General features: G+C 58.6%; 44 protein-coding genes and 1 pseudogene (1 of these 45 running past the window's edge). 16 read left to right on the forward strand and 29 right to left on the reverse strand.

Annotated features, from left to right (window positions below; all coding sequences use genetic code 11):
* From pqiA to rlmKL, 3 genes are all read right to left on the reverse strand, one after another.
* Window positions 1-1,182, reverse strand: a 1,182-nt coding sequence (pqiA, locus tag ABTW55_RS03070) for a membrane integrity-associated transporter subunit PqiA (protein ID WP_110653948.1), incomplete at its 3' end; no start/stop codon positions are given.
* A gap of 73 nt (window positions 1,183-1,255) precedes the next feature.
* Window positions 1,256-3,160: an ABC transporter ATP-binding protein gene (locus tag ABTW55_RS03075; protein WP_033637886.1), complete on the reverse strand. Its 1,905-nt coding sequence runs from the start codon at window positions 3,158-3,160 to the stop codon at window positions 1,256-1,258.
* A gap of 5 nt (window positions 3,161-3,165) precedes the next feature.
* Window positions 3,166-5,292: a bifunctional 23S rRNA (guanine(2069)-N(7))-methyltransferase RlmK/23S rRNA (guanine(2445)-N(2))-methyltransferase RlmL gene (gene rlmKL, locus ABTW55_RS03080; RefSeq protein ID WP_086581038.1), complete on the reverse strand. Its 2,127-nt coding sequence runs from the start codon at window positions 5,290-5,292 to the stop codon at window positions 3,166-3,168.
* 103 nt (window positions 5,293-5,395) lie between these two features.
* On the opposite strand from rlmKL, the gene ABTW55_RS03085 reads away from it, so the two are divergent.
* On the forward strand, window positions 5,396-6,499 hold the full coding sequence (locus tag ABTW55_RS03085) for a YcbX family protein (RefSeq protein WP_049235523.1): 1,104 nt from the start codon (window positions 5,396-5,398) through the stop codon (window positions 6,497-6,499).
* A 6-nt stretch (window positions 6,500-6,505) separates the two neighbouring features.
* Here the strand turns inward: ABTW55_RS03085 and ABTW55_RS03090 are convergent, their stop codons facing one another.
* Both ABTW55_RS03090 and pyrD read right to left on the reverse strand, forming a co-directional pair.
* Entirely contained in the window at window positions 6,506-7,054 is a 549-nt protein-coding gene (locus ABTW55_RS03090; RefSeq protein WP_033637882.1) for a cell division protein ZapC, read from the reverse strand.
* 176 nt (window positions 7,055-7,230) lie between these two features.
* Window positions 7,231-8,241 carry a quinone-dependent dihydroorotate dehydrogenase gene (gene pyrD, locus ABTW55_RS03095; protein WP_019454516.1) on the reverse strand — a complete coding sequence of 337 codons (1,011 nt, stop codon included), beginning with the start codon at window positions 8,239-8,241 and terminating at the stop codon, window positions 7,231-7,233.
* A gap of 258 nt (window positions 8,242-8,499) precedes the next feature.
* Here pyrD and ssuE point away from each other — a divergent pair, with 258 nt between their 5' ends.
* Genes ssuE through ssuB form a run of 5 tightly spaced genes read left to right on the forward strand, consistent with a single transcriptional unit; the run spans window position 8,500 to window position 12,813 of the window.
* Window positions 8,500-9,078, forward strand: a complete 579-nt coding sequence (gene ssuE / locus ABTW55_RS03100; RefSeq protein WP_033654227.1) for an NADPH-dependent FMN reductase — start codon at window positions 8,500-8,502, stop codon at window positions 9,076-9,078.
* Between the two features lie 24 nt (window positions 9,079-9,102).
* On the forward strand, window positions 9,103-10,068 hold the full coding sequence (locus ABTW55_RS03105) for a sulfonate ABC transporter substrate-binding protein (RefSeq protein ID WP_060419703.1): 966 nt from the start codon (window positions 9,103-9,105) through the stop codon (window positions 10,066-10,068).
* Between the two features lie 20 nt (window positions 10,069-10,088).
* Window positions 10,089-11,237, forward strand: a complete 1,149-nt coding sequence (ssuD, locus tag ABTW55_RS03110) for an FMNH2-dependent alkanesulfonate monooxygenase (protein ID WP_033646584.1) — start codon at window positions 10,089-10,091, stop codon at window positions 11,235-11,237.
* 11 nt (window positions 11,238-11,248) lie between these two features.
* Complete coding sequence (ssuC, locus tag ABTW55_RS03115; protein ID WP_033646585.1) at window positions 11,249-12,043, forward strand: aliphatic sulfonate ABC transporter permease SsuC; 795 nt, start codon at window positions 11,249-11,251, stop codon at window positions 12,041-12,043.
* A complete protein-coding gene (ssuB, locus tag ABTW55_RS03120; RefSeq protein WP_033637874.1) occupies window positions 12,040-12,813 on the forward strand; it encodes an aliphatic sulfonates ABC transporter ATP-binding protein in 774 nt (257 codons plus the stop codon). Before ssuC ends, ssuB begins: the two co-directional genes overlap by 4 nt.
* 56 nt (window positions 12,814-12,869) lie before the next feature.
* Here ssuB and pepN read toward each other — a convergent pair whose 3' ends face one another.
* Window positions 12,870-15,488 carry an aminopeptidase N gene (pepN, locus tag ABTW55_RS03125; RefSeq protein WP_033646587.1) on the reverse strand — a complete coding sequence of 873 codons (2,619 nt, stop codon included), beginning with the start codon at window positions 15,486-15,488 and terminating at the stop codon, window positions 12,870-12,872.
* A 337-nt stretch (window positions 15,489-15,825) separates the two neighbouring features.
* Here pepN and ABTW55_RS03130 point away from each other — a divergent pair, with 337 nt between their 5' ends.
* From ABTW55_RS03130 to ABTW55_RS03150, 5 genes are all read left to right on the forward strand, one after another.
* Window positions 15,826-17,526 (forward strand): GGDEF domain-containing protein, encoded by a 1,701-nt coding sequence (locus ABTW55_RS03130; protein ID WP_060419705.1) that lies wholly within the window; start codon window positions 15,826-15,828, stop codon window positions 17,524-17,526.
* Window positions 17,527-17,781: 255 nt separating this feature from the next.
* Entirely contained in the window at window positions 17,782-18,987 is a 1,206-nt protein-coding gene (gene pncB, locus ABTW55_RS03135) for a nicotinate phosphoribosyltransferase (protein ID WP_033637871.1), read from the forward strand.
* 212 nt (window positions 18,988-19,199) lie between these two features.
* Entirely contained in the window at window positions 19,200-20,600 is a 1,401-nt protein-coding gene (gene asnS / locus ABTW55_RS03140) for an asparagine--tRNA ligase (protein ID WP_033637870.1), read from the forward strand.
* Between the two features lie 301 nt (window positions 20,601-20,901).
* Complete coding sequence (ompC, locus tag ABTW55_RS03145; protein WP_060419709.1) at window positions 20,902-22,011, forward strand: porin OmpC; 1,110 nt, start codon at window positions 20,902-20,904, stop codon at window positions 22,009-22,011.
* 244 nt (window positions 22,012-22,255) lie between these two features.
* The gene (locus tag ABTW55_RS03150) at window positions 22,256-23,446 is read left to right on the forward strand and encodes an amino acid aminotransferase (protein WP_033637868.1); all 1,191 of its coding nucleotides are present in this window, start codon (window positions 22,256-22,258) and stop codon (window positions 23,444-23,446) included.
* A gap of 76 nt (window positions 23,447-23,522) precedes the next feature.
* Here the strand turns inward: ABTW55_RS03150 and ABTW55_RS03155 are convergent, their stop codons facing one another.
* From ABTW55_RS03155 to cmoM, 7 genes are all read right to left on the reverse strand, one after another.
* A complete protein-coding gene (locus tag ABTW55_RS03155) occupies window positions 23,523-24,170 on the reverse strand; it encodes an MBL fold metallo-hydrolase (protein ID WP_038880818.1) in 648 nt (215 codons plus the stop codon).
* A gap of 64 nt (window positions 24,171-24,234) precedes the next feature.
* Entirely contained in the window at window positions 24,235-24,783 is a 549-nt protein-coding gene (locus ABTW55_RS03160; RefSeq protein ID WP_033637866.1) for a YcbK family protein, read from the reverse strand.
* A 180-nt stretch (window positions 24,784-24,963) separates the two neighbouring features.
* Window positions 24,964-26,772: a L,D-transpeptidase gene (gene ldtD / locus ABTW55_RS03165; RefSeq protein WP_049233767.1), complete on the reverse strand. Its 1,809-nt coding sequence runs from the start codon at window positions 26,770-26,772 to the stop codon at window positions 24,964-24,966.
* A gap of 220 nt (window positions 26,773-26,992) precedes the next feature.
* Window positions 26,993-31,441, reverse strand: a complete 4,449-nt coding sequence (mukB, locus tag ABTW55_RS03170) for a chromosome partition protein MukB (RefSeq protein WP_350429237.1) — start codon at window positions 31,439-31,441, stop codon at window positions 26,993-26,995.
* Window positions 31,438-32,166, reverse strand: coding sequence for a chromosome partition protein MukE (mukE, locus tag ABTW55_RS03175; protein WP_033637863.1), 729 nt, complete (start codon window positions 32,164-32,166; stop codon window positions 31,438-31,440). The genes mukB and mukE overlap by 4 nt, the downstream gene beginning before the upstream one ends.
* Entirely contained in the window at window positions 32,147-33,469 is a 1,323-nt protein-coding gene (gene mukF / locus ABTW55_RS03180; RefSeq protein ID WP_004928228.1) for a chromosome partition protein MukF, read from the reverse strand. Before mukF ends, mukE begins: the two co-directional genes overlap by 20 nt.
* Window positions 33,466-34,251 (reverse strand): tRNA uridine 5-oxyacetic acid(34) methyltransferase CmoM, encoded by a 786-nt coding sequence (cmoM, locus tag ABTW55_RS03185; protein WP_033646604.1) that lies wholly within the window; start codon window positions 34,249-34,251, stop codon window positions 33,466-33,468. The genes mukF and cmoM overlap by 4 nt, the downstream gene beginning before the upstream one ends.
* A gap of 152 nt (window positions 34,252-34,403) precedes the next feature.
* Between cmoM and elyC the strand changes: the two genes are divergently transcribed.
* Window positions 34,404-35,177: an envelope biogenesis factor ElyC gene (elyC, locus tag ABTW55_RS03190; protein WP_033646606.1), complete on the forward strand. Its 774-nt coding sequence runs from the start codon at window positions 34,404-34,406 to the stop codon at window positions 35,175-35,177.
* Between the two features lie 7 nt (window positions 35,178-35,184).
* Here the strand turns inward: elyC and ABTW55_RS03195 are convergent, their stop codons facing one another.
* The 6 genes from ABTW55_RS03195 to ABTW55_RS03220 all read right to left on the reverse strand — a co-directional run bounded on the left by ABTW55_RS03195 (window position 35,185) and on the right by ABTW55_RS03220 (window position 39,450).
* Window positions 35,185-36,081, reverse strand: a complete 897-nt coding sequence (locus tag ABTW55_RS03195; protein WP_033654240.1) for a YcbJ family phosphotransferase — start codon at window positions 36,079-36,081, stop codon at window positions 35,185-35,187.
* 150 nt (window positions 36,082-36,231) lie between these two features.
* Window positions 36,232-36,981: a 3-deoxy-manno-octulosonate cytidylyltransferase gene (gene kdsB, locus ABTW55_RS03200; protein WP_004928235.1), complete on the reverse strand. Its 750-nt coding sequence runs from the start codon at window positions 36,979-36,981 to the stop codon at window positions 36,232-36,234.
* Window positions 36,978-37,160 (reverse strand): Trm112 family protein, encoded by a 183-nt coding sequence (locus ABTW55_RS03205; RefSeq protein ID WP_004928237.1) that lies wholly within the window; start codon window positions 37,158-37,160, stop codon window positions 36,978-36,980. Before ABTW55_RS03205 ends, kdsB begins: the two co-directional genes overlap by 4 nt.
* Window positions 37,161-37,456: 296 nt before the next feature.
* Window positions 37,457-38,683 (reverse strand): winged helix-turn-helix domain-containing protein, encoded by a 1,227-nt coding sequence (locus ABTW55_RS03210; protein ID WP_033646612.1) that lies wholly within the window; start codon window positions 38,681-38,683, stop codon window positions 37,457-37,459.
* A gap of 113 nt (window positions 38,684-38,796) precedes the next feature.
* Window positions 38,797-39,018 (reverse strand): cold-shock protein, encoded by a 222-nt coding sequence (locus ABTW55_RS03215; RefSeq protein ID WP_004928241.1) that lies wholly within the window; start codon window positions 39,016-39,018, stop codon window positions 38,797-38,799.
* A 222-nt stretch (window positions 39,019-39,240) separates the two neighbouring features.
* A complete protein-coding gene (locus ABTW55_RS03220) occupies window positions 39,241-39,450 on the reverse strand; it encodes a cold shock domain-containing protein (RefSeq protein WP_019454537.1) in 210 nt (69 codons plus the stop codon).
* A gap of 525 nt (window positions 39,451-39,975) precedes the next feature.
* Here ABTW55_RS03220 and ABTW55_RS03225 point away from each other — a divergent pair.
* Window positions 39,976-41,382 carry a VOC family protein gene (locus ABTW55_RS03225; protein ID WP_033637856.1) on the forward strand — a complete coding sequence of 469 codons (1,407 nt, stop codon included), beginning with the start codon at window positions 39,976-39,978 and terminating at the stop codon, window positions 41,380-41,382.
* Window positions 41,383-41,384: 2 nt separating this feature from the next.
* Here the strand turns inward: ABTW55_RS03225 and lpxK are convergent, their stop codons facing one another.
* From lpxK to ansB, 9 genes are all read right to left on the reverse strand, one after another.
* Complete coding sequence (gene lpxK / locus ABTW55_RS03230; RefSeq protein WP_060419720.1) at window positions 41,385-42,365, reverse strand: tetraacyldisaccharide 4'-kinase; 981 nt, start codon at window positions 42,363-42,365, stop codon at window positions 41,385-41,387.
* Entirely contained in the window at window positions 42,365-44,113 is a 1,749-nt protein-coding gene (gene msbA, locus ABTW55_RS03235; RefSeq protein WP_021504329.1) for a lipid A ABC transporter ATP-binding protein/permease MsbA, read from the reverse strand. The genes lpxK and msbA overlap by 1 nt, the downstream gene beginning before the upstream one ends.
* 35 nt (window positions 44,114-44,148) lie before the next feature.
* Window positions 44,149-46,419 (reverse strand): ComEC family protein, encoded by a 2,271-nt coding sequence (locus ABTW55_RS03240; protein ID WP_080431148.1) that lies wholly within the window; start codon window positions 46,417-46,419, stop codon window positions 44,149-44,151.
* A 280-nt stretch (window positions 46,420-46,699) separates the two neighbouring features.
* The gene (gene ihfB / locus ABTW55_RS03245) at window positions 46,700-46,984 is read right to left on the reverse strand and encodes an integration host factor subunit beta (RefSeq protein ID WP_004928264.1); all 285 of its coding nucleotides are present in this window, start codon (window positions 46,982-46,984) and stop codon (window positions 46,700-46,702) included.
* A 62-nt stretch (window positions 46,985-47,046) separates the two neighbouring features.
* On the reverse strand, window positions 47,047-48,720 hold the full coding sequence (rpsA, locus tag ABTW55_RS03250; RefSeq protein ID WP_004928267.1) for a 30S ribosomal protein S1: 1,674 nt from the start codon (window positions 48,718-48,720) through the stop codon (window positions 47,047-47,049).
* 184 nt (window positions 48,721-48,904) lie between these two features.
* A complete protein-coding gene (gene cmk / locus ABTW55_RS03255) occupies window positions 48,905-49,594 on the reverse strand; it encodes a (d)CMP kinase (protein ID WP_004928270.1) in 690 nt (229 codons plus the stop codon).
* Window positions 49,595-49,853: 259 nt separating this feature from the next.
* Window positions 49,854-51,140, reverse strand: a complete 1,287-nt coding sequence (gene aroA, locus ABTW55_RS03260; protein ID WP_033637854.1) for a 3-phosphoshikimate 1-carboxyvinyltransferase — start codon at window positions 51,138-51,140, stop codon at window positions 49,854-49,856.
* A gap of 114 nt (window positions 51,141-51,254) precedes the next feature.
* Window positions 51,255-52,340 (reverse strand): 3-phosphoserine/phosphohydroxythreonine transaminase, encoded by a 1,086-nt coding sequence (serC, locus tag ABTW55_RS03265; RefSeq protein WP_033637853.1) that lies wholly within the window; start codon window positions 52,338-52,340, stop codon window positions 51,255-51,257.
* A 302-nt stretch (window positions 52,341-52,642) separates the two neighbouring features.
* Window positions 52,643-53,689, reverse strand: coding sequence for an L-asparaginase 2 (ansB, locus tag ABTW55_RS03270; RefSeq protein WP_060419729.1), 1,047 nt, complete (start codon window positions 53,687-53,689; stop codon window positions 52,643-52,645).
* Between the two features lie 99 nt (window positions 53,690-53,788).
* On the opposite strand from ansB, the pseudogene ABTW55_RS03275 reads away from it, so the two are divergent.
* Window positions 53,789-53,934, forward strand: a pseudogene (locus tag ABTW55_RS03275) (site-specific integrase); the annotation flags it as partial.
* 109 nt (window positions 53,935-54,043) lie between these two features.
* Here the strand turns inward: ABTW55_RS03275 and ABTW55_RS03280 are convergent.
* Window positions 54,044-54,373 carry a hypothetical protein gene (locus tag ABTW55_RS03280; RefSeq protein WP_072264986.1) on the reverse strand — a complete coding sequence of 110 codons (330 nt, stop codon included), beginning with the start codon at window positions 54,371-54,373 and terminating at the stop codon, window positions 54,044-54,046.
* An 803-nt stretch (window positions 54,374-55,176) separates the two neighbouring features.
* Here ABTW55_RS03280 and ycaO point away from each other — a divergent pair.
* Both ycaO and focA read left to right on the forward strand, forming a co-directional pair.
* Window positions 55,177-56,940: a 30S ribosomal protein S12 methylthiotransferase accessory factor YcaO gene (gene ycaO, locus ABTW55_RS03285; RefSeq protein ID WP_060419731.1), complete on the forward strand. Its 1,764-nt coding sequence runs from the start codon at window positions 55,177-55,179 to the stop codon at window positions 56,938-56,940.
* 460 nt (window positions 56,941-57,400) lie between these two features.
* Window positions 57,401-57,671: the 5' end (the start) of a formate transporter FocA gene (gene focA, locus ABTW55_RS03290; RefSeq protein WP_019454548.1), read on the forward strand. 590 nt of this gene lie beyond the right edge of the window; 271 of the gene's 861 nt are visible here — the first part of the coding sequence; its start codon is at window positions 57,401-57,403; the stop codon falls past the right edge of the window.

Here is a 57,671-nt window from a genome sequence, read left to right on the forward strand (position 1 = left end):
GTAAATGCTCATCAACTGCCCCATTCGCACCAGCGCCGACAATACGGCGATCACAAACACGTCGATCATTGACCAGCGGCCAACGAATTCGACCACTTCATAAATCAGATGCATGCGCTCGCTGTCGGCGCGCGGTTTCTTCCTGCCGTTGGCATCCCAGCACAGCCAGCCGATCGCCAGCATTTTCAGCGACGGCACCATGATACTGGCGATGAAAATCACCAGCGCCACCGGATAAGAGCCGTCGCCCCACAGCAGGATCACCCCCGCCATGATGGTGGAGTTCATCTTGTTGCCCAGCGCCTCGGTCACCATGATCGGCATCAGGTTGGCCGGAATGTACAGCATGACGGAGGTCACCAGCAGCGCCAGCGTCCACTGCAGGCTGTGGCGGCGACGTACGTAGCCGTTGGTGTGGCAGCGCGGGCAGCGCACCTGATTGGCCGGCAGGATCGCCGTGCAGCAGGCGCAAGAGCGCACGCCCTGCCGCATGCCGGTGCGCCCCACCGTCAGCGGGCGATCGAGACGCGGCGCCGGTTCGATGTCCTGCCACAGCCAACGCCTGTCCACGCACTGGAAGGCGCGCACCTGCAGCAGGCAGAACAGGCAATAAGGCACGAAGCTGCTGCCGATGCCGATATCGCCGTAGGCCATCAGCTTGACGAAGCTGACCAGCACCCCGGCGAGGAAAATTTCCACCATGCACCAGGTCTTGAACTGGAACAGCACCCGGGCCATCCACTCTTTCAGCCCCAGCGGCAAACGCACTTTGGCACACAGCAGAATGATCGCCACCATGCAAAACGCCGGGATCAGCTGCACGAACACCATAAACAGCGTGGCCATGCTGGCGTAGTCTTCCGCCACCATGACTTCCGGAATTTGAATCAGCCGGATTTCATTGCCGATGCCGGCGACGCGCATGTTGATAAACGGGAAAATGTTGGCCAGCACCAGCATGAACAGGGCGCTGAGGGCGTAACCGATTGGCCGCTTGCGCGGCTCGTCCCAGCGGGCGCTGAGCGTGGTTTTGCAGCGCGGGCAGACCGCTTTGCTGCCATAGGCCAGCGGCGGCAGCGCCACCAGCATGTCGCACTGCGGGCACAGCATCAGGTTATCCTGGTGCTCCGCCGAAGGTGCGGAATGACTATGCTGCTGATGATTGTTGTGGGAACACACCATATTCCTCCTAAATAACGTTGCTCACCGGCACGTCGATACCGCCCGCAGCAGCGCGCGGGCGGTATCGCAACGGTCAGCCGTTTTTCATCGCTTCCAGCTCTTCCCAGCGGGCGAAGGCCTGCTCGAGCGCCTGCTCGGCGTTAGCCAGCGCCGTCAGCACTTGTTGCGTTTCGCTGTGCGGCCGCGTGAAGAAGTCGGCGTCGCTCATCTGCGCCTGCAGCGCTTCGATCTCCGCCTCCAGCTGTTCGAGCCGCTGCGGCAACTGTTCCAGTTCGCGCAGCAGGTTGTAACTCAGCTTGGCCGCCGCTTTCTTCGGCTGTTCGGCCTTTTTCTCCGCCGCCGGTTTGCTCGCGCTCGGCGCCGCCTGACGAATCGGTTTCGCCGTGGCGCGCTGATGATGCGCATCGTAGTAACCGCCGACGAAGGCGTTGATCACGCCGTTGCCTTCGAAGATCCAACACTCGGTCACCGAGTTGTCGACGAACTGACGATCGTGGCTGACCAGCAGCACGGTGCCCTGATAGCCGTCGATCAGCTCTTCCAGCAGCTCCAGCGTTTCGACGTCGAGATCGTTGGTTGGTTCATCGAGGATCAGCAGATTGCTCGGTTTCAGAAACAGCTTAGCCAACAGCAGGCGGTTACGCTCACCGCCCGACAGCGCCTTCACCGGCGTCATCGCGCGTTTCGGGTGGAACAGGAAGTCCTGCAGGTAGCCCAATACGTGGCGAGGGCGACCGTTGACCATCACTTCCTGTTTGCCTTCCGCCAGGTTGTCCATCACCGTGCGCTCCGGATCGAGATCCGCGCGGTGCTGATCGAAATAGGCCACTTCCAGCTTGGTGCCGCAGTGCACGCGGCCGCTGTCGGCTTTCAGCTGACCGAGCATCAGTTTCAGCAGCGTGGTTTTGCCGCAGCCGTTCGGCCCCACCAACGCAATCTTGTCGCCGCGCTGTACCTGGGCGGAAAAATCGCGCACCAGCACTTTTTCACCCACCTGATAATTGACGTTTTCCAGCTCGAACACGATTTTGCCGGAGCGGGTCGCCTCTTCCACCTGCATCTTGGCGGTGCCCATCACTTCGCGGCGCTGCGAACGCTCGACGCGCAGCGCCTTCAGCGCGCGTACGCGGCCTTCGTTACGGGTACGGCGCGCCTTGATGCCCTGACGGATCCAGACCTCTTCCTGCGCCAGCTTGCGATCGAACTCGGCGTTTTGCAGCTCTTCCACCCGCAGCGCTTCTTCTTTGCTCTGCAGATACAGATCGTAGTTGCCCGGCCAGGAAACCAGCTTGCCGCGGTCCAGATCGACGATGCGCGTCGCCATGTTGCGGATAAACGAACGGTCGTGCGAGATGAAGACGATGCTGCCGTCGAACTCTTTCAGGAAGCCTTCCAGCCAGTCGATGGTTTCGATATCCAGGTGGTTGGTCGGTTCGTCGAGCAACAGCACGCGCGGCGAGCTCACCAGCGCGCGGCCCAGCGCCGCTTTACGCAGCCAGCCGCCCGACAGCGAGGAAAGCTCGGCGTCGCCGTTCAGCCCCAGCTGCAACAGCACTTCGCTGATGCGGCTGTCGAGCTGCCACAGCCCCTGGTGATCGAGGATCTCCATGATTTGCGCCATGCGCGCCAGATTTTTCTCGCTCGGGTCGCTCTCCACCAGATGGGAAATCGCATGGTACGCCTTCAGGTGTTCCGCCTGCTCCGCGACGCCTTCGGCCACGAAGTCGAACACGCTGCCGCCGATATTGCGCGGCGGATCCTGTTGCAGGCGCGCCACGATCAGATCCTGCTCGTAGATCACCCGGCCGTCGTCCAGCGGGATCTCTTTGCCGAGGATCTTCAGCAGCGTGGATTTGCCGGCGCCGTTGCGCCCGACCAGACACACGCGCTCGTTGTCTTCGATATGAATTTCGGTGTTGTCTAAAAGCGGCGCATCGCTGAAAGAGAGCCAGGCGCCGGACATGCTGATTAACGACATAGTAATTATTTTCCTTCGCCGGCGTGAGTCACCAGCCAGCAGTTGTGGATCTGACGGTTACGGGCAAAGTCCTGCGACAGCGTCTTGGCGGTGATCTCTTTCGCCTCCAGGCCCAGCGCGCTCAGCCCTGCCATATCCATTTGGAAACCGCGCTTGTTGTTCGAGAACATGATGGTTCCGTTGCGGCGCAGCAACCGTTTCAAATCTTTCATCAGCGCCAGATGATCGCGCTGCACGTCAAAAGTGTTCTCCATCCGCTTGGAGTTGGAGAACGTCGGCGGATCGATGAAGATCACGTCGAACTGTTCGTTGGCGTTGCTCAGCCACGACAGGCAGTCGGCCTGGATCAGCCGATGCTGACGGCCGGTCAGGCCGTTGGCGCGCAGGTTCTTCTCCGCCCATTCCAGGTAGGTGCGCGACATGTCCACCGTGGTGGTGCTGCGCGCGCCGCCCAGCCCGGCGTGCACGCTGGCGGTGCCGGTATAGGCAAACAGGTTGAGGAAGTCCTTGCCGCCGCTCATCTCGCCCAGCATGCGGCGCGCAATACGGTGATCGAGGAACAGGCCGGTATCGAGATAGTCGGTCAGGTTAACCCACAGCTTGGCGTTATACTCTTCCACCAGCAGGAACTCGCCCTTCTGCGCCAGTTTCTCGTACTGGTTCTTGCCCTTCTGCCGCTCGCGAGTTTTCAGGATCAGCTGATTCGACGGCAATTCCAGCACCGCCAGCGTCGCGTTGATCACATCGAACAGGCGCTGACGCGCTTTCTGCGCATCGACGGTTTTCGGCGGCGCATACTCCTGCACCACCACCTTGCTGCCGTAACGATCCACCGCGACGTTGTATTCTGGCAGATCGGCATCGTACAGGCGGTAGCATTCAATGCCCTGCTGTTTCGCCCACTTGTCGAGCTTCTTCAAGTTTTTGCGCAGGCGGTTGGCGAAATCCTCCGCCACCTGCACGCCGCCGGCAGTGGCGCCGGCCGGGTTCGCCGCCAGCTGATAGTTTTTCTGCACGCACTCCAGCGGGCCGTTCTTCGCCTTGAACTGGCGCTCGGCGCGCAGCTGCAGGCAGCTCAACAGCTCCGGCGAGGCGCTGAACAGCGAAAGCTGCCAACCGCCGAAGGCGCTTTTCATCACGCGGCCCAGCATGTTGTGCAGCGCGATCAGCGCCGGTTCGCTTTCCAGACGCTCACCGTACGGCGGGTTGCTGATCACGGTGCCGTGCGGGCCTTCCGGCAGCGGGTTGGTCAACCGCGCCACGTCGCCGACGTTGAAAGTGATCAGCTCGGCGACGCCGGCGCGGCGGGCGTTGCCGCGCGCCATCTCAATCACCCGGCGATCGATATCGGAACCGAAGAAGCGAGAGGCGGTTTCCTGCAGGCCCCGGCGCGCGCGCACCTGCGCTTCGGCGGTGACTTCACGCCACAGTTCGGCGTTGTGGCCATTCCAGGCGCTGAAGCCCCAGTGCTGGCGGTGCAGGCCAGGCGCGCGATCGGCGGCGATCATCGCCGCTTCGATCAACAGCGTGCCGGAGCCGCACATCGGATCGAGCATCGGCGTGCCCGGCTGCCAGCCGGAACGCAGCACGATGGCGGCCGCCAGGTTTTCCTTCAGCGGCGCCTGGCCGGTGAGATCGCGGTAGCCGCGCTGATGCAGGCCTTCACCGCTCAGATCGAGGGCCACGCTGGCCATATCGCGTTGCAGGAAGACGTTAACGCGAATATCCGGCTGCTGCTTGGCGACCGTCGGGCGTTGGTCGAGTTTGCGGGTGAAGCTGTCGACGATGGCGTCTTTCACCTTCAGCGCGCCATACTGGCTGTTGCGGATCTCTTCGTTCACGCCGCTGAAATGCACGGCAAAGGTTTTATCCACGCCAAAAATGCTCGGCCAGTCGATCGCCTGCACCCCGAGGTACAGATCCAGATCGCTGTGCACGCGGAATTCGTTCAGCGGCAACAGAATGCGCGAAGCCAGGCGGCTCCACAGCAGGCTTTGGTACAGAAGACGATCGTCACCCTGAAAATGTACCCCACCCTGCACCACTTTGCAGTCGTGAGCGCCAAGCGCTTCCAGCTCGCTTTTTAACAGTTCTTCCAATCCACGCGCCGTGCTGGCAAACAGAGAGTTCATATCGTGCTTATCACCAAAAAGAAAATTGTTGCGCATTATAGCTAATCCGCACCGCTTGTCATAAAGTTGCTCCCTTCTATTTAATAATCGCACGGAGATGAGGGTGATCACGCTTTCCAGACTCTACGTCCATCCGGTTAAATCACTGCGCGGTCTGCAGCTTTCTTACGCCCAGGTCGGCAGCAGCGGTCTGGCCTTCGACCGCAACTTTATGATCACCGAGCCGGATGGCACCTTTATTACCGCGCGCCAATACCCGCAGATGGTGCTGTTCACGCCGGCGCTGCTGCCGGACGGGCTGTTCCTGACCGCGCCGGATGGCGAAAGCGCCGCCATTCGCTTCAGCGACTTCGCCGCCGCACCGCAGCCGACCGAGGTATGGGGAAACCACTTCACCGCGCTGATCGCGCCGGATGAGATCAACCGCTGGCTGAGCGGCTATTTCCAGCGCGACGTTCAGCTGCGCTGGCTGGGGCCGGAGTTGACCCGCCGGGTGAAAAAACACCCCGAAATCCCGCTGACCTTTGCCGACGGCTACCCTTATCTGCTGATTAACCAGGCTTCGTTCAACGATCTGCAGCGGCGTTGCCCCGGCAGCATCAAGCTGGAGCAGTTCCGCCCCAATCTGGTGGTGAGCGGCGCAGCCGCCTGGGCCGAGGACGGTTGGCAGGTGATCCGCGTCGGCGATGTGATGTTCGATCTGGTGAAACCCTGCAGCCGCTGCGTGCTCACCACCGTCAGCACCGAGCGCGGCCGCAAGCACCCGAGCGGCGAACCGCTGAGTACGCTGCAAAAATTCCGCTCCGCCGACAACGGCGATATCGATTTCGGCCAGAACATGATCGCGCGCAGCAGCGGCATCATCCGCGTGGGCGATACGGTGGAAGTGCTGTCGACCAAGCCGCCGCGCCCTTATGGCGCCGGCAAAGTGGTGGAGAGCGTGCAGGCGCCGCAAGACAGCGAGCACAGCGTCACTATCGAATATGAAGGAAAGGTGTTTACCGGCAACAACCAGCAGATCCTGCTCGAACAGCTGGAACAGCAAGGCATTCGCGTGCCTTACTCCTGCCGCGCCGGGATTTGCGGCAGCTGCCGCATTACGTTGTTGAGCGGTGAGGTCGCGCCGCTGAAGAAAAGCGCGCTGGGCGACAACGGCACCATCCTGTGCTGCAGCTGTATCCCAAAAAGTGATTTGACGTTGGCGTAATCCGCCTTATACCGCCCTGTCGTAAGCCGGGGCGGCGCTTTCATCCTGCGCGCAGGGTTTCAGCCGATCGTGCATCACCTTGATGGCGTCGCCCAATACCATGGTGCGGCCGGCGACAGTCAGTTGATTTTGCGCCAGCAGGCACAGGCTGGCGTTATCCCCAGCCTCCACCACCAGCAAACGCGCTTCCACGCCGCTTTCCATTACCTTCACCGCCGCCAGCTCGCCGTTTTTCGGCTGCAGCGGGTAATGCTGCTGCGAGAAATGCCAGCTCTTCGGCATCAGCGGTTTCAGGAAGCGGTAGGCGACCAGCGCATTCAACACCAGCTCGGCGCGCTGCTCATGGCTGAGTTTGATCTGCTTGCACTGTTCTTCATAGGTGAAATAAAGGGCGGCGTCATCCACGCAAAAAGCACATTCATCGAAGGCGTCCGGCGTTAACATTTTGGCCGGGAAACGTGAACGGAAGATCATACCATTAGCTAAATCCAGCATTAGCCGATCGTGTTCGGCATCAAAATACCAACGCCAATTATCGTCAGGTTTTATCTTCATTTCGTATCCTTCTCGCTGCCTATGCCAACGCCGCACTCACCCTAAAAGGCGATTTTATCACCGATAAAATAGCTTAAACATCGGATAATTCCGCGAACGATATTTATGCTAACGAACAAAATATAGACGAGCCGGGGGCAGAAATAAACCCCCGGAATAAAATGAGAGGAAAAATATTAGATATGGGTAACGATATCTTTAATCAAACGCGGGCCGTGATAGATAAATCCGGAATAAATTTGCAGCAGGCTCGCGCCGGCCTCCATTTTTTCGCGCGCCGCCGTCAGCGAATCGATGCCGCCCACGCCGATAATCGGCAGGCGCCCTTGCAGTTCGGTGGAAAGACGACGGATCACTTCCGTGCTGCGTGATTGCAACGGACGCCCACTTAACCCGCCCGCTTGTTCGCAGTAATTTAACCCCTGGATCAATTTTCGATCCAAGGTGGTATTGGTGGCGATCACGCCATCGATATTATGCCGCACCAGGCTATCGGCAATTTGGATCAATTCTTCTTCTGAAAGATCCGGCGCGATCTTTACCGCCACCGGCACATATTTGTGATGGCGCGCATGTAATTCCTGCTGCTTATTTTTAATCGCAGCTAAAAGATCGTCCAGCGCTTCGCCATACTGTAAGGATCGTAACCCCGGGGTATTCGGTGAAGAGATGTTAATCGCGATATAACCGGCATACGGATAAACTTTATCCATGCAGATCAAATAATCGTCTTTACCCTGCTCGACCGGGGTGTCTTTATTCTTGCCGATATTGATCCCAAGAATGCCGCCGAAATGGGATTTCTTAACGTTTTCAACCAGATTGTCCACGCCATGGTTATTGAACCCCATGCGGTTGATCAGGCCTTCCGCCTCAACCACGCGGAACAAGCGCGGCTTGTCGTTGCCCGGTTGCGGGCGTGGCGTCACGGTGCCAACTTCCACATGGCCGAAGCCCATCGCGCCGAACGCATCGATGCATTCGCCGTTTTTATCCAGACCGGCGGCCAATCCCAACGGGTTTTTGAACGACAGCCCCATGCAGCTGACCGGTTTGGTCGGCACGGACTGACGGACAAGAAACGCTAATGGGGTGCCGGTAATACGGCTGAGCTGACGAAAGGTCACTTCGTGCGCGCGCTCGGGATCGAGCTGGAACAACGCTTTCCTGATGAGGGGGTAGTACATGGACTCTCCTGATTTCCCGGTTGCAAACCGGGGGCGTATTATCCGGTATCCCCCGCCCAATTGGAATTGATTAAAGGCAAAAAAAGCCGTTTTTACGCAATCGTTTTCTCTCTTCACCGCCAAATCGGCGCCAATCCGCTTTTGCGCATATCGAAATCAAAAAATGAGATTTAAAAAACGCGCCCGGTTGCTGGTAGGTTTAAAACACTTCTTTTTGATTTTCTAATTAAACCTAACTTTTAGTTATAAGGAGTGGCAATGCGCGTTATATCACTGGCCGGCAGCCCACGCATCCCATCACGTTCCGCCGCGCTGCTCGCGCTGAGTCAGAACTGGCTGCGGCAGCAAGGGGTGGAAGTGACGGCTTATACCCTGCACGATTTCGATGCCGAAGACCTGCTGTACGCCAACTTCAACAGCCCGGCGATCAAGGCGTTTGCCGAGCAGCTGGCGCAGGCCGACGGCCTGCTGATTTCCACGCCGGTTTATAAAGCGTCGTTCTCCGGCGCGCTGAAAACCCTGCTGGATCTGCTGCCGGAACGCGCGCTGGATCATAAGGTGGTGCTGCCGCTGGCGACCGGCGGTTCGATCGGCCACATGCTGGCGGTGGACTACGCGCTGAAACCGGTGCTGGCGGCGCTGAAAGCGCAAGAGGTGCTGCATGGCGTGTTCGCCGACGACAGCCAGATCCAACTGGCCGGCGAAGGCGCCACGCTCACCGACGCCGTCGCCGCCCGGCTGGAAGAGGCGCTCGCCAGTTTCTATCTGGCGCTTGGCCGCCGCAAACCACCCGCGCTGCGCGTCGCCTCGCCGCTGGCGGCGCGTCAGACCGCCTGAAACGCCTGGAAAAGGAGAGCCTGAATGAAAAAACGCATCGTTTTACGGCGCTGGCTGAGCGCCGCTACCCTCACCGGCCTGCTGTCGTTGGTTTGGGCCACTGCCGCCGCCGCGCAGGATCCGGCGCAGTTCCGCATCGGCTACCAAAAAGGATCGGTCAGCCTGGTGCTGGCGAAGAGCCACCGGCTGCTGGAGGAACGTTTCCCCGCCACCCGCATCAGCTGGATCGAGTTTCCCGCCGGCCCGCAAATGCTCGAGGCCTTGAACGTCGGCAGCATCGATCTGGGCAGCACCGGCGATATTCCGCCGATCTTCGCGCAGGCCGCCGGCGCGGATCTGCTGTATGTCGGCGTTGAGCCGCCCAAACCGAAGGCGGAGGTGATCCTGGTGCCGGAAAATAGCCCGATCAAAACCGTCGCCGATCTGAAAGGCCATAAGGTCGCTTTCCAGAAAGGATCCAGCTCGCACAACCTGCTGTTGCGATCGCTGCAAAAGGCCGGCCTGAAATTTACGGATATCCAGCCCGCCTATCTGACCCCCGCCGATGCGCGCGCCGCCTTCCAGCAGGGCAACGTCGATGCCTGGGCCATCTGGGATCCTTATTATTCCGCCGCGCTGCTGCAGGGCGGCGTACGGGTGCTCGGCGACGGCACCGATCTGAACCAGACCGGTTCCTTCTATCTGGCGGCGCGCCCCTACGCCGAAGCCAACGGCAGCTTTATCAGCCAGGTTCTGACCGTGCTGAGCCAGGCCGATGCGCTCACCCGCAGCGACCGGGCGCAAAGCGTGACCCTGCTGGCCAACGCCATGGGGCTGCCGGAGCCGGTGATCGCCAGCTATCTGGATCACCGCCCGCCGACCGCCATCACACCGCTCGATGCGCAGACGATCGCCGCGCAGCAGCAAACCGCCGACCTGTTTTACGCCAACCGGCTGGTGCCGGTGAAGGTCGACATCTCACAACGCATCTGGCGCCCAAGCGCGCAATAAACAATGGGAGAACACTGACGATGAGCCTGAACGTTTTCTGGTTTTTACCCACCCACGGCGATGGCCACTATCTCGGCAGCGCACAGGGGGCGCGCAGCGTCGATCACGGTTACTTGCAGCAGATCGCCCAGGCGGCGGATCGGCTGGGATTCGGCGGCGTATTGATCCCCACTGGCCGCTCGTGCGAAGACTCCTGGCTGGTGGCCGCCTCGCTGATCCCGGTCACCCAGCGGCTGAAGTTTTTGGTCGCGCTGCGGCCGGGCATCATCTCCCCTACGCTGGCGGCGCGCCAGGCGGCGACGCTGGATCGCCTGTCCAACGGGCGCGCGCTGTTCAATCTGGTCACCGGCGGCGATCCGGAAGAGCTGGCGGCGGAGGGGTTGCATCTCAATCATGAAGAGCGCTACGAAGCCTCAACCGAGTTCACCCACATCTGGCGCCGGGTGCTGGAAGGCGAAACCGTCGATTTCGACGGCAAGCACATTCAGGTGAAAGGCGCCAAACTGCTGTTCCCGCCGGTGCAGCAGCCGCGCCCGCCGCTCTATTTCGGCGGATCCTCCGCCGCCGCGCAGGATCTGGCCGCCGAACAGGTAGAAATGTATCTCACCTGGGGAGAGCCGCCGGCGCAGGTTAAAGAGAAAATCGAAGAGGTGCGCGCCAAAGCGGCGGCGAAAGGCCGCCAGGTACGCTTCGGTATCCGCCTGCATGTCATCGTGCGGGAAACCACCGAAGAGGCCTGGCGCGCCGCCGATCGGCTGATCGCCCACCTCGATGAGGAAACCATCGCCGACGCGCAGCAGGCCTTTGCGCGCTTCGATTCCGTCGGCCAACGGCGCATGGCGGCGCTGCACGGCGGCAAGAAGGACAACCTCGAGATCAGCCCGAACCTGTGGGCCGGCATCGGCCTGGTGCGCGGCGGCGCCGGCACCGCGCTGGTGGGCGATGGCCCGACGGTCGCGGCGCGCATGCAGGAATATGCCGATCTGGGCATCGACACCTTTATTCTCTCCGGCTATCCGCATCTGGAAGAGGCCTACCGCGTCGGCGAACTGCTGTTCCCGCACCTCGATCTGGCGCAGGAGGAAACGCCCGCGCGCCTTCAGCCGGTGCGCCCGCAGGGCGAAGTGGTGGCCAACATTTATGTTCCGCAAAAAGTGTCGCAGAGCTGAGGAGCGCCCCGATGGCAAAGAACGCGCAACGCATCCTGTATCGGCTGGCCCCCTGGGCGCTGCCGTTGGCGCTGGTGATCCTCTGGCAGATCGCCGTAGAAACCGGCTGGCTGTCCAACCGTATTTTGCCGGCGCCGAGCGCGGTGCTGGCCGCCTTCTGGAGCCTGAGCCAAAGCGGCGAACTGTGGCAGCACCTGAGCATCAGCAGCCAGCGCGCGCTGATCGGCTTTGCCATCGGCGGCAGCATCGGGCTGATCCTCGGCTTTATTACCGGGCTGTCGCGCTGGGGCGAACGCCTGCTGGACAGCTCGGTGCAAATGATCCGCAACGTGCCGCACCTGGCGCTGATCCCGCTGGTGATCCTGTGGTTCGGCATCGATGAATCCGCCAAGATCTTTCTGGTGGCGCTCGGTACGCTGTTCCCGATTTATCTCAATACCTATCACGGCATCAAAAACATCGATCGCGGCCTGTTGGAGATGGCCCGCAGCTACGGCCTGAGCGGTTTCCGCCTGTTTACGCAGGTGGTGCTGCCGGGCGCGCTGCCGTCGATTATGGTCGGCGTGCGTTTCGCTCTCGGCTTCATGTGGCTGACGCTGATCGTCGCCGAAACCATTTCGGCCAATTCGGGCATCGGCTACCTGGCGATGAACGCGCGTGAATTCCTGCAAACCGACGTGGTGGTGGTGGCTATCGTGCTGTACGCCCTGCTCGGCAAGCTGGCGGACGTGGGCGCACAACTGCTGGAACGCGTCTGGTTGCGCTGGCATCCGGCCTATCAACTGAAACAGGGAGAAGCGCTATGACCCTTCCCGCTCGCCTTGCGCAAGGCACGCCGGTGACGCTGGAGTCCATCGGCAAAGGTTACGGCAACCGCACCGTGCTGGACAATATTCAGCTGCGCATTTCCGCCGGGCAGTTCGTGGCGGTGGTCGGCCGCAGCGGCTGCGGCAAGAGCACCCTGCTGCGCCTGCTGGCCGGCCTGGAACAGCCCAGCAGCGGCGCGCTGCTCAGCGGCAACGCGCCGCTTGCCGCCGCTAAAGAGGATACCCGGCTGATGTTTCAGGATGCGCGCCTGCTGCCGTGGAAAACGGTGATCGACAACGTGGGTCTGGGGCTGCGCGGCCAGTGGCGCGATGCGGCGCTGCAGGCGCTGGACGCGGTCGGCTTGGCGGATCGCGCCCGAGACTGGCCGGCGGCGCTGTCCGGCGGGCAAAAGCAGCGGGTCGCCCTGGCGCGCGCGCTGATCCACCGCCCTCGCCTGCTGCTGCTGGATGAACCGCTCGGTGCGTTGGATGCCCTGACGCGCATCGAGATGCAGGGGCTGATAGAAACGCTGTGGCAACAGCACGGTTTTACCGTACTGCTGGTCACGCACGACGTCAGCGAAGCCATCGCGCTGGCGGATCGGGTGATCCTGATTGAAGAGGGCCGCATCGGGCTGGATCTGACTCTCGATCTGCCGCGGCCGCGCCGCAAGGGTTCCGCCCGGCTGGCGGAACTGGAGGCCGAAGTGCTGGAGCGGGTGTTATCACCGCCGGCCACAGCGGCCAGCGGCCGTCGGGCGGCGAATTGAAAGGATGAAAAAAGGGACGGCGCAGGCCGTCCCTTGATCTATTCAGCGCGAAAAGATCAGGCGTCGAGCGCCTTGCTGATCTTCTCGTACAGATCGCCGGACAGGTTTTCCAATCCTTTCAGCTGTTCCAGCGCCTTGCGCATCAGCGCCTGGCGGCCCGCGTCGTAACGCTTCAGGCGAATCAGCGGTTCAATCAGGCGCGCGGCGATCTGCGGGTTGCGCTGGTTGAGATCGCTGAGGATCTCCGCCAGGAACTGATAGCCGCTGCCGTCCGCGGCATGGAACGCCGCCGGGTTGCCGGAAGCGAAGCCGCCGATCAGCGAACGGGTGCGGTTCGGGTTGCTCAGGCTGAACGAACGGTGTTGCAGCAGCGCGCGCACCTTGCTCAGCACGTCTGCCGCCGGGCTGCTGCCCTGCAGCACGAACCATTTATCCATCACCAGGCCATCCTGATGCCAGCGCTCGTCGAACGCCGCCAGCAGCGCATCGCGGCACGGCAGCTGGGCCGCGACCGCAGCAGACAGCGCCGCCAGCGAGTCGGTCATGTTGTCTGCCTGGCGATACTGTTCGCTTACCAGTTGGTCCGCCAGCGCCACATCTTCGCCGAACGCCAGATAGCCCAGGCACACATTACGCAAGGCGCGCTTGGCGATCTCGGCGTGCTCCACGCGGTAGCCGTCGGTCTTGTTGGCGTGATATACCGCCAGCCACTCATCGGCCAGCTCCCGCGCCAGGCAGCGAACGATCGCTTCATGCACCGCGGCGATCGCTTCCGGATCGATGGTGGCGAACAGCTCGGCGATTTCGTTCTCCGACGGCAACGTCAGGATCTGCGCCGCCAGCGCCGGATCCAGTTTTTCGTCCAGCAGCACTGCGCGGAACGCATCGGCCACGTGCAGCGGCAGCGACAGCGGCTGCTTCTGCTGGTGCCGCGCCACGTTCAGCTTGATATAGGTCGCCAGCAGGCTCTGCGCCGCATCCCAACGCGCAAATTCATTGCGCGCGTGCTGCATCAGGAAGGTCAGCTGCTGATCGCTGTACGGATAGTCCAGCTTCACCGGCGCGGAGAATTCGCGCAGCAGCGACGGCACCGGCTTATGCGCCACGCCGTCGAACACGAAGGTCTGCTCCGCTTCGGTGACGTTCAGCACGTTATTGACCGGCAGGCCGCCCTTTTGCAATGGAATGACGTTGCCTTCGCTGTCGTACAGTTCGATATCCAGCGGGATATGCAGCGGCAATTTCTCCGGCTGATCGGCGGTCGGCGCGGTTTGCTGGCTGACATGCAGGCGATACTGTTGGGTTTCCGCGTCGTAATCGTCGCGCACCGTCAGCAGCGGCGTGCCGGACTGGCTATACCAACGGCGGAAACGCGACAGATCGACGTTGGACGCGTCCTCCATCGCCTGCACGAAATCGTCGCAGGTGGCGGCGCTGCCGTCGTGGCGTTCGAAATAGAGCTGCATCCCTTTCTGGAAGTTCTCCTCCCCCAGCAAGGTGTGCATCATGCGGATCACTTCGGAACCCTTTTCATACACCGTCAGGGTGTAGAAGTTGTTCATCTCGATCACTTTGTCCGGGCGGATGGCGTGCGCCATCGGGCTGGCGTCTTCGGCGAACTGCGCGCCGCGCATCACGCGCACGTTGTCGATGCGGTTGACCGAACGCGATCCCAGATCGGAACTGAACTCCTGGTCGCGGAACACCGTCAGCCCCTCTTTCAGGCTGAGCTGGAACCAGTCGCGGCAGGTTACGCGGTTACCGGTCCAGTTGTGGAAGTATTCGTGGCCGATCACCGCTTCAATGTTCAGGTAATCCTTGTCGGTGGCGGTTTCCGCCTTCGCCAGCACGTATTTGGAGTTAAAGATGTTTAACCCTTTGTTCTCCATCGCGCCCATATTGAAGAAATCGACCGCCACAATCATATAAATGTCGAGATCGTATTCCAGGCCGAAGCGGGTCTCGTCCCACTTCATCGAGTTCTTCAGCGACGTCATCGCCCAGTCGGCGCGATCCAGGTTGCCGCGATCGACGAACAGCTCCAGCGCGACCTTACGGCCGGAACGGGTGGTGAAGCTGTCGCGCAGCACGTCGAAGTCTCCCGCCACCAGCGCGAACAGGTAGCAAGGTTTCGGGAACGGATCCTGCCATTGCACCCAGTGGCGGCCATCGGCCAATTCGCCCTGGCCGATGCGGTTGCCGTTCGACAGCAGGAACGGATAGCGCGCCTTGTCGGCCTCGATGCGGGTGGTAAAGCGCGCCAGCACGTCCGGGCGATCCTGATAATAGGTAATGTGGTGGAAACCTTCGGCTTCGCATTGCGTGCACAGCGCATCGCCGGACAGGTACAGCCCTTCCAGCGCGGTGTTTTTCGCCGGGTGAATGTCGTTGACGATGGTGAGAGTGAATTGTGCCGGCAACGCTTCGATGATCAGTTGGTTATCCTGCTGGCGGTAGGCGCTCCACGGTTGGCCGTCCACCTGAATGCTCACCAGCGTCAGATCTTCGCCATCCAGCACCAGCGGTGCGCCGGCCGCGCCCTGACGTTTGATTTTACTGACGGCGGTCACGCGCGTGGTTTCCGCGTCCAGACTGAAGTCCAAATCGATATCGGTCGTGGTGTAATCGGGCGCGCGATAATCGTGGCGGTATTTTGCCTGTGGCTGTTGTGTCATAAAAACCCTTAAACGTCTCGGTGAGTTATAGGTGCCAGGCCGCTCTTCTGCTTCGTACCGCAGCCGGAGTGTTCCCCTGCGGCGCGCGGTGGGCCTGAATTGTGAATAAACTGTATCACAGCTGGCCGAAAAGCCCAGAGTCGCCGGGCGACCACGAGAGAGAAATCAGAGGCAAATCATAAATCGCCCGCCAGGCGATAGCGCAGGTGACCAATGGCTAAATAAAAATCAGCATTTAATGCTAAAAAACCGCCACCGGAGGGCGCCGGCATAGTTGAGGCGACGCAGGCGGCATGGTGGTATAATTGCGGCATCAGGCTCAGGGATGACTCGCACTATGAAAATTAAATACGCAATCTATTTTTTTACCCTGTGCCTGATGACTTCCTTCTCTCTGTTCATCGTCGATGAGCTACTCGAAGCTCATACCGACTACCGCGATAACCAACTCAATCTGTACAAAATTGATCGCGCCAAAGAAATCTCCGAAGCCTTTCAGGCTGCCTTGCAGGCGCACCGCCTCAAACGCTTGAGCCTGATCGATCCGCAAATCACCCGAACGCAATGTTTGGCCGCCGATCGGGCGGCGCGCGAAAGAATTACCCGCATCCGCGAACATCTGGACGATGAGGTCGCCAGACAGCTCGGGGTTCGGCAAAAAATCGCCGCGCTGTCGATGATCAGCCTGATGGAACAGCTGCTGGATAATGACAACCTGCAGCTTTCGCAGGTCAATAACACCAACGCCAATCTGTTCAACATCAACAGCGCCTATTACATCTCGCAAACCAGCAAGAGCTATTACCGCTACACCTACGATACCCGGATGGTGGATACCGACTCTTTTATGTTTCTCGAGGCCATCCGCCTTAATAACCGGCTGAATATGTCACTGACGGAATTGAGCGATCAGATTATCGACGTCAACGTCAGACCGCTCGTTCGCAAAGACGCCTACCTGAAGTCCATTCAGCTGACCGGCGTACTGAACGCGCTGAGCACCCGATTGATCTTCATGAAGATCAACTACGACGATGGACAAATCACCAACATCGTCAATGCATTGCTCGCCCAGGTTTCCGCTGAGCGCCTCCAACAGATTACCCATGGGCTGTACACCGCTATCGATACCCATCAGCCCTACCCCACCGCGCTTATTTCGCGCTATGTCGACGATGTGAGCGGGCTGTCGCAGGCGCTGTATCAACGCAGCTTCGAACTGGAAACCCTCGCGTCGCGCCACAAGATTTACGACAGCCAGACGACCATTTACGGCATGATCGCACTCGCTGGCCTGGTGGTGTTGCTGTTCATTTTGCCGGCGCTGGTGTTCTGCACCAGCATCAACCGCTGGCTGACCAAGACCCACAACAATATCGTGCGGCTGTCGCGCGGCGAGATAAATATCGATCGCAACGACGCCTTCTACAGCCAGGAATTGATCGCCATCAGCGACGCCATTCAGCAGCTCAGGCAATACCAGTTGGACAAGGTCTCGCTGGAAAGCGAGAAACAACTGCTGATTAAAGAGCTCGAGGCCTCTTCTTTCCTCGATCCGCTCACCAATATTTACAACCGCCGTAAATTCTTCCTTGAATGTCAGCTGCTGGGCGACGGCAGCTACCCGCAGGCCTTTTGCCTGATCGACATCGACAACTTCAAACAGCTCAACGACAGCTACGGCCACGACGTGGGCGACCGGGCGCTGGTGGCATTCGGCCACCTGCTGCAACGCGCGTTCCGCGCCAGCGACATCTTCTGCCGCTACGGCGGCGAAGAGTTCGCGGTGCTGCTGGGCAACTGTTCGTTGGACAACGCGCGGGACATCATGGAGCAATTGCGCGCCCGCACTCATCGCCTGACGCTAAATCTGGCCGATGGACGGCAAGTGCGTTTCACCACCAGCTGCGGCATTGCGCCGGTCAACGCATTCACCGCGCTACAGGCGGCGATCAAACAGGCGGACGAAGCGCTCTATTTTTGCAAAAAGAACGGCAAGGATCGGGTCAGCGTGCATACCCAGGCCGGCTATATCTGATTCGCTGTTTAAAATAATTAACATTATAATTTTTATGACTAATTAGGCTAAGTCATTCACCTTACAGGCATATCTGGCTTTTTTTCCTCCCCGCCGCTATCAGGCCGCCATAAAGGCACGTTTAATCCTCGACCCGCTTTGGTGATTTATGGTGTGATGCAGCTTCAATAACAGGATAATCCGGGTATACTCCACCCCCACTTTTATGATTATCCGGATTTGGACACGCGCCTGACGAGGATGCTGTAACGCGCTATGACTCAATACGCTTCCCCGATTTTGACATCACTGCTTGATACCGATGCTTATAAGCTTCATATGCAGCAAGCAGTGTTCCATCGCTATCCCGCGATCAGCGTGGCGGCGGAATTCCGCTGCCGCGGCGACGAACTGCTGGGCGAATATGCCGACGAGATCCGCGCGCAGGTGGCGTTGATGAGCCGGCTGGCGCTGACCGATGCCGAATTCGCTTATCTTTCGGGCCTGCCCTTCTTCCGTCAGGATTACCTGAGCTGGCTGCGAACGTTCCGCTACGATCCGCAGCAGGTCACCATAGACAACCGCGACGGCAAGCTGCAAATCCGCATCGCCGGCCCCTGGCGTGAAGTGATCATGTGGGAAGTGCCGTTGCTGGCGGTGATCAGCGAAGTGGTGCACCGTCGGCGCTCTCCGCTGGCGACGCCGGAACAGGCGGTGGCGCATCTGCAAACCAAGCTGGCTCAGTTCAAGACGCTGGCGGGCGATCTGGATCTTTCGCGCTTCAAGCTGATGGACTTCGGCACCCGTCGACGTTTCTCTCAGGGCGTGCAACAGGCCATCGTCAGCACCTTGCAGGCCGAATTCCCGTACCTGTCGGGCACCAGCAATTACGATCTGGCGCATCAGCTCGGCCTGGCGCCGGTCGGCACTCAGGCGCATGAGTGGTTCCAGGCGCATCAGCAAATAAGCCCGGTGCTGGCCAACAGCCAGCGCGCCGCCTTGCAAGCCTGGTTGGATGAATACCCGGATCAGCTTGGCATCGCGCTCACCGACTGTATCACCATGGATGCCTTCCTGCGCGACTTCGGCCCGCAGTTCGCCGAACGTTATCAGGGGTTGCGCCATGATTCGGGCGATCCCGTCGAGTGGGGTGAAAAGGCCATTGCCCATTATCAAAAGCTGGGCATCGATCCGATGAGCAAAACGCTGGTGTTCTCGGACAACCTGGATCTGGAAAAAGCGCTGGCGCTCTATCGCCATTTCTACCAGCGCATCAATCTCGGCTTCGGCATCGGCACGCGCCTGACCTGCGATATTCCCGGCGTCAAACCGCTGAATATCGTGATCAAGCTGGTCGAGTGCAAAGGCAAGCCGGTGGCCAAGCTCTCCGACAGCCCCGGCAAAACCATTTGCCAGGATCAGGCGTTCGTCAGGGCCCTGCGCAAGGCCTTCGATCTGCCGCTGGTGAAGAAAGCCAGCTGAGCCTTCTATATATAGAGAGAAAGCCGGCCCGGTTCAGGCGCCGGCTTTTTTGTTTTTATCCCGACCGCCCTCTTTTCAGCCAGCCACGATAAATGTTGCGCCAATCCGATGATTTCTGCTTGTGCTCTGCACCGCGGCAAGTAACATAGCCATTACCCCATATTCTTGGGTTGTAAGCTATTTCTAAACCAAATTATTAAAGAGAGAAATCTATGAGCGTAGTGCCTGTAGTCGACGTACTGCAAGGTCGTGCTGCGGTTGACAGTGAAGTCACCGTACGCGGCTGGGTACGTACCCGGAGAGATTCAAAAGCTGGTATCTCCTTCCTGGCCGTCTATGACGGTTCCTGCTTTGATCCGTTACAGGCCGTCGTTAATAATTCTCTGCCGAATTATCAGGATGAAGTGCTGCACCTGACCACCGGTTGCTCAGTTGAAGTTACCGGCAAGGTCGTCGCCTCACCGGGCGAAGGCCAGAGCTTCGAGCTGCAGGCTACCGCGATCAACGTGGTCGGCTGGGTCGACGATCCGGATACTTACCCAATGGCGGCCAAACGCCACAGCATCGAATACCTGCGCGAAGTGGCCCACCTGCGCCCGCGCACCAATCTGATCGGCGCCGTGGCGCGCGTGCGTCATACCCTGGCGCAGGCGATCCACCGCTTCTTCCATGAAAATGGTTATTTCTGGGTGTCCACCCCGCTGATCACCGCCTCCGACACCGAAGGCGCCGGCGAGATGTTCCGCGTGTCCACGCTGGATCTGGAAAACCTGCCGCGCACCGACAAGGGCGCCGTCGATTTCAGCCAGGACTTCTTCGGTAAGGAAGCCTTCCTCACCGTTTCCGGCCAGCTGAACGGCGAAACCTACGCCTGTGCGCTGTCCAAGGTATACACCTTCGGCCCAACCTTCCGTGCCGAAAACTCCAACACCAGCCGCCACCTGGCGGAGTTCTGGATGATCGAGCCGGAAGTGGCCTTCGCGACGCTGGACGATGTCGCCGGCCTGGCCGAAAGCATGCTGAAGTATGTGTTCCAGGCGGTGCTGGATGAACGTGCAGACGATCTGAAATTCTTCGCCGAACGCGTGGATAAAGACGCAATCTCTCGTCTGGAGCGCTTCGTCTCTTCCGATTTCGCCCAGGTGGACTACACCGACGCCATTGAGATCCTGCTGGCCTCTGGCCAAACCTTCGAAAACCCGGTTTCCTGGGGCATCGATCTCTCTTCCGAACATGAACGTTATCTGGCGGAGAAACACTTCCAGGCGCCGGTGGTGGTGAAGAACTACCCGAAAGACATCAAAGCGTTCTATATGCGCATGAACGAAGACGGTAAAACCGTCGCGGCCATGGACGTGCTGGCACCGGGCATCGGTGAAATCATCGGCGGTTCGCAGCGTGAAGAACGCCTCGACATGCTCGATCAACGTCTGGAAGAGATGGGCCTGAATAAAGAAGACTACTGGTGGTATCGCGATCTGCGCCGCTACGGCACCGTGCCGCATTCCGGTTTCGGCCTGGGTTTTGAACGTTTAATCGCCTATGTCACCGGCGTGCAAAACGTGCGCGATGTGATCCCGTTCCCACGCACACCACGTAACGCAAGCTTCTAATTCATACGATCAAACGTTTTTTAAACGATTTCGTTACAAAACAAAGGCCAGCCTCGCTGGCCTTTCGCATTTTTTAATATTGACGCACATCACAAAGTTCCCGAAAAATTACATTTGGTTACACATACTTTCCTTTTGCAACCTGATTGGGACATTGGTATCATTTTCGTCCTAGATTAACCCGCCTGTGAATGGAACACTGCGTTCAGACACAGGACGACACCAATCTATCAACAATAGTTCCCAAAGAATTATTGGCGGCAGTGGCAAAGGTGTCCGAATAACACCAATGAGGGTAATAATGATGAAGCGCAACATTCTTGCAGTGGTTATCCCGGCTCTGTTGGCTGCTGGTGCAGCAAACGCAGCTGAAATCTACAACAAAGACGGCAACAAGCTGGATCTGTACGGCAAAGTTGACGGTCTGCACTACTTCTCCGACAACAAAGGTGATGACGGCGATCAGACCTATGTTCGTTTCGGCTTCAAAGGTGAAACCCAGATTACTGACCAACTGACCGGTTACGGCCAGTGGGAATACAACGTCCAGGCTAACCACGCCGAATCTCAGGGCACCGAAGGCACCAAGACCCGTCTGGGCTTCGCCGGTCTGAAATTCGCTGACTACGGCTCCTTCGACTACGGCCGTAACTACGGCGTACTGTATGACGTGGAAGGCTGGACCGATATGCTGCCAGAGTTCGGTGGCGATACCTACACCTACTCCGACAACTTCATGACCGGCCGTACCAACGGCGTTGCGACCTATCGTAACAACAACTTCTTCGGTCTGGTTGACGGTCTGAACTTCGCCGTTCAGTATCAGGGTAAAAACGAGAACGACAGCCGCGCGCTGAAGAAACAAAACGGCGACGGCTGGGGTCTCTCCTCTACTTATGACATCGGCGAAGGCGTAAGCTTCGGCGCTGCATACGCCTCTTCTGACCGTACCGACGATCAGCAGTATCGTTCTACCGCCGAAGGCGACAAGGCTGACGCATGGACCGTAGGTGCGAAATACGACGCCAACAACGTTTACCTGGCAGCAATGTATGCGGAAACCCGCAACATGACTCCTTACGGTGAAGCGGATAACACCATCGCAAACAAAACTCAGAACTTCGAAGTGACCGCTCAGTACCAGTTCGACTTCGGTCTGCGTCCAGAAGTGTCTTACCTGCAGTCTAAAGGTAAAAACCTGCGCGGTCGTTCAGCAAACAACGCAACCTTCACCGGCGGCGACGCTGACCTGGTTAAATATGTTTCTGTTGGTACCACCTACTACTTCAACAAAAACATGTCCACCTACGTTGATTACAAAATCAACCTGCTGGATGACAACGAGTTCACCAAAGCTAACGGCGTCGCAACCGACGATACTGTAGCAGTTGGCTTGGTATACCAGTTCTAAGTTGTCTCGCTTAACGGCGGTTTACCGTCGGCTAAGTTAAAAAACAGGGCTTCGGCCCTGTTTTTATTTGTGTCTCCCGGTAACGTTTTATCCTGCAGATTTCCCCTTCCCCATCATTTTTTCTGTCGAATCCTTCCCGTTCACAAGATCGCGGTGTTTTTATCGCAAACGGTTGGCAAAGCCGATAACTGGCGCTACCCTGATGCTTCTGTCTGCTTAACTCCGAGATTTGGAAGCACCTGACATGTTTGAAAAAATCACCGCCGCACCCGCCGACCCGATCCTGGGCCTGACCGACATTTTCCGCGCCGACGCCCGCCCGAATAAAATCAATTTAGGGATTGGCGTTTATAAAGACGAAACTGGCAAAACGCCAGTGCTGACCAGCGTAAAAAAAGCTGAACAGTATCTGCTGGAAAACGAGACCACCAAAAACTATCTCGGCATTGAAGGCATCCCGGCGTTCGCCAGCTGCACGCAAGAGCTGCTGTTCGGCAAAGAGAGCCCGATCGTTACCGCGCGGCGCGCGCGTACCGCACAGACGCCCGGCGGCACCGGCGGCCTGCGCGTGGCGGCAGACTTTATCGCCAACCAGACCAGCGCCAAGCGCATCTGGATCAGCAACCCAAGCTGGCCAAACCACAAGAACGTCTTTAGCGCCGTGGGCCTGGAAGTGCTGGAGTACGCCTACTACGACGCCGCCAACCACGCGTTGGACTTTGACGGCCTGCTGAACAGCCTGAAACAGGCACAGGCCGGTGATGTGGTGCTGTTCCACGGCTGCTGCCATAACCCGACCGGTATCGATCCAACGGCGGAACAGTGGGCACAGCTGGCTGAGCTTTCCGTCGCCAATGGCTGGCTGCCGCTGTTCGATTTCGCCTACCAGGGCTTCGCCAACGGTCTGGAAGAAGATGCGCAGGGCCTGCGTATTTTCGCCGCCAAACATCAAGAGCTGATCGTTGCCAGCTCCTACTCGAAAAACTTCGGCCTGTACAATGAGCGCGTCGGCGCTTGCACCATTGTGGCTGCCGATGCCGAAACCGCCGATCGCGCCTTCAGCCAGGTGAAAGCGGCCATTCGCGCCAACTACTCCAACCCGCCGTCACACGGCGCGGCGGTTGTCGCCACCATTCTGGGCAACGATGCGCTGCGCGCGATGTGGGAGCAGGAGCTGACCGACATGCGCCAGCGTATTCACCGCATGCGTCAGCTGTTCGTGAACACCCTGCAGGAGAAAGGCGCGCAGCAGGACTTCAGCTTCATCATCCAACAGAACGGCATGTTCTCGTTCAGCGGCCTGACCAAAGAACAGGTGCTGCGTCTGCGCGAAGAGTTCGGCGTCTACGCCGTGAACTCGGGCCGGGTAAACGTGGCCGGCATGACGCCGGACAACATGGCGCCGCTGTGTGAAGCCATCGTCGCCGTGCTCTAAAGGCATCGACGCAGGTCATAAATCGTAAAAAAGGGCGCTCTATGCGCCCTTGATTATTTCTGCCGGGAAATAATCGTTACCACACCGCCGGCTCTTCGCGCAGGAACGGGTTGGTCTGGCGCTCGTGGCCGAAGGTCGACATCGGGCCGTGGCCGGGAATAAAGCGCATGTCGTCGCCCAACGGCAGCAGTTTGGTGCGAATAGAGGCGATCAGCGCCTGATGGTCACCGCGCGGGAAGTCGCTGCGCCCCACGCCGCCGTTAAACAGCACGTCGCCCACCAGCGCCAAACGCGCCTGCTCATTGATAAAGACGATGTGGCCCGGCGTGTGCCCAGGGCAATGCAACACCTTGAGCGTCATCTCGCCCACCTGCATCTCATCGCCTTCCGACAGCCAGCGGGTCGGCGTCAGTGGCGCGCACTCTTCCAGCCCAAACATCCGGCTCTGCGCCGGCAAACCGTCCAGCCAAAACGCGTCTTCTTTATCCGGGCCATAGATTGGCACCTGATAATGGTCCGCCAGCTCCGCCGCCGCGCCGACATGATCCAAATGGCCGTGCGTCAGCAAAATCTGGGTGATCGTCACCCCCTGCCGCGCGACTTCCGCTTTGATTTTTTCCGCTTCACCGCCGGGATCGACCAACGCCGCCTGCTGCGTGTTTTCACACCAAATCAGACTGCAGTTCTGGCTAAAGGCGGTAACGGGAATAAGATGGTATTTCATAAGGCTCCAACGACAATAACGCCGCTTCCGCAAGGGGCGGCGTTATTCACTGACGGCACAGCGATTACCAGGTCCGAACCGGGCCGGTATCGATGTGTACGAAGTTGCTACGTGGGTAATATCCTACACCACCGGCGCGCATTTTTAACGCCGCTTTGCGGATATTGCTCAATTGGATACCTTCGATGTGGAAATCCATCGCCTGGCCTTTGGTGTGGTAGCTGTGCTTAGCCACGCCGCGGCTATGCGCACGTAGTTCGTTGTTGGTGTCTACGGAACGGTATCCGGATATCAGCTGCACCGGCTTGCTGGTGCCCAGCAGCCCCTGCAGACGATAGAGGTGATCAAACAAGCGGGGATCGATCGATTTAACCTTGTTGGCGCGATAATCGCGGAACAGATGATTTAGCCGCACCAACTCTTCTTTATTGTAACCTTTGCCGTCAAAGAACTCGGCTTTAATAGATTCACCGGTATTCAGGTTATTCAACACTAAAATACGCGGTCGAGCGGTGGAAATACTGGCAAACGCCTGCCCTGGAAGCAGCGCTATGCCCATAGCGGCGCCACCTAGCGCCAGCCATTTACGGCGGTGATGATCAATTTTGTCCATGACTCTGTTAAACCCGGCAAGAATGTCAAAATAAATGCACAAAGCAGCGCACTGTCCGAACCATAACCGCCTGCGTATGCTGAGTCAACCCGCGATACGCCTAGGTTTACAGGCCCCCGGCTACGAGGGCCTGCGGTATAGCCAAACATTCTGACCGTTATTTATTTATAATTACTGCATTTACTGCATTAATTTTTTGGCCTGAGCCAAAATTTGTGCGCCCGATCGCACCGTATTATCATAATTGTAAATATCTGTACGGAATTGCGGTTGGCCGTCATCCGAAACCCAGGCGGTCAGATAATACAGTTTTACGGGAATACGCTGGCGAATATTCACATAAGTGGTATTCCCTTCTTTCAGCGTGGAAGACACGCGGCTGTTGTTCCAGCCGGCGTCCTGCAGCAGCATATTCGCCAAATCGGAAGCCTTGTTCACCCGCACGCAGCCGGAGCTGAGCGCGCGGATGTCTTTCTGGAACAGGCTGTGGTTCGGGGTATCGTGCAGGTAGATAGCGTCCGAGCTCGGCATATTGAACTTGAAGCGCCCCAGCGAGTTGGTGGCGCCCGGCGCCTGACGCACGCGATACGGGAAGTTGCGCGCAGAGACCATGCTCCAGTCGATCATCGCCGGGTTGATCACTTCCGCATCGTTGCTCCAGCCCGACAGCACGGTATAGCCGTGTTTCTGGAAGTAGTTACCGTCACGCATCGCCTTCGGCACAATGTCCTCACGCACCAGGGTAGTCGGCACGTTCCACGGCGGATTGACCACCACGTTGTTCAACGCGCTGCTCATTAGCGGCGTCTTGCGGCTCGGCCGCCCGACGATAACGCGGGAAGACAGCACCTCATTGCCGTTCTGGTAGTAGGTCAGCGAATAGTTGGGAATGTTCACCATGATGCCGGTGCCGACATGCCCCGGCAGGATCCGCAGGCGCTGGATATTCAGCGCCAGCAGCGCGGCGCGGGTTTTCGGTGACACGTTGAGCCACTCGCGGGTGCGCACGCCGATCACGCCATCCGCCGTCAGCCCTTGCCATTTCTGGAAGCGCTTGACGCCCTCCACCAGTTCGTCGGTATAGAGGTTATCGCTCACCACGCTGCCAATCTGCGGCGGCGTCTGTTCCGCGGTCAGCTCCGTCACCGGCGCTGCCGATGGGCTGACCGTCACGCGGCTTTTCTCTTCGTCTACCGTCAGCCCGCCGTCGTCGGGCTCATTGATCTTCGCCGAGACCACCGCCGGTTCCGGCTCCGCTTCCGGCGCCGCGGCGGCGAGCATACCGGTGCGCGTCAGGATCTCACGCAGCGCCGGAATATCATTGCTCATTTGGCCTGGACGCAGGCTCGGGCCGCTGCCCACCTGCGGCCAGGGACGATTGTCCGCCAGCATGTCGCGCAGCGCCTGATGCATCTTGGCGTATTGCGGATGCTGCGGCGCGAGCGAATTCACGTAGCTCAGAGTACGCGCCTGGCGCACCGCCAGCTGCCATTGGTTGATCACCGCGGTGGGCGGCAAGCCAAGCTTGTAGGGAATATTGCTGTACAGCCAGTTGTTGCCGTTGGCACCGATGGCGGAGACGAACTGCAAATAGCCCAGCATCGCATCGGACAGCACCGCATCGCGGCCCGCTTCACTGAGCGCCGGATCGGTCAACATCTTCACCCATTGGGTGAACTGCGGCTGCACGCCAGACATCGCCAGCTCGGCCAGCTGCTGCTGAAATTGCTGAACGGCTTCGCGATCCTGCCACATCGGCTGCATGTGATTCGCCGCATACAGCGGCGCCAGCGTGGACAGGTAGTGCAAATCCATGCCGCGCGGCAACGCGGCCAGCAGTTCAGAACGGCTCTGCGCAACGGACATGCCTGCTGATGCCACCGGCAACGCCGGGACGGTGGCCGATGCGGAAAACGACGACACAAGACTACAGGCGATAGCGCCACTCAGCGCCAAACGTCGTAGAGAGTTTCCCTTTTTAAGCAACATCCCTTGCCCCCTGTATGCTCACAAAAAAAACGTCAAAAACTGCATATAGTTTCAGTATACAAACAGAAAGGCCGTTTCGCCCTGCGGGCGCCGAATAACTGTTTATGTGATTAAACTAACCGCTTTTCAACGGATAAAAAAGCAGGACTATCATCCACGCGCACAAAAAAATAGCCACCCTGCGGCGGCTATTTTCGGATTTTTAGGGCGTTTTTCTGCGTTACGGCGTTTCAACCGGCGCAGCACCCAGCGCCGGCGGCTCGCCGGCGAAACCGCGCAGCCCCACCACGTGCACATGCTCGTGGTTCTGGAACACCTTACGCACCAGTTTATAGGTGGTGCCCTTCTCCGGGCTGATGTTTTCCGGCGCCGCGATGATCAGCTGCATCTCCAGACGGTCGCACAGCTCGAACAGCGTAGCGATCGACTTGGCATCCAGACGCGCCGCTTCATCGAGGAACAGCAGGCGGCACGGCGAGATGTCTTTGCCGCGCAGGCGACGGGACTCTTCTTCCCAGCTCTGCACCACCATCACCAGGATTGACATCCCGGTACCGATGGCTTCACCGGTAGACAACGCGCCGCTTTCCGCACGCAGCCAGCCGTCGGAGCCACGGTATACCTCCACTTCCATCTCCAGGTAGTTGCGGTAGTCCAGCAACTCCTCGCCGATGGTCTGCGGCGTGCGCTGCCCCATGTCGATCTGCGGATTCAGGCGTTGATACAGTTTGGCCAACGCTTCGGAGAAGGTCAGGCGGTTGCTGTTGAACAGATCCTGATGCTGTTCCTGCTGCTCGGAGAGCACGTCCAGCAAGGTGGCATGCGCTTCGCGCACATTGACGTTCAGCCGCACGCTCTTCACCTGGCCGAAGGCAACGGCCTGCAGCCCCTGGTTCAGCATGCGAATGCGGTTCTGTTCGCGCTGAATGGTTTTGCGAATGATGTTGGCCACGCTTTTCGAACTGATCGCCAGCTTCTGCTCGCGCGCGGTCAGCTCTTCGGTCAGACGGCCCAGCTCGATTTCCATCTGTTCGATGGCCTCGACCGGATCGTCGGTGCGGATGATGTCCTGACGGATGCGCTCGCGCAGGTGCTGGTACACCGCGATATAGAACTGAATCTTACGCTCCGGCCGCTTCGGATCTTCCGACAGGCGCAGCACGTCGCGCAGGTGTTCGTTATCCGCCACCGCCAGACGCAGCGCGCCGAGCGCCTTATCCGACATCGAGCGCAGCTCGTCGCCATCCATATACGCCAGCTCGCGGCGGTGCAGGCGGCGTTCCACGCCGTTGTCTTTCACCAGGCGCATCACCGCGCACCAGCCCGCCTTGGCGGTCACCACCTGCTCGCGCAACTGGTGATAATCGCGTTCCAGCTTGCGCAGTTTCTTCTGCAGGCCGTCCATTTCGGCTTCGCAGAAGGTCAGCTGTTTCTCCAGCTGATTGCGGCGAGCGCGGTTGTTGCTCAGCGCCGCATGCAGTTCGTCGCGACGCGCGCGGGCGCGCGCTTCGGCATTGGCGTCGGCCTGCACGCCGATGTCCACCAGCTCCTGGCTCAGCTCTTTCAGCATGTCGCGCTTGGCGTCGTACGAGCTTTTCAGCGAAGCCAGCACCTGACTGTACTGGGTGAACTGGGTTTGATACTGGCGCAGCTGCTCACGGGCGCGGGCGCGTTCGGCTTCCGCCTGCTCCAGACGCTGGCGCAGCTTGTCGTTCAGATCGTTGTTGGCATTCTGCATGCCGGCAGAGTCGGTGTAGCTGAAGTGCGCGCGACGCTGCACCACTTCGGTCAGCGCGAACGCCTGCTGTTTCGCCTGACGCTGCACGCTTTGCGCCTGCGCGTAATCCTGCTGCAGCTGTTCATGCTGCTGCGGATCGCTCTGCAGCACCGACAGCAGCGGCTCCAGCTTGGCCAGCGACACGCCGTGCTGCTGAATATGACGCGCGGCGTCCTGCGCTTCTTCCAGCTCTTCGCGCATCTCGTCGACGCGGTCCTGCAACGTTTCATCGTTCAGCAACGACACCAGCGGCATCAGGCGGTTGAGCGCGGAAATACCCTCTTTGGCCTGATCGTACTGCTGACGCTGCTGCTGGTTCTGCGCTTCGTGATTGTTCAGCGCGCGTTCGATTTCGCCACGGCGGGCGTTCAGGCCGCGGATCTCCGCTTCTGGGTCGGCGTCGAACGCCACCGCCAGATGGGTACCGATAAAGCGGCTGAAAGCCTGGTGCGAACGTTGGGTTTTCTGCACGTCGAACGACAGCGTGGCGTAGCGCTCCGCCAGCGTTTCACGCTCGGCATGCAGCACTTCCAGGCGGTTTTCGCGCGCCGCGCGGCCGAACAACGGCACTTCCGGGTAGCGGGAGTAACGCCACTGGCGATCGGCGATTTTCACCACCACCGCTTTTTCCTGCTCTTCGACGGCGAATACGCTGTCATCGAACGACTGCGGATCCCCTTCGATCAGGTAAAGATCTTCCGGGCAATCTTCCAGCCCTTCCAGCATCTCGCGCACCAGCGACAGATCCGGCACCACGATGGCGTGGCGCGAAGGGCCGTACAGCGCCGAGAAGTAAGGCGCGTCGTCGATGGTGACGTCATCGTAAATTTCCGACAGCAGCACGCCGCCGAAACGTTCGGCCAGCGTGACCAGGCGTTGATCTTCCGCGCCGCCCGGCTGGCTGAGACGTTCGATCTGCGCTTCCACTTCACGTTTGCGGGCCGCCACTTCGTCGCGCTCGACGGTGGTTTCACGCTCGCGCTCCAGCAGCTGCTGCATGTATTCGGTCACCTGCTGGCTGTTTTCCAGCGGCTCTCCGCTCTGATCGCTGAGCTGGCTCAGAGCGTCCTGCGCCGCCAGCCACACCGGCGCGCGCGCCGTCAGCTCACGGATGCGCTGCTGGATCTGCTCCAGCTCCTGGCGCATCTCCATGCGGCGCTCGCCGGCTTCGCTAACGTTCTGCGACAGCGCTTCCAGGCGCTCTTCCAGCTCCTGCTGCAGCATGTCAAGATCGTCCGGCTGGTACTCTTGGCCATGGCGTTTGCAAAACTCTTGCAGCAGGCGCTCGGCGTCCTGCTGCGAGCGCAGGCGCTGTTCCAGTTCGCTCAGGCGCAGGCGCAGCGGCTGAACGCGCTCGGCGAGGTGCTGCTGCGAAGGCCAGTCGCGCAGCAATTCGCGCGCGCACTGCCAGGCTTCGCTGCGGCTGACCTGGCCGGCGATTTTACCCACCAACTGATAGGCCTGTTCGAACTGGCCGTGCGCGGCGTCGGCCACGCTCAGCTTCTGTTCCAGCATCAGCAGCGCTTCGGTCGCCTCCTGCTCGCGGGCCTGGAAGGTATCCAGCCACTGTTCGGCGTTATCGGCGGTCAGGTCCGGCAGTTGGCACAGCGCGCGTGCGCGCTCCAGCGCCTGCAGCGCCTGCTGATACTGAATGGCGCGGGTCTGCTGCACGTCGAGCGCCTGCTGGTAGTCGGCCAGCTGGCTCTTCAGCTCATCCACTTCCAGCTCGGCCGCTTCGGCGCGCGCTTCATTTTCGGCCTGTTGCTCGCTGGCCTCGGCCACCACTTCGTTCTGCTCTTCCAAACGGTAGGTCAGCTCTTCCAGATCGGCTTCATAGCGCTCGATCTTCTCCTGCTGACGCATCGCCGTCTGCACCAAATTCAGGTGGTCGCTGGCGGCCTGGTAATCGGTTTCCAGATCGGATTCGGCACCGCTCTGTTCGCTCAGCTCGCGCGCCATTTCCACATGGCGATACTGTTCGGCGGCCAGCTGCTTGCGGCTGCCCAACAGATCGTTGCGCAGCGCCAGCGCGCCGTCCAGATGGATGCGGCGTTCGTTGGCGTGGCGCATATAGTCCGCCGCCACATAGGAAGTGGCCTCGGAGATCAGATGCTTGAACAGATCGCGATCCGACTGGGTGACGCGGATCGCTTCCAGCGTCATGCGGTTTTCGCGCAGCGCCGCTTCCATATCCTGGAACGCCTTGCGCACACCGCTGTTTTCCGGCAGCAGGTAATCGCGCAGCGAGCGGGTGATAGCGCTGGAAATACCGCCGTACAGCGACGCTTCAATCAGACGGTAGAATTTGCTGCGATCGGCGGACGAACGCAGGCGTTTCGGGATCACGCCCAGATCGAACATCAGCGAGTGGTAATCGGTGATGGAGTTAAACTGCTTGAACTGCACGCCCTCCATCTCTTCCACGCGATCCTTCAGTTCCTGCAGCGACAGCACGCGCGCCTGGCGCTCACCCACGGTCTGGGTCAGCAGCTCGGTCGGCTGCACCGCGGTCGGCAGGCCCTGAATGGTGAACGGTTTGATGTCGACCTTGCGATCGCGCCCCGCTACCTGCTGCAGACGCACGCCGACCACCACGCGCTGGTGGCGCGAGTTGACGACGTCGAGGGTGGAGTAGCACACGCCGGCGCGCAGCTTGCCGTGCAGGCCTTTATCGCGCGAACCGCTGGTGGCGCCCGCTTCGGTGGTGTTACGGAAGTGCAGCAGCGTCAGATCGGGGATCAGTGCGGTGACGAAAGCCGCCATGGTGGTGGATTTCCCTGCCCCGTTACCGCCGGACAGCGTGGTCACCAGCTCATCCAGATCAAAGGTGCGGGCAAAGAAGCCGTTCCAGTTAACCAGCGTCAGCGAGCGAAATTTACCGCGTTCAATCATTCCTGTTCATCCTCTGCACCGTCAGGAGCGTTATCAACCTGCTGATCCTCAGCCTCATTCTCATCGTTCAGCGACAGGCTGGTTTCAACCGGCATCGCCTCGCCGTCGCGAATCATGCGCAGCTGCGCTTCACGCGGATCGTCGCCGCTGCGCACGTCGGCGCCGAAGCGGAACACCGCCTCGGTAATGCGGAACTTGCTGCTGTCATTGCCCATGAAGTAGACCATGCCAAGGCGGCGCAGGCGGTTCAGCGAGGTGCGCACCTTTTCGTGCAGCTTCTGCCGATCGAGATCCGAACCGGTGGAGCGCTGATTAACGAACTTCAGCAGCTTGTTCTCATCGGCCAGGCTCAGCAACTCGTCGTACAGCTCCTGATGGCTGAAAATGCCTTCGTGCGCCAGGCGCTCGGGGCTGAGGTACAGGTAGCACAAGATCTTACCCACCATCATATCCAGCTCGGACAGCACCGAGCGCGGGATCAGCGTGGTAGAGCGCGGGCGCAAATAGAAGAAACCTTCCGGCGCCCGAATCAGCTCGACGCTGTAACGGGTGTAAAATTCTTCCAGCTCATCCTGGAAATCCATTAAAAAGGCATGGTTGTCCAGCTCATCGATACCGATGTGACGACCCGCGCGCAGTTGGCTGTCCAGCGCCGGGAACAGCGAGTTGGACAGTGCCTTGGCCAGCTTGACTGGCATTACTTGTTCAATATTTGTCGATGACATGGGCCTGGACCTTGGCTCCGTAATCATTGATTGCCTGCCATTCCGCCGGCAACCCTGAGAAATCTGCTTCAGCCACACCGAGGCGCACTGCCTGGTCGACCACTAAACGTGCCACGTCGAAATGACGCGCACGCGGATATTGCGCCAGATAATCGCGCATCACCGCTGCAAGGTTGAGCGGCATCTGCTGTTCCTGATACACCTTCAGCGCCTCTTCGATCATCGCCGCCAGCTGTTCGCGAATTTCGCTGAACTCTTCGAACTCCAGATCCGGCGGCAGTTCCCCCGTCACTTCCTCGCTGCGCAGCGCCAGTTCTTCGTCGCGCATATCCAGCAGACGATCGGCATTGGCATGGGTCAGCGCCCACGGGTGGTCGAAATAGGTTTGCACCGATTGGCGCAGGCGTTGGGCGAACACGCGGTTTTTATCCATATCGATAGCGGTACGGATAAATTTATGCACGTGGCGATCGTAGCCGATCCACAGGTCAATCGCCTGCTGGCCCCAGCTGATGATGCGATCCAGCTTGCTTTGCAGATCGAACACCAGCTTGTCGACGAAGCCCAGCTCCACGTTGCCGAGGGTGGCGTCCTGGATACGCAGCAGGTTGGCCTGCAGCTTGTCGCCCGCCGCATCCAGCGTATCCTGCAGCTCGCGCAGGGTGCCCGAGGTTTCTGACAGCAGCATCTCGCAGCTGGAGATCGCCGCCCGCCAGTCTTTGCTCAGCAGCGCCGCGATGTCGTTTTTCACGCTCTGCTGCTGCTCGTCCATCACGCGTTGGGTCATGTCGATGCTGTCGAAGATTTCCGCCACCGAATATTTCAACGGCGCGAACACGTTGCGGTGCCAATGGAAATCGTCGCCGCCCTCGTCGGCGGCGTCGGCGGCGCGCTTGAGCTCCTGCGCCACGATCGACAGCTGCATCGACAGACGCAGCGTGGAGAATTCGCGTTGGCGAATATAGTAATCGGTAATGCCGATGCCCAGCGGCGTGAGGCGGTAAATCGCGTTACCGTCCGCCAGTTCGCTGGTAAAGCGGTTCAACAGGCGCTGGCGCACCATGTCGTTGATCGCATTGTTGGCGCGCATCGCCACCGTTTCATGCGTCTGTTCAAAACCCTTACTGACATGGCGAAATGCATCAACCAGCTCACCTTCGCTCATCTCGCCGTCCAGCCGTTCGCCGTTCAGGGTGGCGATGGCGAGCAAAAATGCGAGACGCTCAGTAGGGAGCGAAATAGAGAAATCATTTTTCCGTGCCCAGGCGACCAGTTCGGGTACTGTCTGGGAAAATTCACTCATAGTTCGTCCTTCAGGTTTGGTTTATGCGCCATGACGTGAATATAGCGCCCCAAACTCACGTACGGCTCCTGCCGGCAATAGTGCTGTTCAAGCGCCAGTAACTCTTCAAATTTTTGTGTTTGCAGCTGTCTGCTCTGCAGATAGTCGTGGAACACCCGCACCCCGGTTTTGCCGCTGATGCGCATGCCCAGCTGTTCCAGCCAACCGTAGACCAATAGCGGATCGTGCGGATATTGCGGCGACAGCGAACGCTTGCGGCGCCGCCTGACCTCGGGATCCACCAGTTGGAAATTACCCAACACCACGTTGCGCATCAAGAGGCCGTTGGCGTTGAAGAACATCAGCGACAGCGCACCGCCCGGCGTCAGGCAGTCATACAACGCCCGCAGCGCCGCTTCGGGCTCGGCGATCCATTCAAGCACTGCATGAAACAATATCAGATCAACCGGCTGTTCCAAATGTTGAGCGATATCCTGCGCAGAACTTTGTACGAATTGCATGTTCTGGCTCACACCTTTCTGCTCCGCCAGCTGCGCGGCGCGCTGGATCATCTCACCAGAAAGATCGCACAACAACACCTGATGTCCTAATTCTGCCAGTTGGCAGGCCATATGGCCTTCACCGCCCCCGGCGTCGAGGATGCGCAGCGGCCGCTGCGGCAACTGCGCCAGCAGCCCGGTCAGATCCTGCCAAACCACCGCCTGGCGGATTTTTCCTTTCGTGGTGCCGTAAATATTACGCGCAAATTTTTCAGCAATATCGTCAAAATTGCGATCCTGCATGGACAACGGCTCCGCTGATCTCATTCTTGTCGGCGGCAAAGCGCACGCCCATTCAAACCTGCTATTTTGGCACAGACTGGCTTAGAATGTATCTTCTTGCGGCCCGTTTATGCCTGGATGCCGCTTTTTCACCCAAAAGGATCTGATTTTCGATGCTGTTCAACCTGAAAAAGTTCTTTGGCGCCATGCTGATGCCGCTGCCGCTGTTGATGCTGCTGATGGGGCTGGCGCTGCTGCTGCTGTGGTTCACCCGCTGGCAAAAAAGCGGTAAGACGATTTTCACGCTGAGCTGGCTGTTTTTACTGCTTTTCAGCCTGCAACCGGTGGCCGACCGGCTGCTGCGGCCGATCGAAGCCGAATACCAGACTTATCGCGGCAACGATCCGGTCAGCTACATCGTGGTATTGGGCGGGGGCTATACCTACAATCCCGATTGGGCGCCCAGCTCGAACCTGCTCGGCAACAGTCTGCCGCGCGTGACGGAAGGCGTGCGGCTTTATCTTGCGCATCCCGGTGCCAGGATGGTGTTTACCGGCGCGTCCGCCGGACGCATGCAAAGCAACGCCGCCACTGCGGCGCTGGTGGCCGAAAGCCTGGGCGTGCCGCGCAGTGATATGGTGATCCTGGGGGAACCGCGCGATACCGAGCAAGAGGCCGCTCAGGTCGCCAAGTTGGTCGGCGAGCAACCCTTCATTCTGGTCACCTCCGCCAACCATCTGCCGCGCGCCATGCGTTTCTTCAAGGCCAAGGGCCTGCACCCGATCCCGGCGCCGGCCAACCAGTTGGCGATCGACTCGCCGCTGAATATCTGGGATCGCGCCACGCCGTCGTCAATGTTCCTCGGCCATACCGAGCGCGCCTGGTATGAAACGCTGGGCAGCCTGTGGCAATGGCTGAAAGGCGCGGACCGCGCCGGCGCCGAGTAAGGCCCGTTCAACCGGCCAGCCAGGGCAGCAGCTGTTGCGACGCATAGTCGAACGGCCGCCGCTCCAGCTTGCCGGTATGGATCAAACGCCCCACCGCTTCCCACACCACGTACAGCCAGCGCCGCGCCAGAAAAGCGTCGGCGACCGGCGCCCGCCGCAGATAGCTGAACAGCAGTTGGCTGGGCATACCCGCCTCGCACAGGCGGAAAAGATCGTATTCGCGTGGCGCCCACAGCACCACGCCGGGATTGAGCATCGCCAGCAGTTGATCGCTTTTGGGATCTTTCAGCATGCTGCGCAGCGACAGGTTGCCGTGCACCAGAACGCAAGGATCGTCGAAGCCGACGAAAAAATGGGTCAGCGCTTCGCGCGTGCGGTACAGCAAACGGCGATCCGCCATGGTCAGCTGCGGGGTGGTGAGATTGACCACCGTCGCCCACAGCACTTCGACCCGCTGTTGATACCAGCAAAACCAGTCGTTCTCCTGCGTGCTGTCAACGCTGCCGACGCTGCCGTGGCTGTCGATGCGGTGCCAGGCCAATATCCCGTCAACGATCTGCTCCATCAGCATATTCCAGCGATCCGGCGAACGCGTCGGCGCTTCAGCCGACACGCCGCGCAGGCGCTCGATCAGCAGGATTTCCTTGTACGGCGCCTGGTGGGTACACACCACGCCGTACACCGTAGGCAGGCGAATATCCCCGTCGCGCGCCAGCATTGACAGCTTGTACGCCTCCTGCTGGGCGATACCCTGACAGATAAAGCTTTTCGCCATCAGCGGGATCGCGTTGCCCTGCCGATCGTACAGCGAATACATATGCGCATAAGGCTGCTCGCTCACCCGCTCCAGCCGGCTGATGGACTCACCCAGCACAATGCTCAGTTCGGCGCGTAACTGCTCCATAAGGCATTCACCTCAGGCTAATAGGGGGGATGCGTAACATCATCGAACGGTGAGCGGAAAAATTCTTCAACGCAGATCAACAAAACGGGGATCAATAATGGAGGGTATTACATCGTCGGCGCGTTGCGCGCCGCGCCGACGAACTCAGGCTCAGGGTTGAATGCTGTCGCGCACGCGCTGGAGATCTTCCGGCGTATCGACTCCCACGCTCGGGATCGCTTTCGCGACCGCCACGTGGATTTTTTCACCGTACCACAGCACCCGCAGCTGTTCCAACAGCTCGATCTGCTCCAGTTGGCTCGGCGCCCAGCTGACGTAGCGGCGCACGAAGCCGGCGCGATAGGCGTAGATGCCGATATGACGCAGCAGGCTGTCGCCGATGCTCTCTTTCGACGCGGCGAAACGCTCGCGATCCCACGGAATGGTGGCGCGTGAAAAATAGAGCGCGTAGCCCTGCGCATCCATCACGACCTTCACCGCGTTGGGGTTGAAAGCCTCTTCGGCGCTCTCGATCGGCACCGCCAGCGTCGCCATGCCGGCCTGGCTGCCCGCCAGATTCTCAGCCACCTGACGCACGATCACAGGCGGGATCAGCGGTTCGTCGCCCTGCACGTTAACGATGATCTGATCGTCGGCAAAGCCGTAGTGCGCGATCACTTCCGCCAGACGCTCGGTGCCGGAATGGTGATCCGGGCTGGTCATGCACACTTCGCCGCCGGCGGCTTCCACCGCTTTGGCAACTTCAGGGTGATCGGTCGCCACGATGACGCGGCTGGCGCCGGACTCGCGGGCGCGCTCCATCACGTGCACCACCATCGGCTTGCCGTGAATATCGGCCAGCGGTTTGCCCGGCAAACGGGTTGAGGCGTAGCGGGCGGGAATAATAGCGATAAAACTCATGCGTGCTTCTCATCCAGCGACAGCGCACGCGCTTCATTTTCCAACAGCACCGGAATGCCGTCGCGCAGCGGGTAAGCCAACCCGTCCGCTTTGCACACCAGTTCCTGGTTTTCTTTATTGAAATAGAGTTTGCCGTTGCATACCGGGCAGGCAACGATTTCGAGTAAACGGTGGTCCATGCATCCTCCGCTAGGGGATTGGTCATCTGGGAAAGGCAGTGAGGATAGCATAACGCCCGGCCTCAGGTTAATCACCGGCGGCGCCAACCCACCGATATTTCCTCAGCGCGCCGGCGCAACAGCTTGAACTGCGGCGCATCCCGGCGTAGAATTTTGTGATACAAATCACAAAAAGGCCGTGATACGTGATCAAACGTCTGCATAAAATCATCGCTCTGTTCGCTAACTTCAGCCACTGAGCCCCTTTGTAACGAGCGGCGCTGAACTTCGTTTTACCCCACCGACGGCGTCGCTCGTTATCCCACTTCCCAGCCGGCACCCCATTCAGCGGCCAACGCTGCCGGAATGTCGCCCAGCGCGACGCGTTGCGCGCCGTGCCATTTGGCCATACGCGCGATGGCCTGCCGAATATCCTGGGCCCGCCGTTTGCCGAAGCGCACCCGCGGCTCCGCATGAAAGCTGATGATCTCGAACACCCCCTGGCGGCGGTGCGCCTTGGCGTCAATGCGCCCCACCAGTTCACCCCGATGCAGCACCGGCAAGGTGAAGTAGCCATAGCGGCGTTTTTCTTTCGGCGTATAGCACTCCAGCCGATAGTCAAAGTTGAACAGCTCGAGCGCCCGGCGGCGATCCCAAACCACCGGATCAAACGGCGACAGCAGGCTGGTGACCGTCGATTTCAGCTTGCCCTGTTCCGCCAGCGGCAGCAATTCCGTCAGTGAGCCATGCACATAGAACTGCCCTTCCAGCCCCTCTACCCGCACCGGCGAAATCTCCCCCTGATCCTGCAGCTCTGCCAGCAAAGTTTTTGGCGCCACGCGTTTCAGCCGATAGTAATCCGCCAACCATTCGGCGCGGAAAATGCCCAGATAGCGGCAGGTGCGATGCAACATTTGCCGGCGCGCCCGCTCCGCAGGCAGCGCATGACGCGCATCGTCCCAGGCCGGCAGCAGCCTTTCGGTCAGATCGTAAACCCGGTGGAAGTTGCGACGCTCGGCCACCATCAGCTTGCCGGCGGTAAACAGGATCTCCAGATGCCGTTTCTCCGGTTTCCAGTCCCACCATCCGCTGTTGCCTTTCTTCTCGGCGCTGAAATCGGCGGAGCGCACCGGCCCCTGTTGTTCGATGTGCCGCAGCAGGTTGTCCATCGCCGCCTGGTGCTGCTGCACCCAGTCGGCGGAATATTTCCAGCCCATATCATGCGGCGCCAGCATGCGATGCCGCAGCAGACCAAAATCCTCGATCGGCAGGAAACAGGCTTCGTGCGCCCAATACTCGAACAGCTTGCGGCCGGCGAGCGCCTGCTCCAGCCATTCCGGTTGATAGGCCCCCAAACGGCTGAACAGCACCAGATACGGGCTGCGGGCGACGACGCTAATGGTATCGATTTGTAACAGCCCCATGCGCTGGATCGCGTTCACGACGTCATCGGGCCGAGCCTGGCGTTTAAGCGGAGAAAGCAGCCCCTGGGCGGCAAGGTGCAACGCGCGAGCGGCGGTAAGGGAAATTATCGGGGTGGTCATCCTGATATCCGTGGCAAGTAGGCAATGGCCTGATAATAGTGGATATCGAGGGATTTATCTTCGCCAGTGCATGCGGGTGGCGACACCGGCACTGGCGAGGAAGGTGGATGCGATCAGAACGCGATAACGTCTGCCGCGGACAGCCCATGTGAGCTGCGATAGATCGAGAACTCGACGTTCTGACCTTCGTTCAACGACTTATTTTTGGTGTTGGCGATAGCGTTGCGATTGACATAGATTTCGTCGCTGCCATCTACCGGTGAAATAAAACCATAGCCTTCGGCCTGATTAAACCATTTCACGCGGCCCATTTTTAACACAGTATTTTTAAACATAACTTATATCCTTTTACTTGAGCATCCTTGACAACGTCATTTTTTATATTGTCTGGACGCTACCAGCCCATCCTAAAGTTTTTCGTAACAAACCTCTCGTGAGCAAAAAATAAAAAAACCCGCACTAAGGCGGGCTTGTAGAACTTAATATCTTCCGCATGACTCAGCGCTGACGCATCACCATGGTTGTATTAAGATCTCTTATACGCGTTCCCTGTATTCTTACAGAGCAACTACGTTGGCGGCAGCCGGCCCGCGCGGGCTGTCCTGGATGGTGTACTCGACGCGCTGGCCTTCAGCCAGGGTCTTGAAACCGTCGGTCATGATTGCGGAGAAGTGTACGAATACATCTTTGCCGCCGTCGTTCTGCTCAATGAAACCAAAACCTTTGCTTTCGTTGAACCACTTAACCTGACCAGTCTTCTTAGACATTACATTTACCTTTAAATATATTTACAAAACCTGCCATAAGAGGCAATTGGGGCCGTTTCAGAAACATTACTTATGGGAGGTACTTAGAAGGTTCGTCTTTGAAGCGGAATCGGATGATAACGTTTTTGGAGGAACTGCTTAACTCTAAACTCGAACATAAATAGGTCTGGATTACAGGCCGACTTGCATTTACTCATAAAACTGGTGAATGCACAAGAGGTTTATTGCCTTAAATTCATAAATAAGCCGAATTTATTTTTATCTCCCTGAATATGCATGACTTAATTTAATGGTCGCCGCGGCCGAATCACCGCGTCTCTCCGCTCGCCAGGGCATCTTTTGCCCGTCTGTGCGCTGCAAATGAGAGCTGACGCATAAAACTCTAATATGCTTGCCACGTCTATAACAAATCCCAAACCAGATAGCTAAACTTGAGGGGAAAACAAGGCAGACGGCTTTTTCGCCAGCACTTTTGCCGCTAAAAACACGATTTTTCAGATTATGCTGAATCAAGGAGCTATGCGCATGACCGCCCAGCAGTTCGTTTCACCTAATGAAATCCGCGCCAGATTCTCTCACGCGATGTCGGACATGTATCAAAAGGAGGTGCCGCTGTACGGCGATCTGCTGGAGCTGGTGGCGGAAACCAACCGACAGGTTCTGCGCGAAGATGCCGCACTGGCTCATCAACTGCAAATTACCGGCGAGATAGAACGCCTGGCGATGGAGCGCCACGGCGCCATCCGGGTCGGCACCGCGGACGAGCTGGCCACCCTGCGCCGCCTGTTCCGGGTGATGGGCATGGCACCGGTCGGTTACTATGACCTGTCGGTGGCGGGCGTTCCGGTGCACTCCACCGCTTTTCGCGCCGTACACGAAGACGCGCTGCAGATCAGCCCTTTCCGCGTGTTCACCTCCCTGCTGCGCCTGGAACTGATAGAAGATCCCGCGCTGCGTGCGCTGGCCGAGCGCTTGCTGGCGCGCCGCCGCATCTTTACCGATCGCGCGCTGGAGCTGATCGCGCTGCAGGAAGCGCAAGGCGGGCTAAATGAAGTGCAGGCGCAAGAATTTGTCGAACAAGCGCTGGAAACCTTCCGCTGGCACAACCAGGCGACGGTCAGCGCCGAAGAATACCGGCAGCTGCACGATCAGCATCGCCTGATCGCCGACGTGGTGGCGTTTAAAGGGCCGCATATCAACCATCTGACACCGCGCACGCTGGATATCGATCGCGTTCAGCAGGCGATGCCCGGCCGCGGCATTACGCCCAAGGCGGTCATCGAGGGCCCGCCGCGCCGTCGTCGCGCGATCCTGCTGCGCCAAACCAGCTTCAAGGCGTTGGAAGAACGCGTCGATTTCGTTGAGCATGACGGCCGCGCCGTCGCCGGCCACCATACCGCGCGCTTCGGCGAGATCGAACAGCGCGGTGTTGCGCTGACAACGAAAGGACGAGAACTCTACGACCGTCTGCTGCAGGCCACCAACGATGCGCTGCAGGGGCCGCCGAGCGAGAAAAATGCCGAGCGCTACTATCAACTGCTGGAGGAAAACTTCCGGGCGTTTCCGGATGATTACGCCACGCTGCGCGAGCAACAGCTGGCCTGGTTCCGCTATTTCCCGACCGAATGCGGCCTGGCGGCCAAAGAGTCGCTGGATAAGCACAGCACTCTGGAGCAACTGATCGAGAAAGAACACGTTCGCTTCCAGCCGCTGGTGTATGAAGATTTTCTGCCGGTCAGCGCCGCGGGGATTTTCCAGTCGAATCTGGGGGACAGCCGCCACGCGCAGTACAACGCCGCTTCCAGCCGGGCAGCGTTTGAACAAGCGTTGGGCAGTGAGGTGATCGACGAGCTGGCGCTGTATCAGCAAACCCAGCAGCGTTCGCTGGAAGCCTGCGCGCAAGCCCTGGGGCTTGCCACGCTGACATCCTGAGGTTACTTGGTCAGCAGAGATTCGATATCCTGCAGCAGTTGCTCAGCCTGAGCGGACGGTAGCACCGCATCAACCGGCAAATACCACCAATTGGGCTGGGCAAAGGCGCGACATTTCACCGCGTCCTTCTCCGTCATCAACAGCGTTTGATCGGCAGCAACCAGCGCCGCCAGCTGCGCCTGCTGATATTCCTGATGATCGGCAAACGCCACTTCCTGCACCACCTCGACGTTCAGTTTTTCCAACGTCGCGAAGAAACGCGGCGGATGGCCGATGCCCGCCATCGCTACCACGCACGGCAGCTCGGCCGCCGGGCGACGTTCACCGCTCAGCAGGTTCACCGCATCACGCGCCTGCAGGCGCATGGCAATTTCCCCGGCCTGCGCCACGCCGCCATTGGCGACGCGCGCATTGACGCTGCCAAGCCGCGCAGCACGCTCGCGCATCGGCCCGGCCGGCAACCACCAGCCGTTGCCGAAGCGACGCACGCCGTCGATGACCACCAGCTCGAAGTCACGCTGTAAAGCATAGTGCTGCAAGCCATCATCGGTGACGATCGCATCCAGCGGCTGTTGTTGCAGCAAGGCCTGCACCGCCTCTGCTCGCTTGGGCGCGATCGCCACGGGCGCACCGGTCCGCTGATAAATCAGCACCGGCTCATCGCCCGCCTCGCGGGTCGAGGTATTCTGATTGAGCACCAGGGGATAGACCGCCGACTTACCGCCGTAACCGCGTGACACCACTCCAACGCGATAGCCCCGCTGCTGCAGGTGTTCCACCAGCCAGATCACCATCGGCGTTTTGCCGTTGCCGCCGGCGGTGAGGTTGCCCACCACCACCACCGGCACCGGCGCGCGCCAGCTTTTGCGCAGGCCACAGCGGTAGCTGAGGCGGATCAGCCAGCTGAACAGGCCATACAGCCAGGAGAGCGGCAGCAGCGCCAGATAAAGCAGCGAACCGCCGGACCAAATGCGCTCAATCATTATTGACCAAACTGCATGCGGTGCAGTTGCGCATAGGCGCCCTGCCGTTCAAGCAACTCGGCGTGCTCGCCGCGTTCGACGATGCGACCGTCCTCCACCACCAGGATCTCGTCCGCCTTCTCAATCGTCGACAGACGGTGTGCGATCACCAGCGAAGTACGGTCTTTCTGCAGCTCGTCCAGTGCGGCCTGAATGGCACGCTCGGATTCGGTATCCAGCGCAGAAGTCGCCTCATCCAGGATCAGGATCGGGCAATCGCGCAGCAAAGCACGCGCGATGGCGATGCGCTGACGTTGGCCGCCGGACAGCATCACGCCGTTTTCACCGATCACCGTATCCAGGCCGTTCTCCATCTTGTTGATGAAGTCCATCGCGTACGCCATTTCGGCCGCTTTCTCAATCTGCTCGCGGCTGTATTCGCTCTCGCGCGCATAGGCGATGTTGTTGGCGATGGTATCGTTGAACAGGTGCACGTTTTGCGAGACCAGCGCCACCTGATTACGCAGTGAGGCCAGGGTATATTCACGCAGATCGTGGCCATCCATCAGGATTTCGCCTTCCTGAATATCGTAGAAGCGCGTCAGCAGGTTGGCGATGGTGGATTTACCCGAACCCGAGCGGCCCACCAACGCCACAGTCTTGCCTTCGGCGATTTTCAGGTTGATATCACGCAGCGCCGGCGTTTCTTTAGCCGGATAGTAGAAGGTGACGTTGCGGAATTCGATGTCGCCTTTCGCACGCTTCACTTCGCGGGTACCGGTGTCTTTTTCCTGTTCCATATCCAAAATGGAGAACAGCGTCTGGCAGGCCGCCATCCCACGCTGGAACTGGGCATTGACGTTGGTCAGCGACTTCAGCGGACGCATCAGCGCGATCATTGACGAGAACACCACGGTAATGGTGCCGGCGGTCAGGGTTTCCATCACGCTTGGGAAGCTGGCGGCAAACAGCACGAACGCCAGGGCCAGCGAAGCGATCAGCTGAATGATCGGATCGGAAATGGAAGACGCAGAGACCAGTTTCATGCCCTGTTGACGCATGCGGTTGCTCACCGAGTTAAAGCGCTCGGTTTCCACCTGCTGGCCACCGAAGATCAGCACTTCTTTATGGCCTTTCAGCATCTGTTCGGCGCTGGTGGTCACCTGCCCCATGGTGTTCTGCATGTTCTTGCTGATGTTGCGAAAACGCTTGGACACCAGGCGAATGGCGATGGAAACGATCGGCGCCAGCACGATCAGGATCACCGACAGCTGCCAGCTGTAGTAGAACATCATGATGAACAGGCCAATGATCGAGGCCCCTTCGCGCACCACGGTCACCAGCGCGCTGGAAGAAGAAGACGCCACCTGCTCGGAATCATAGGTAATGCGCGACAGCAACGTCCCGGTGGATTGCTGATCGAAGAAGGCCACCGGCATTCTCATCATGTGGCCAAACAGGCGGCGGCGCATCTGCATCACCACCATGCCGGAAACCCAGGAAATGCAGTAGCTTGAAACAAAGCTGGTCACGCCGCGCATCAGCATCAGCGCAATCACCGCCAGCGGCATCCACACCAGCACGCTGCTGTCGGTTTTTCCAAACCCATCGTCCAATAACGGTTTAAGCAGAGACAGCATCAGCGTGTCCCCCGCTGCGTTCATAATCAACGCAATGGCGGCCACAATCAGCCCGGTCTTAAAAGGAGTGATCATCGGCCAGAGTCGACGGAACGTCTGCCAGGTCGAGAGATCTTTATCATTCATCATGCAAATACCAGCATCGGAAGAAATAGCGGCCTATTTTACTCATTATCGCCCTCTACGCCAAACCGCTGATGGTACCAACGGGGCATTAATTGTTCGCGAAAGCCTTTAATTTGCCAATCGTTGTCGAAAAAAAGCACCGACAACTGGCCGGAGCGCGTCGTATCGTGCCATGTAATGCCATTTGCCCGATATCGGGCGACCACTTTACGCGCCGGCAAACGCCATTTACCGTAACGAGATGCGGACGCCAGCGCAGCTTCGGGATTAACCGCGCGCAAAAAAGGCGGTGTTGAGGAAGTTTTGCTGCCATGGTGCCCCACCTGCAATACCGTGGCCGTTAAGCGGTCGCGCCGCAATCGGAGCAGCTGCGCCTCCGCCCTCTTTTCCGCATCGCCGGTGAGCAGCAGACTGTATTTCCCGTCGTCGATACGGATCACGCAAGAGTCGTCATTAACCGGCCTTTTGAGCATTTTCGGCGGCCACAGCACCTCGAATTGCAACGACTGCCAGCGCCAACGCTCGCCGGCGATGCAGGGTAAATGCCCTTCCCCGCGTATCGGGCTGCGCACGGTAGCTTGCGGGAACGCTCGCCGCATCGTCGGGAGCCCGCCGATATGATCGAGATGAATATGGCTGATAATGATCTGCTCCAGCTCAATGCCCCGCCAGTTCAGCATCGGCAATATATGCCGTTCTGCGGCACTGCCTGTCGCCCAACGATCGCCGGTGTCGTACAGTATCCCCTTGCCGTTTTGCTCGATCACCACTGCCAGGCCGTGCCCGACATCGAGCATGTCGACGCGCCAATGGTAATCCGGTGCTTTACCTCGCCATAACACGCAGCATATGGCTATCGCTGCCAGTCCAGGCGCATAGCGCCACCACCAATGAAAGCGCCAACAGATAACGAGAAGCCATCCCGACGCGCTGGCAAGCAACGAGGCAGCCCCCAAATCCACCCAACCGCGCTGCAGATAATTTAACGGCACAAACACCCATCCCAACGTGAAATCCGCCAACCACCAAAGCCCGTAACTTAGCGAGGGGAAGATGCCGCAAATCAACGCCAGCAAAATCAACGGCACCGTCACCAATGAGACGATGGGCACCGCCCAGAGATTGGCCGGCAGCGAGGTCAACGTCAGGCCCAGAAACAGCGCGGCCTGCATCGGCACCAGCAGCAACGTCATGCCTAGCTGAATATGCAGCCAGCGCACCGGAGCCCAATACCACGCCGAACGAAATCGCTCGCCGAGCGGTGCCCACTCGAACCAAAAAATCAGGCACCCCACCGCCAGTACCGACAACCAGAAACTGTCTGACAAGACCGCCAACGGATCGCACAGCAAAATAAGCCCGATGCACCACAGCCACACTTGCCATGAAGAGCAATGCACGCCGCGCAAACGCAGCAGCATCCACAGCGTCATCGCCAACGCGGTACGCACCGCCGGCGGCTGGGCGCCCACCAACCAAACATAGATCAGCGTCGCCACCCAGCCCGCGATCAACGGAAAGCGATAACCAATCAGATGGGCGGGGAGGAAAAACTGCAGCGCGCGCAGCACTGCCCAGAACAAAATGGCGACCATCGCAACATGTAACCCCGATATGGCCATCAGATGAGCGATACCGGTTTTCAACATCAGCGTGCGCAAAGCCTGTTCGAGCGCGGTTCTTTCCCCAAACGCCAACGCCAGCAACACCGCCTTGTAACGCAATTCACCAATGTTGGCTTCAGCATGGCTGATAATGCGCTGGCGCAGGCCGCAATTCCCCTCCAGCAAGCGCGCCTGCCTGACCTGAGCGGTCAACGGCTGGCGCTGTGCGATCGCCCAACGTTGGCTGTCGAAGCCTCCTTCATTGAGCTTGCCATGCACCGGCCGCATGCGCAGTTTCAATTGCCAACGCTGCCCGGCACACAGCCGTTGCTCTTTCGGAGCCCATGTCGTGGTAAACGCCAGCGCAGGCGCCAGCCAATGGCCGTCGACCCGCTCGATGCGCATCAGGGTCTGCTTACTGACGGCAGGCTCCAGTGCGACGCTGCTTATCTGCACCACCGCCGTCACTTCCGGCACGCGGCTTAAGCGATCCATTTGCCCGAGCAGGCTTCCGGCGTTGAAAACTGCCCATATGAATCCCAATCCCAGGCAGGCCAAATACCGGCAGAACGGCCAACGGGTGCGCAGCAGTAAACCGGCGACCAGCAGCATCGGCCACAGCAACCATTGCTCTGGCAACTGCGGTAAAAGCAGCAGCGGCAGGATGCCGCAGATAACGGCGAATATCGCCAGATCCAGCGAAATTTTGATCGCTCTTCTCCCATCGGCTTCACCATGAGCAAAAACGCGTCACGAAGAGCAAGCAGGATTATTCAAGCGACATGTCGCCGCCAGCGGGCTTTAGTGAGGATGCGGCGAGCACGGCAGGATAAGAGAGGCATATGCAGCAGCCACACCGCAAATGCGGCGCGGTACGCAATTCACAAGCAGAGCTACGGGAATTGCAGGCGAAAAAAAACGGCGCCTTAAAGGCACCGTTTTATATTCTTTACAAGCAACAACGCTATGGGCAGTCAGTCAGCGACTAGCCATAGATATTAGCGCGGTCACGCAACTCTTTGCCTGGTTTGAAGTGAGGAACGTACTTGCCGTCCAGCTCGACTTTGTCGCCGGTTTTCGGGTTGCGGCCTACACGCGGGGCACGGTAGTGAAGAGAAAAACTGCCGAATCCGCGGATCTCAATGCGTTCGCCCTCGGCCAGCGTTGCGGCCATGTGCTCAAGCATCTCTTTCACTGCATCCTCAACGGCCTTCGCCGGAATATGAGATTGCTGGCCAGCAAGTCTTTCAATAAGTTCAGACTTGGTCATAGTACCTCCAAGCTTTGCAGCTAAACTACCGTATCGGGGCGGTCAGAGACCGCCCCCCGTCATTACTCGCCTTTAGCCGCTTTGAAAGCTTCAGCCATTGCGTTAGAGAAGTTGCCTTCTTCCTGTTTGTTGTTAACAGTTGCGATGGCGTCTTTCTCGTCAGCTTCGTCCTTAGCACGTACGGACAGGCTTACAACGCGGTTCTTACGGTCAACGCCGGTGAATTTGGCTTCAACTTCGTCACCTACGTTCAGAACCAGAGTTGCATCTTCAATGCGGTCGCGAGAGGCTTCAGATGCACGCAGGTAACCTTCTACGCCGCCTGCCAATTCAACTGTAGCACCTTTGGCGTCAACTGCAGTGACTTTACCAGTAACAATAGCACCTTTCTTGTTCATAGACAGGTAGTTATTGAACGGGTCTTCAGCCAGTTGCTTCACGCCCAGGGAGATACGCTCGCGCTCTGCGTCAACTTGCAGAACAACCGCTGCGATTTCGTCGCCTTTCTTGTATTCACGAACTGCTTCTTCGCCTGCAACGTTCCAGGAGATGTCAGACAGGTGAACCAGGCCGTCGATGCCGCCGTCCAGGCCGATGAAGATACCGAAGTCAGTGATAGACTTGATTTTACCTTCAACGCGGTCGCCCTTGTTGTGGGTTTCTGCGAACTGCTGCCATGGGTTGGATTTGCACTGCTTCAGGCCCAGGGAGATACGACGACGTTCTTCATCGATGTCCAGAACCATCACTTCCACTACGTCGCCCACGTTAACAACTTTGGACGGATGGATGTTTTTGTTGGTCCAATCCATTTCAGAAACGTGTACCAGACCTTCAACGCCTTCTTCGATTTCTACGAAGCAGCCGTAATCAGTCAGGTTGGTTACACGACCAGTCAGCTTGGTGCCTTCTGGGTAACGTTTCGCGATAGCAACCCATGGATCTTCGCCCAGCTGTTTCAGGCCCAGGGATACACGAGTACGCTCGCGGTCGAACTTCAGCACTTTAACAGTGATTTCATCGCCAACGTTGACGATTTCGCTTGGGTGCTTAACGCGTTTCCAAGCCATGTCAGTGATGTGCAGCAGGCCGTCTACGCCGCCCAGATCAACGAATGCACCGTAGTCAGTGAGGTTCTTAACGATACCTTTAACTTCCATGCCTTCCTGCAGGTTTTCCAGCAGTTGATCGCGCTCAGCGCTGTTCTCGGATTCGATAACCGCACGGCGAGAAACGACAACGTTGTTGCGCTTCTGATCCAGCTTGATGACTTTGAACTCAAGCTCTTTGCCTTCCAGGTGCAGAGTGTCACGTACCGGACGCACGTCAACCAGGGAACCTGGCAGGAACGCGCGGATGCCGTTCAGCTCGACGGTGAAGCCACCCTTCACTTTGCCGTTGATAACACCGGTTACAGTCTCAGCTTCTTCGTAAGCTTTTTCCAGCGTGATCCAAGCTTCGTGACGCTTAGCTTTCTCACGGGACAGCAGGGTTTCACCGAAGCCGTCTTCAACAGCATCCAGAGCAACGTCAACTTCGTCACCAACCTGGATTTCCAGCTCGCCCTGGGCGTTTTTGAATTGCTCAGCCGGGATGGCAGACTCAGATTTCAGACCGGCGTCAACCAGTACGATATCTTTGTCGATAGCAACAACGACGCCACGAACGATGGAACCCGGGCGGGTTTCGATTTCTTTTAAGGATTCTTCAAAGAGTTGAGCGAAAGATTCAGTCATGTTGTTAATCTTCAGGGTTCTTTAGTTTAACGTCCATTTAGCGTCCCGCCGAATGGGGTTGTTTCACATACCCCGCCATTGGCTCCATGCCGACAGGGTTTAAGGTTACAGGGGTAAAATTTTACCCGATATATTGCGATACCGCTATGACAAATATGACAAAAAGCCAATAGCGCCGCCGCGCTTATTGCTGCGGCAACGCCAACACTTTCTGTGCATACGTCAACGCCTGCCGGATCACTTCTTCGATCGACATGCTGGTAGAATCCAGCACGAGGGCGTCAGAAGCGGGCACCAGAGGCGCGATAGGCCGATTACGGTCACGGTCGTCCCGTTCCTTTATCTCGGCTAAAAGACGTTCAAAGTTAACATTAAAGCCCTTCTCCTGCAACTGCAGCATGCGGCGGTGCGCGCGCTCCTCCGAGCTGGCGTCGAGGAAAATCTTGACCGGCGCGTCCGGGAACACCACCGTGCCCATGTCGCGGCCATCGGCAATCAGGCCGGGCGCCTCGCGGAATGCGCGCTGGCGGCGCAGCAGCGCCTCGCGCACGCGCGGAAACGCCGCCGCTTGCGACGCGGTGTTGCCGACGGTTTCGGTGCGGATCTCATTGCTGACGTCCTCACCTTCCAAAATCACCTGCAGCTTGCCGTCCTGGGCAACGAAGCGAACATCGAGATGTGCGGCCAGCGGAACCAGCGCTTCCTCAGAAGTGATATCCACCTGATGATGCAACGCTGCCAGCGCCAGCACGCGATAGATCGCGCCGGAGTCCAGCAAACGCCAACCCAGAGACTCGGCCAACGCTTTACACAGCGTGCCTTTGCCTGCGCCACTTGGTCCATCAACGGTTATCACCGGGGCTGTAGCCGTCATTTCTCTCTCCTTCAGGTAGAAAACCTCACAGAGACACGGCGTGCTTCGACTCGAAGCCCGTGCGCTCTGTCACCTGCCCAATCAGGGGCAAATACGGTGGCGTATTATACGCTGCCCTACGGCGATCTGTTACCCTGGAACTGTCCGGTTGTTGAAAATAAGCGCACAACCGCGAAAAAGTATAGAAGAAATGCCGGCCGCCAAAGGTTAAAAACGATAAAGGCCCACAAAGGGGCCTTAAAATAAACGATTTGACGGGTTACGCCGGCTGGCTGATGCGGGCCAACTGTTCGAAATAGTCCGGGAAGGTTTTCGCGGTGCATTTCGGATCGAGAATGGTAACCGGCGTATCCGACAGCGCCACCAGCGAGAAACACATCGCCATGCGGTGATCGTTGTAGGTGCCGATCTCGGCGAACTGCAGTTTGGCCGGCGGCACGACGTGAATGTAGTCTTCCCCTTCGTCCACTTCCGCCCCCACTTTACGCAGCTCGGTGGCCATCGCCGCCAAACGGTCGGTCTCCTTCACCCGCCAGTTGTAGATATTGCGGATGGTGGTCGGCCCCTCGGCGAACAGCGCCGCGGTGGCGATGGTCATCGCCGCGTCCGGAATGTGGTTCATGTCCATGTCGATGCCGCGCAGTTCACCGCGGCTGCACTCGATGAAATCGTCGCCCCAGGTAATACGCGCGCCCATTTTCTCCAGCACGTCGGCAAACCTGGTGTCGCCCTGCACGCTTTTGCGGCCGATGCCGGTCACGCGCACGGTGCCGCCCTTGATAGCCGCCGCCGCCAGGAAGTAAGAAGCGGAAGACGCGTCGCCCTCAACCAGGTAATCGCCCGGCGCGATATACGTCTGGCGCCCCTGGATATGGAACACCCGATAGTTGTCGTGGCTCACCGATACGCCGAAAGTGCGCATCAGATGCAGCGTGATGTCGATGTACGGCTTGGAAACCAGCTCGCCCTTGATGTGGATCTGCGTATCTTGCGGCGCCAGCGGCGCGGTCATCAGCAACGCGGTCAGGAATTGGCTGGAGACGCTGCCGTCAACGGTGACGTCGCCACCCTGGAAGCCGCCACGCAGGCGGATCGGCGGGTAATCGGTCTGCTCGAGGTAATCAATCTGCGCCCCGCCCTGGCGCAGCGCGTCCACCAGATGGCCGATCGGGCGCTCTTTCATGCGCGGTTCGCCGGTCAGCACCACGTCGCCTTCGCCGAGGCACAGCGCCGCCGCCAATGGGCGCATCGCCGTCCCGGCATTGCCGAGGAACAGTTCCAGCGGCCGTTCGGCCACCAGCGGGCCGGCCACGCCGGTCACTTCGCACAGGGTGCGATCGGCGGAAAGCTGGTAGTTCACGCCCAACGCCTGCAGCGCGTTCAGCATATGACGCACGTCGTCGCTGTCCAGCAGGTTGGTCAGCCGGGTCGTGCCTTTCGCCAGCGCCGCCAGCAGCAGAGCGCGGTTAGAAACGCTCTTCGAGCCGGGTAAGTTGACGGTGCCATTGACCAGGGCGACCGGTTGTAACGTCAGGGAATCCACCATGTGAACAAAACTCTCCAATTCTGATAAACGAAACGGCTCCGGAATAATGCCGGAGCCGCTTTAATGCAAAAGGACAACAGCCTGAGGCAGCCAGCGCCTGGCGGGCTGACGGAATCAACCGTGACGACGTTCGAAGTCGGCCATGAAATCGGTCAGCGCCTGCACGCCGGCCAGCGGCATGGCATTGTAAATAGAAGCGCGCATGCCGCCAACTACCCGGTGGCCTTTCAGCGCCTGCAGGCCGATGGCCTCGGCTTCGCTGAGGAACACCTTGTCCAGCGCCGCATCGGCCAGTTGGAACGGCACGTTCATCCACGAACGGTTGGCGATCGCCACCTGGCTGCGGTAGAAGTCGGATTTATCGATGGTCGCGTACAGCAGCTCGGCCTTGGCCTGATTGCGTTTTTGCATCTCCACCAGGCCGCCCTGCTCTTTCAGCCATTTGAACACCAGCCCGGAGAGGTACCAGGCGAAGGTCGGCGGGGTGTTGAACATCGAGTCGTTCTCGGCCAGCACGGTGTAATCGAGGATCGACGGCACTTCTTTGCGCGCCTTGCCCAAAAGATCGTCGCGCACGATCACCAGCGTCAGGCCGGCCGGGCCGATGTTTTTCTGCGCGCCGGCGTAAATCACGCCGAAGCGGCTGACGTCGAGCGGGCGGGACAGGATGGTCGAGGAGTAATCGCCGATCACCACCTTGTCGCCGAAGTCCGGCGTTTCATCGATGGCCACGCCGTCGATGGTCTCATTCGGGCAATAGTGCACGTAAGCCGCGTCGTCGCTGAGCTGCCACTCTTTCATCGGCTTGATGCCGCTCAGGCCGTCGATGCGGGTTTTCACGTCGATGACGTTCGGGGCGCAATACTTTTCCGCTTCCTTGATGGCGCTGTGCGCCCAATAGCCGCCGTCGATATAGTCGGCGGTGGCCTTGTCGCCCAGCAGGTTCAGCGGCAGCGCCGCGAACTGCGCGCGGGCGCCGCCGTGGCAAAACAGCACTTTATAGTTGGAGGGGACTTTCAGCAGATCGCGCAGATCCTGTTCCGCCTGCTCGGCAACGGCGATGAATTCTTTGCTGCGGTGACTGATCTCCATCACTGACGTGCCCAGCCCATGCCAGTTGCACAGTTCCTGTTCCGCACGACGCAACACTTCCACCGGCAGCATCGCCGGGCCAGAGCTAAAATTATAAACCTGAGTCATTTCCCCTCACCACATTCACTGTTCGCCGCAGAAAAGCGACCTGTCGAAAAGACGCCCGAAGTTAACGCTCGCGTTAACCAACCCATCGGTTTTATCACTCACGCCCCATGGCTGCAACGCTTATTCGCCCGTCGGCGGCAAACGGCCGCGCCGGGTGATGACAGGCTCTGCGGCCGTCGCGATTGTTTGGACGATAAAACCCTGTGACATGGGGAAATTCAGCGGGTTAACGCGGTGTTTTATGCTGTATTCAGCCAAGATGGCTGCGAGAGCCCGGCCGGCCCCCGCAGGAGAGAAAACGATCAGTACTGATTGAACATCTGCTGGATCTGCTTCGCGTCTTTGGCTTGCGTCAGCGCCAGCTGCAGCAGTATGCGCGCTTTTTGCGGATTCAGCGTGCCGGCGGCCACAAAGCCGTACTTGGCGTCGTCCACTTCCGCATCTTCGGTGGTGGCGCCGGTCGGCACGCGCGATGAGCGCACCACCGCCACACCATTGTGCGCCGCCGTCGCCAGGGTGTCGAACACGGTTTTATACAGGTTGCCGTTGCCGACCCCGGCGCTGACGATGCCCTGGTAGCCTTCGGCGATCAGAGCCTTGGCCGGCGCATCGGAGGCGTTGGCATAGTTGTAGATGATGCCGACCTTCGGCAATTCGTTCAGCTTGCTGACGTCGAACGGCGTATCCCGGGTATGCTTACGCTGCGGCGAGCGCTGGTAATCGATCTTGCCGTTGTGGATATAGCCCAGCGGGCCGAAGTTCGGCGACTGGAAGGTCTGCACGGCGGTGGTGTTGGTCTTGGTGACGTCGCGCGCATCCAGCACGGTGTCGTTCATCGCCACCAGCACCCCGCGGTTGGCCGATTGCGGATCCGCCGCCGTCACCACCGCGTTGTACAGATTGAACGGGCCGTCGGCGCTCATCGCCGTCGCCGGCCGCATCGCACCCACCAGCACCACCGGCTTGTCGCATTTCACCGTCAAATCGAGGAAATAGGCCGTCTCCTCCAGCGTATCGGTGCCGTGGGTGATGACGAAGCCGTCGGTCTTGCCGCAGTCGGCGTCAATTTTCTTCGCCAGCGTCAGCCAGACCTGATCGTTCATGTCCTGCGAGCCGATGTTCACCACCTGCTCCCCCTGCACGTTGGCGACGTTCTTCAGCTCCGGCACCGCATCGACCAGCGCCTCGACGCCCAGCTTGCCCGCGGTATAGTTGGATTTCGTCGCCGACTCACCGCCGCCGGCGATAGTGCCGCCGGTCGCCAGCAGGGTGATGTTGGGCAGCGCCAGCGCCGAGGCGCTGACACCGGTCAACAAGAGGGTTAACGCGCTGAGTTTCACTGATTTCATTAGATTTCTCCGTGACAGATAACTCGCTGAATTATGGCCCCTATCCTTAAAAAAACTGTGACTTTGCCGCCGCTTTAGGAATGACGCAAAACCCCGTATCTGCGCCGTGAGGCGGGCAGCAGGCTATTTGAGGCGGGGTTTAGCATTGAGAAGGTGTCGCCCAGGCCACCGGCCATCGCAACTTGAATCTGCTTTGGCAGGTATACACTGAGTTCTACCCTCAATCGCTGAATGAGAAATTGTAGAGCGGATTGATTTAATTGCTATACGTTAGTGAACCAGAACACACAAAAATATTATCAATCGAAAAATCGAATTGCAGGCATTGAAAAATGCCTGCATAACGATTGATATTTAACAACCGCTAGAGCTGGAGAAATAGGTCATATTAAAATTACACCACCCCATGGCTTGCACATCTGCAACAGAAAAACTACCGCTAGCGCCTAAGTCAGAATTAAAGTTAGCATTGTAAGACCCGATACCAACATCTATATTTGGAGCCGTTTGATAGCCGTTCTGAATTCCATTGTAAATTTCTCCGGCCGCATACCCGCCGAGGGCCCCAGCGTAGGGATTACCGCCACCGAGCCAAGTACCGGCGACAGTGCCGGCCAGTTGAGCTATTTGTTCACCGCCTGCACCTGTAACTAGATTAATTTCACTCAAATTAAGTTCTTTCATCTTTACGTTCCTGTAAATTTAAGTTAAACAATGAAAAAACAAAGCCCACAATAAAACAAATACCAAAAATCACGATAAAGAAATAACTTCCATCATGAATACTTTCACTAATATAATTTACAATACTGAATATTGAAAAAATATATAACGAATTTCTTAACCATCGTTTATAAAAAGCACTATCTAATGAAAATTTCATTTTATACCTCTATAACTGTCATCTCTCCCCTAACCATGATAATTAATGAGAAAACTAAAAATGCAAATCATTTAATCTGTATTTCCCATTCGCCCATGACTAAATCTATATTTATGGTTCTGAGAGAGCGGCAGTTTTACAACCCAGGCAAATGAGTTTGATTATCATTCTCATTTTTTCAGTGAATGTCAAGAGCTTTTAACCTATGGATTCATGGTGTCACGCCACCAAGACGATGCGCAGCCTCTCGCTTGATGTTTCTGCATCTCGTTGCGGTGAGGTCGGTTCAAAAAACAGAAGGATAGCCATATAAATCATTTATATATAAATATTGAACCGACTGAACCGACTGAACCTACCCTTTTTTCTCTCACGTGTGAGAAGATATCCCTCAAGGTTGAGGTAACCCTCAGGGTAACGCCATCTTCATGGCAGGCTGTTTTGGTGTTCAGTTCAGCCCCGCCACGTACCCCGCGTTTTGCTGCAAGAATGAGAAAACGTCAAAAAACACCGGAACAATATACAGCCGAATTTTCAAGCAACAATTTGAAAATTAAAGGTAAAACAAAAACACCTGTCAACATGAAAACATGAAATGAAGACAATGACGCAAACTTTTATCCCCGGTAAAGACGCCGCCCTGGAAGACTCCATCGCCCGTTTCCAGCAGAAACTGAGCGATCTCGGTTTCAACATCGAAGAAGCCTCCTGGCTGAACCCGGTGCCGCACGTGTGGTCGGTGCACATTCGCGATCGCGATTGCCCGCTGTGCTTCACCAACGGCAAAGGCGCCAGCAAAAAAGCCGCGCTGGCCTCCGCGCTGGGTGAATATTTCGAGCGCCTGTCCACCAACTACTTCTTCGCCGATTTCTATCTGGGCCGGCAGATCGCCGAAGGCGACTTCGTGCACTACCCGAATGAGAAATGGTTCCCGATCCCTGAAGACGACGCGCTGCCGGCCGGCATCCTCGACGAACGCCTGCACGCCTTCTACGATCCGCAGCAAGACCTGAGCGCCAGCGATCTGGTCGATCTGCAATCCGGCAACGCCGATCGCGGCGTGTGCGCGCTGCCGTTTACCCGTCAGTCCGACCAGCAAACCGTGTACATCCCGATGAACATCATCGGCAACCTGTATGTTTCCAACGGCATGTCCGCCGGCAACACCGCCAACGAAGCGCGCGTGCAGGGCCTGTCGGAAGTGTTCGAGCGCTATGTGAAAAACCGCATCATCGCCGAATCCATCAGCCTGCCGGCGATCCCGGACGAAGTGCTGAACCGCTACCCGGGCGTGGTGGAAGCCATCGCCAAACTGGAAGAGGAAGGTTTCCCGATCCTCTCCTATGACGCCTCGCTGGGCGGCAACTACCCGGTGATCTGCGTGGTGCTGTTCAACCCGACCAACGGCACCTGCTTCGCCTCGTTCGGCGCGCACCCGGACTTCGGCGTGGCGCTGGAGCGCACGGTGACCGAACTGCTGCAGGGCCGCAGCCTGAAAGATCTCGACGTGTTCACCGCGCCGACCTTCGATGACGAAGAAGTGGCGGAACACACCAACCTGGAAACGCACTTCATCGACTCCAGCGGCCTGATCTCCTGGGATCTGTTCAAACAGGACGCCGATTACCCGTTCGTTGACTGGAACTTCAGCGGCAGCACGCAGGAAGAGTTCGCCACCCTGATGAGCATCTTCGACAAGGAAGACGCGGAAGTGTACATCGCCGACTACGAGCACCTGGGCGTCTACGCTTGCCGCATCATCGTGCCGGGCATGTCCGACATTTATCCGGCGGAAGACCTGCTGCTGGCCAACAACAGCATGGGCGCGCACCTGCGCGACACGCTGCTGGCGCTGCCGGGCAGCGAGTGGGAGCCGGAAGAATACCTGGCGCTGATCGAGCAGCTGGACGACGAAGGGCTGGACGATTTCACCCGCGTACGCGAACTGCTGGGTATTGCCAGCGGCAAAGACAACGCCTGGCATACCCTGCGCGTGGGCGAGCTGAAGGCGATGCTGGCGCTGGCGGGCGGCGATCTGGATCAGGCGCTGATCTGGACCGAATGGACGCAGGACTTCAACGCCTCAGTGCTGAGCCCGGCGCGCAGCAACTACTACCGCTGCCTGCAAACGCTGCTGCTGCTGGCGCAGGAGCCTGAACGCGAAGCGGCGCAATACTATACCGCGTTCGTGAAGATGTATGGTCAGGAAGCGGTCGAGGCCGCCTCCGCCGCCATCAGCGGTGAAGAACGCTTCAACGGGCTGTTCGCCGTCGATGCCGATCTGAAGGCGCTGCCGGCCCATCAGGCGCTGCTGGCGGCCTACGAGAAGCTGCAGGCGGCCAAACGCCGCCACTGGGCCAAAGCCTAAGCGTCATCAGGGGTACTGCCACTTTGGGAGTACCCCTGTTGCCAAACGCCGCACGCCGTTGCGGCGTTTTCATTTTTGCGGTTTATTTCAACGCATGCGGTTTTATTTTTTCGCCGGAAAATAGGCGGTTAAACGACCATAAAAATAAATAAACCGTCAATTGTTGCCGGACGGTGAAATAATAATTAACCGATAATTAAACTTTCAGCGCTGCGCGGCGACAAAACGCCTAAAAATTTAACTTTAGCGCCTGCGGCCCACCCTGCACATTCAAAAAAATTTGCAAACATTAAAAAATTGTTTTATCTTAAAAATCAATAAATTAACCACAAAAACCACACAAAAAACACGTCATTTTGCCGCTCTACTTCCCCGCCTTATGATCCAAATCAAATTTTCCCCTATACTGCTTTGCTAGTATCTCATTGCGTTGTTTTAACCCTTAAGAGCGAGAGTTAGTTTGAAAACTGACAGCCCCTTCGATCTGATTTTACCTGCGGCAACGGCGAAAATCGCTGAAGATGCCGGCGTGTATAAAGCCACCAAACATCCGCTGAAAACGTTTTATTTGGCGATCACCGCCGGTGTCTTCATTTCCATCGCCTTCGTCTTCTACATCACGGCGACCACCGGCACCGCCGGCGTGCCTTTCGGGCTGGCGAAACTGGTCGGCGGCATCTGCTTCTCTCTCGGGTTAATGCTGGTGGTGGTGTCGGGCGCCGACCTGTTCA

The sequence above is a fragment of the Serratia sp. SM04 genome (genome assembly GCF_040280225.1).
Classification (GTDB): Bacteria; Pseudomonadota; Gammaproteobacteria; order Enterobacterales; family Enterobacteriaceae; genus Serratia; species Serratia sarumanii.

Excerpts from the sequence above, each read along its gene's own strand:
- ABTW55_RS03075 (WP_033637886.1), bottom strand. The coding sequence starts at position 3,160 with ATGTCGTTAATCAGCATGTCCGGCGCCTGGCTCTCTTTCAGCGATGCG.
- rlmKL (WP_086581038.1), bottom strand. The coding sequence starts at position 5,292 with ATGAACTCTCTGTTTGCCAGCACGGCGCGTGGATTGGAAGAACTGTTA.
- ABTW55_RS03090 (WP_033637882.1), bottom strand. The coding sequence starts at position 7,054 with ATGAAGATAAAACCTGACGATAATTGGCGTTGGTATTTTGATGCCGAA.
- pyrD (WP_019454516.1), bottom strand. The coding sequence starts at position 8,241 with ATGTACTACCCCCTCATCAGGAAAGCGTTGTTCCAGCTCGATCCCGAG.
- ssuE (WP_033654227.1), top strand. The coding sequence starts at position 8,500 with ATGCGCGTTATATCACTGGCCGGCAGCCCACGCATCCCATCACGTTCC.
- ABTW55_RS03105 (WP_060419703.1), top strand. The coding sequence starts at position 9,103 with ATGAAAAAACGCATCGTTTTACGGCGCTGGCTGAGCGCCGCTACCCTC.
- ssuD (WP_033646584.1), top strand. The coding sequence starts at position 10,089 with ATGAGCCTGAACGTTTTCTGGTTTTTACCCACCCACGGCGATGGCCAC.
- ssuC (WP_033646585.1), top strand. The coding sequence starts at position 11,249 with ATGGCAAAGAACGCGCAACGCATCCTGTATCGGCTGGCCCCCTGGGCG.
- ssuB (WP_033637874.1), top strand. The coding sequence starts at position 12,040 with ATGACCCTTCCCGCTCGCCTTGCGCAAGGCACGCCGGTGACGCTGGAG.
- pepN (WP_033646587.1), bottom strand. The coding sequence starts at position 15,488 with ATGACACAACAGCCACAGGCAAAATACCGCCACGATTATCGCGCGCCC.
- ABTW55_RS03130 (WP_060419705.1), top strand. The coding sequence starts at position 15,826 with ATGAAAATTAAATACGCAATCTATTTTTTTACCCTGTGCCTGATGACT.
- pncB (WP_033637871.1), top strand. The coding sequence starts at position 17,782 with ATGACTCAATACGCTTCCCCGATTTTGACATCACTGCTTGATACCGAT.
- asnS (WP_033637870.1), top strand. The coding sequence starts at position 19,200 with ATGAGCGTAGTGCCTGTAGTCGACGTACTGCAAGGTCGTGCTGCGGTT.
- ompC (WP_060419709.1), top strand. The coding sequence starts at position 20,902 with ATGATGAAGCGCAACATTCTTGCAGTGGTTATCCCGGCTCTGTTGGCT.
- ABTW55_RS03150 (WP_033637868.1), top strand. The coding sequence starts at position 22,256 with ATGTTTGAAAAAATCACCGCCGCACCCGCCGACCCGATCCTGGGCCTG.
- ABTW55_RS03155 (WP_038880818.1), bottom strand. The coding sequence starts at position 24,170 with ATGAAATACCATCTTATTCCCGTTACCGCCTTTAGCCAGAACTGCAGT.
- ABTW55_RS03160 (WP_033637866.1), bottom strand. The coding sequence starts at position 24,783 with ATGGACAAAATTGATCATCACCGCCGTAAATGGCTGGCGCTAGGTGGC.
- ldtD (WP_049233767.1), bottom strand. The coding sequence starts at position 26,772 with ATGTTGCTTAAAAAGGGAAACTCTCTACGACGTTTGGCGCTGAGTGGC.
- mukB (WP_350429237.1), bottom strand. The coding sequence starts at position 31,441 with ATGATTGAACGCGGTAAATTTCGCTCGCTGACGCTGGTTAACTGGAAC.
- mukE (WP_033637863.1), bottom strand. The coding sequence starts at position 32,166 with ATGTCATCGACAAATATTGAACAAGTAATGCCAGTCAAGCTGGCCAAG.
- mukF (WP_004928228.1), bottom strand. The coding sequence starts at position 33,469 with ATGAGTGAATTTTCCCAGACAGTACCCGAACTGGTCGCCTGGGCACGG.
- cmoM (WP_033646604.1), bottom strand. The coding sequence starts at position 34,251 with ATGCAGGATCGCAATTTTGACGATATTGCTGAAAAATTTGCGCGTAAT.
- elyC (WP_033646606.1), top strand. The coding sequence starts at position 34,404 with ATGCTGTTCAACCTGAAAAAGTTCTTTGGCGCCATGCTGATGCCGCTG.
- ABTW55_RS03195 (WP_033654240.1), bottom strand. The coding sequence starts at position 36,081 with ATGGAGCAGTTACGCGCCGAACTGAGCATTGTGCTGGGTGAGTCCATC.
- kdsB (WP_004928235.1), bottom strand. The coding sequence starts at position 36,981 with ATGAGTTTTATCGCTATTATTCCCGCCCGCTACGCCTCAACCCGTTTG.
- ABTW55_RS03205 (WP_004928237.1), bottom strand. The coding sequence starts at position 37,160 with ATGGACCACCGTTTACTCGAAATCGTTGCCTGCCCGGTATGCAACGGC.
- ABTW55_RS03210 (WP_033646612.1), bottom strand. The coding sequence starts at position 38,683 with ATGACCACCCCGATAATTTCCCTTACCGCCGCTCGCGCGTTGCACCTT.
- ABTW55_RS03215 (WP_004928241.1), bottom strand. The coding sequence starts at position 39,018 with ATGTTTAAAAATACTGTGTTAAAAATGGGCCGCGTGAAATGGTTTAAT.
- ABTW55_RS03220 (WP_019454537.1), bottom strand. The coding sequence starts at position 39,450 with ATGTCTAAGAAGACTGGTCAGGTTAAGTGGTTCAACGAAAGCAAAGGT.
- ABTW55_RS03225 (WP_033637856.1), top strand. The coding sequence starts at position 39,976 with ATGACCGCCCAGCAGTTCGTTTCACCTAATGAAATCCGCGCCAGATTC.
- lpxK (WP_060419720.1), bottom strand. The coding sequence starts at position 42,365 with ATGATTGAGCGCATTTGGTCCGGCGGTTCGCTGCTTTATCTGGCGCTG.
- msbA (WP_021504329.1), bottom strand. The coding sequence starts at position 44,113 with ATGATGAATGATAAAGATCTCTCGACCTGGCAGACGTTCCGTCGACTC.
- ihfB (WP_004928264.1), bottom strand. The coding sequence starts at position 46,984 with ATGACCAAGTCTGAACTTATTGAAAGACTTGCTGGCCAGCAATCTCAT.
- rpsA (WP_004928267.1), bottom strand. The coding sequence starts at position 48,720 with ATGACTGAATCTTTCGCTCAACTCTTTGAAGAATCCTTAAAAGAAATC.
- cmk (WP_004928270.1), bottom strand. The coding sequence starts at position 49,594 with ATGACGGCTACAGCCCCGGTGATAACCGTTGATGGACCAAGTGGCGCA.
- aroA (WP_033637854.1), bottom strand. The coding sequence starts at position 51,140 with ATGGTGGATTCCCTGACGTTACAACCGGTCGCCCTGGTCAATGGCACC.
- serC (WP_033637853.1), bottom strand. The coding sequence starts at position 52,340 with ATGACTCAGGTTTATAATTTTAGCTCTGGCCCGGCGATGCTGCCGGTG.
- ansB (WP_060419729.1), bottom strand. The coding sequence starts at position 53,689 with ATGAAATCAGTGAAACTCAGCGCGTTAACCCTCTTGTTGACCGGTGTC.
- ABTW55_RS03280 (WP_072264986.1), bottom strand. The coding sequence starts at position 54,373 with ATGAAAGAACTTAATTTGAGTGAAATTAATCTAGTTACAGGTGCAGGC.
- ycaO (WP_060419731.1), top strand. The coding sequence starts at position 55,177 with ATGACGCAAACTTTTATCCCCGGTAAAGACGCCGCCCTGGAAGACTCC.